52 protein-coding genes (2 of these 52 cut by a window edge) are annotated in these 57671 nt (G+C 44.3%); 18 read left to right on the top strand and 34 right to left on the bottom strand.

What is annotated here, in order from left to right; translation table 11 throughout:
- Positions 1 to 382: the beginning of a serine hydrolase domain-containing protein gene (locus tag C3B73_RS11350; protein WP_103665711.1), read on the bottom strand. The gene continues 596 nt to the left of window position 1, outside the view; the window shows 382 of its 978 coding nt (coding positions 1-382); it begins with the start codon at positions 380 to 382; the stop codon falls past the left edge of the window.
- Positions 383 to 605: 223 nt separating this feature from the next.
- On the bottom strand, positions 606 to 3830 hold the full coding sequence (locus C3B73_RS11345; protein WP_103665845.1) for a S41 family peptidase: 3225 nt from the start codon (positions 3828 to 3830) through the stop codon (positions 606 to 608).
- 207 nt (positions 3831 to 4037) lie between these two features.
- On the opposite strand from C3B73_RS11345, the gene C3B73_RS11340 reads away from it, so the two are divergent.
- Positions 4038 to 4781 (top strand): YwaF family protein, encoded by a 744-nt coding sequence (locus tag C3B73_RS11340; RefSeq protein ID WP_103665710.1) that lies wholly within the window; start codon positions 4038 to 4040, stop codon positions 4779 to 4781.
- 204 nt (positions 4782 to 4985) lie between these two features.
- Here C3B73_RS11340 and C3B73_RS11335 read toward each other — a convergent pair whose 3' ends face one another.
- From C3B73_RS11335 to C3B73_RS11285, 10 genes are all read right to left on the bottom strand, one after another.
- The gene (locus C3B73_RS11335) at positions 4986 to 6548 is read right to left on the bottom strand and encodes an AbgT family transporter (protein WP_103665709.1); all 1563 of its coding nucleotides are present in this window, start codon (positions 6546 to 6548) and stop codon (positions 4986 to 4988) included.
- A 100-nt stretch (positions 6549 to 6648) separates the two neighbouring features.
- Positions 6649 to 7221 carry a pyridoxamine 5'-phosphate oxidase family protein gene (locus C3B73_RS11330; protein WP_103665708.1) on the bottom strand — a complete coding sequence of 191 codons (573 nt, stop codon included), beginning with the start codon at positions 7219 to 7221 and terminating at the stop codon, positions 6649 to 6651.
- A gap of 183 nt (positions 7222 to 7404) precedes the next feature.
- A complete protein-coding gene (locus C3B73_RS11325) occupies positions 7405 to 8229 on the bottom strand; it encodes a 3'(2'),5'-bisphosphate nucleotidase CysQ family protein (RefSeq protein WP_103665707.1) in 825 nt (274 codons plus the stop codon).
- Entirely contained in the window at positions 8210 to 9178 is a 969-nt protein-coding gene (locus tag C3B73_RS11320) for a phosphotransferase (RefSeq protein WP_103665706.1), read from the bottom strand. Before C3B73_RS11320 ends, C3B73_RS11325 begins: the two co-directional genes overlap by 20 nt.
- A 139-nt stretch (positions 9179 to 9317) precedes the next feature.
- On the bottom strand, positions 9318 to 9731 hold the full coding sequence (locus C3B73_RS11315; RefSeq protein WP_103665705.1) for an SRPBCC family protein: 414 nt from the start codon (positions 9729 to 9731) through the stop codon (positions 9318 to 9320).
- 380 nt (positions 9732 to 10111) lie between these two features.
- On the bottom strand, positions 10112 to 11038 hold the full coding sequence (locus C3B73_RS11305; protein WP_103665704.1) for a hypothetical protein: 927 nt from the start codon (positions 11036 to 11038) through the stop codon (positions 10112 to 10114).
- A gap of 16 nt (positions 11039 to 11054) precedes the next feature.
- The gene (locus C3B73_RS11300; protein WP_103665703.1) at positions 11055 to 11330 is read right to left on the bottom strand and encodes a hypothetical protein; all 276 of its coding nucleotides are present in this window, start codon (positions 11328 to 11330) and stop codon (positions 11055 to 11057) included.
- Between the two features lie 98 nt (positions 11331 to 11428).
- The gene (locus C3B73_RS11295; RefSeq protein WP_103665702.1) at positions 11429 to 12247 is read right to left on the bottom strand and encodes a DUF6694 family lipoprotein; all 819 of its coding nucleotides are present in this window, start codon (positions 12245 to 12247) and stop codon (positions 11429 to 11431) included.
- A gap of 227 nt (positions 12248 to 12474) precedes the next feature.
- Positions 12475 to 13239, bottom strand: a complete 765-nt coding sequence (locus tag C3B73_RS11290) for a TatD family hydrolase (protein ID WP_103665701.1) — start codon at positions 13237 to 13239, stop codon at positions 12475 to 12477.
- Between the two features lie 90 nt (positions 13240 to 13329).
- Positions 13330 to 14172, bottom strand: coding sequence for a hypothetical protein (locus C3B73_RS11285; protein ID WP_103665700.1), 843 nt, complete (start codon positions 14170 to 14172; stop codon positions 13330 to 13332).
- A gap of 237 nt (positions 14173 to 14409) precedes the next feature.
- On the opposite strand from C3B73_RS11285, the gene C3B73_RS11280 reads away from it, so the two are divergent.
- From C3B73_RS11280 to rodA, 13 genes are all read left to right on the top strand, one after another.
- Positions 14410 to 15189, top strand: coding sequence for a tryptophan 2,3-dioxygenase (locus tag C3B73_RS11280; RefSeq protein ID WP_103665699.1), 780 nt, complete (start codon positions 14410 to 14412; stop codon positions 15187 to 15189).
- Positions 15190 to 15287: 98 nt separating this feature from the next.
- Entirely contained in the window at positions 15288 to 15890 is a 603-nt protein-coding gene (locus C3B73_RS11275) for a hypothetical protein (RefSeq protein ID WP_103665698.1), read from the top strand.
- Positions 15891 to 15984: 94 nt separating this feature from the next.
- A complete protein-coding gene (locus C3B73_RS11270; RefSeq protein WP_103665697.1) occupies positions 15985 to 17169 on the top strand; it encodes an aminotransferase class V-fold PLP-dependent enzyme in 1185 nt (394 codons plus the stop codon).
- Positions 17170 to 17527: 358 nt separating this feature from the next.
- Entirely contained in the window at positions 17528 to 18577 is a 1050-nt protein-coding gene (recA, locus tag C3B73_RS11265) for a recombinase RecA (RefSeq protein WP_103665696.1), read from the top strand.
- Complete coding sequence (locus C3B73_RS11260) at positions 18561 to 19253, top strand: regulatory protein RecX (protein ID WP_157939488.1); 693 nt, start codon at positions 18561 to 18563, stop codon at positions 19251 to 19253. Before recA ends, C3B73_RS11260 begins: the two co-directional genes overlap by 17 nt.
- Positions 19250 to 20329 carry an AI-2E family transporter gene (locus C3B73_RS11255; RefSeq protein ID WP_103665694.1) on the top strand — a complete coding sequence of 360 codons (1080 nt, stop codon included), beginning with the start codon at positions 19250 to 19252 and terminating at the stop codon, positions 20327 to 20329. The genes C3B73_RS11260 and C3B73_RS11255 overlap by 4 nt, the downstream gene beginning before the upstream one ends.
- 86 nt (positions 20330 to 20415) lie before the next feature.
- Positions 20416 to 21009, top strand: coding sequence for a phosphoribosylglycinamide formyltransferase (gene purN, locus C3B73_RS11250; protein ID WP_103665693.1), 594 nt, complete (start codon positions 20416 to 20418; stop codon positions 21007 to 21009).
- 19 nt (positions 21010 to 21028) lie between these two features.
- A complete protein-coding gene (gene purH, locus C3B73_RS11245) occupies positions 21029 to 22603 on the top strand; it encodes a bifunctional phosphoribosylaminoimidazolecarboxamide formyltransferase/IMP cyclohydrolase (RefSeq protein ID WP_103665692.1) in 1575 nt (524 codons plus the stop codon).
- A gap of 138 nt (positions 22604 to 22741) precedes the next feature.
- A complete protein-coding gene (locus C3B73_RS11240) occupies positions 22742 to 23809 on the top strand; it encodes a rod shape-determining protein (protein WP_103665691.1) in 1068 nt (355 codons plus the stop codon).
- A 14-nt stretch (positions 23810 to 23823) separates the two neighbouring features.
- The gene (gene mreC / locus C3B73_RS11235; RefSeq protein ID WP_103665690.1) at positions 23824 to 24666 is read left to right on the top strand and encodes a rod shape-determining protein MreC; all 843 of its coding nucleotides are present in this window, start codon (positions 23824 to 23826) and stop codon (positions 24664 to 24666) included.
- Positions 24663 to 25133 carry a rod shape-determining protein MreD gene (gene mreD / locus C3B73_RS11230; protein ID WP_103665689.1) on the top strand — a complete coding sequence of 157 codons (471 nt, stop codon included), beginning with the start codon at positions 24663 to 24665 and terminating at the stop codon, positions 25131 to 25133. The genes mreC and mreD overlap by 4 nt, the downstream gene beginning before the upstream one ends.
- A gap of 7 nt (positions 25134 to 25140) precedes the next feature.
- The gene (mrdA, locus tag C3B73_RS11225) at positions 25141 to 26982 is read left to right on the top strand and encodes a penicillin-binding protein 2 (protein WP_232803171.1); all 1842 of its coding nucleotides are present in this window, start codon (positions 25141 to 25143) and stop codon (positions 26980 to 26982) included.
- Entirely contained in the window at positions 26975 to 28225 is a 1251-nt protein-coding gene (gene rodA, locus C3B73_RS11220) for a rod shape-determining protein RodA (RefSeq protein ID WP_103665687.1), read from the top strand. The genes mrdA and rodA overlap by 8 nt, the downstream gene beginning before the upstream one ends.
- 14 nt (positions 28226 to 28239) lie before the next feature.
- Here rodA and C3B73_RS11215 read toward each other — a convergent pair whose 3' ends face one another.
- On the bottom strand, positions 28240 to 28851 hold the full coding sequence (locus tag C3B73_RS11215; RefSeq protein WP_103665686.1) for a ribonuclease HII: 612 nt from the start codon (positions 28849 to 28851) through the stop codon (positions 28240 to 28242).
- Positions 28852 to 28948: 97 nt separating this feature from the next.
- On the opposite strand from C3B73_RS11215, the gene C3B73_RS11210 reads away from it, so the two are divergent.
- A complete protein-coding gene (locus C3B73_RS11210; RefSeq protein ID WP_103665685.1) occupies positions 28949 to 30061 on the top strand; it encodes a vWA domain-containing protein in 1113 nt (370 codons plus the stop codon).
- A 52-nt stretch (positions 30062 to 30113) separates the two neighbouring features.
- Here the strand turns inward: C3B73_RS11210 and C3B73_RS11205 are convergent, their stop codons facing one another.
- From C3B73_RS11205 to C3B73_RS11145, 13 genes are all read right to left on the bottom strand, one after another.
- Positions 30114 to 30659, bottom strand: coding sequence for an OmpH family outer membrane protein (locus tag C3B73_RS11205; protein WP_103665684.1), 546 nt, complete (start codon positions 30657 to 30659; stop codon positions 30114 to 30116).
- 26 nt (positions 30660 to 30685) lie between these two features.
- On the bottom strand, positions 30686 to 31213 hold the full coding sequence (locus tag C3B73_RS11200; RefSeq protein ID WP_103665683.1) for an OmpH family outer membrane protein: 528 nt from the start codon (positions 31211 to 31213) through the stop codon (positions 30686 to 30688).
- 42 nt (positions 31214 to 31255) lie between these two features.
- Positions 31256 to 31747, bottom strand: a complete 492-nt coding sequence (locus tag C3B73_RS11195) for an OmpH family outer membrane protein (RefSeq protein ID WP_232803165.1) — start codon at positions 31745 to 31747, stop codon at positions 31256 to 31258.
- A gap of 44 nt (positions 31748 to 31791) precedes the next feature.
- Positions 31792 to 34260, bottom strand: a complete 2469-nt coding sequence (gene bamA, locus C3B73_RS11190) for an outer membrane protein assembly factor BamA (protein ID WP_232803163.1) — start codon at positions 34258 to 34260, stop codon at positions 31792 to 31794.
- 29 nt (positions 34261 to 34289) lie between these two features.
- Positions 34290 to 35117 carry an isoprenyl transferase gene (locus C3B73_RS11185; protein WP_103665680.1) on the bottom strand — a complete coding sequence of 276 codons (828 nt, stop codon included), beginning with the start codon at positions 35115 to 35117 and terminating at the stop codon, positions 34290 to 34292.
- Positions 35118 to 35191: 74 nt separating this feature from the next.
- Positions 35192 to 35656 carry a 6,7-dimethyl-8-ribityllumazine synthase gene (gene ribH, locus C3B73_RS11180; RefSeq protein ID WP_103665679.1) on the bottom strand — a complete coding sequence of 155 codons (465 nt, stop codon included), beginning with the start codon at positions 35654 to 35656 and terminating at the stop codon, positions 35192 to 35194.
- Positions 35657 to 35660: 4 nt separating this feature from the next.
- Positions 35661 to 36512: a PHP domain-containing protein gene (locus C3B73_RS11175; RefSeq protein ID WP_103665678.1), complete on the bottom strand. Its 852-nt coding sequence runs from the start codon at positions 36510 to 36512 to the stop codon at positions 35661 to 35663.
- Between the two features lie 3 nt (positions 36513 to 36515).
- Positions 36516 to 38162, bottom strand: a complete 1647-nt coding sequence (locus C3B73_RS11170; RefSeq protein WP_103665677.1) for a S41 family peptidase — start codon at positions 38160 to 38162, stop codon at positions 36516 to 36518.
- Between the two features lie 6 nt (positions 38163 to 38168).
- Entirely contained in the window at positions 38169 to 40178 is a 2010-nt protein-coding gene (locus C3B73_RS11165) for a LysM peptidoglycan-binding domain-containing protein (RefSeq protein ID WP_103665676.1), read from the bottom strand.
- A gap of 100 nt (positions 40179 to 40278) precedes the next feature.
- Positions 40279 to 41997, bottom strand: coding sequence for an NAD+ synthase (locus C3B73_RS11160; RefSeq protein WP_103665675.1), 1719 nt, complete (start codon positions 41995 to 41997; stop codon positions 40279 to 40281).
- A 140-nt stretch (positions 41998 to 42137) separates the two neighbouring features.
- Complete coding sequence (locus C3B73_RS11155; RefSeq protein WP_103665674.1) at positions 42138 to 43499, bottom strand: NAD-dependent succinate-semialdehyde dehydrogenase; 1362 nt, start codon at positions 43497 to 43499, stop codon at positions 42138 to 42140.
- A gap of 186 nt (positions 43500 to 43685) precedes the next feature.
- Positions 43686 to 44864 carry an aspartate aminotransferase family protein gene (locus C3B73_RS11150; protein ID WP_103665673.1) on the bottom strand — a complete coding sequence of 393 codons (1179 nt, stop codon included), beginning with the start codon at positions 44862 to 44864 and terminating at the stop codon, positions 43686 to 43688.
- A gap of 59 nt (positions 44865 to 44923) precedes the next feature.
- Positions 44924 to 45553 carry a thioredoxin family protein gene (locus tag C3B73_RS11145; protein ID WP_103665672.1) on the bottom strand — a complete coding sequence of 210 codons (630 nt, stop codon included), beginning with the start codon at positions 45551 to 45553 and terminating at the stop codon, positions 44924 to 44926.
- A gap of 148 nt (positions 45554 to 45701) precedes the next feature.
- Here C3B73_RS11145 and C3B73_RS11140 point away from each other — a divergent pair, with 148 nt between their 5' ends.
- Positions 45702 to 46139, top strand: coding sequence for a hypothetical protein (locus tag C3B73_RS11140; RefSeq protein ID WP_232803160.1), 438 nt, complete (start codon positions 45702 to 45704; stop codon positions 46137 to 46139).
- Here the strand turns inward: C3B73_RS11140 and C3B73_RS11135 are convergent.
- Positions 46102 to 46962: a UbiA family prenyltransferase gene (locus tag C3B73_RS11135; protein ID WP_103665670.1), complete on the bottom strand. Its 861-nt coding sequence runs from the start codon at positions 46960 to 46962 to the stop codon at positions 46102 to 46104. The two genes, C3B73_RS11140 and C3B73_RS11135, sit on opposite strands and share 38 nt — an antisense overlap.
- Positions 46963 to 47071: 109 nt before the next feature.
- Between C3B73_RS11135 and C3B73_RS11130 the strand changes: the two genes are divergently transcribed.
- Complete coding sequence (locus tag C3B73_RS11130) at positions 47072 to 47971, top strand: 3-methyladenine DNA glycosylase (RefSeq protein WP_103665669.1); 900 nt, start codon at positions 47072 to 47074, stop codon at positions 47969 to 47971.
- A 63-nt stretch (positions 47972 to 48034) separates the two neighbouring features.
- Here the strand turns inward: C3B73_RS11130 and C3B73_RS11125 are convergent, their stop codons facing one another.
- Positions 48035 to 49078 (bottom strand): threonine aldolase family protein, encoded by a 1044-nt coding sequence (locus C3B73_RS11125; RefSeq protein WP_232803158.1) that lies wholly within the window; start codon positions 49076 to 49078, stop codon positions 48035 to 48037.
- Positions 49079 to 49197: 119 nt separating this feature from the next.
- Between C3B73_RS11125 and C3B73_RS11120 the strand changes: the two genes are divergently transcribed.
- Positions 49198 to 50352, top strand: coding sequence for a lycopene cyclase family protein (locus C3B73_RS11120; RefSeq protein ID WP_103665667.1), 1155 nt, complete (start codon positions 49198 to 49200; stop codon positions 50350 to 50352).
- A gap of 21 nt (positions 50353 to 50373) precedes the next feature.
- Here the strand turns inward: C3B73_RS11120 and C3B73_RS11115 are convergent, their stop codons facing one another.
- From C3B73_RS11115 to C3B73_RS11085, 6 genes are all read right to left on the bottom strand, one after another.
- Positions 50374 to 51969 carry a Na/Pi cotransporter family protein gene (locus tag C3B73_RS11115; RefSeq protein WP_103665666.1) on the bottom strand — a complete coding sequence of 532 codons (1596 nt, stop codon included), beginning with the start codon at positions 51967 to 51969 and terminating at the stop codon, positions 50374 to 50376.
- 74 nt (positions 51970 to 52043) lie between these two features.
- A complete protein-coding gene (locus C3B73_RS11110; RefSeq protein ID WP_103665665.1) occupies positions 52044 to 52742 on the bottom strand; it encodes an RsmE family RNA methyltransferase in 699 nt (232 codons plus the stop codon).
- 267 nt (positions 52743 to 53009) lie between these two features.
- Complete coding sequence (locus tag C3B73_RS11100; RefSeq protein WP_103665663.1) at positions 53010 to 54209, bottom strand: 2'-deoxycytidine 5'-triphosphate deaminase; 1200 nt, start codon at positions 54207 to 54209, stop codon at positions 53010 to 53012.
- A 93-nt stretch (positions 54210 to 54302) separates the two neighbouring features.
- Positions 54303 to 55124, bottom strand: coding sequence for a nitrilase-related carbon-nitrogen hydrolase (locus tag C3B73_RS11095; RefSeq protein ID WP_103665662.1), 822 nt, complete (start codon positions 55122 to 55124; stop codon positions 54303 to 54305).
- Between the two features lie 40 nt (positions 55125 to 55164).
- Positions 55165 to 55392, bottom strand: coding sequence for a PID-CTERM protein-sorting domain-containing protein (locus C3B73_RS11090; RefSeq protein WP_103665661.1), 228 nt, complete (start codon positions 55390 to 55392; stop codon positions 55165 to 55167).
- 31 nt (positions 55393 to 55423) lie between these two features.
- On the bottom strand, positions 55424 to 57671 hold the 3' portion of the coding sequence (locus C3B73_RS11085; protein ID WP_103665660.1) for a lamin tail domain-containing protein. It continues 596 nt past the right edge of the window; only the last 2248 of its 2844 coding nucleotides appear in the window; the start codon falls outside the window, past its right edge; the stop codon is at positions 55424 to 55426.

The following is a 57671-nucleotide window of genomic DNA, read 5'->3' as shown; positions in this document are numbered from 1 at the left end:
TTGGAATGCCACTTTGGTGTTGTACTAGCATTCGTAATGTGATCCTGTCTGCGTTTTCGATCTTTCCAGAGAATTCCGGAAAGTATTCGGTAAGGGTTCTGTCAAGGGATAAGCGTTCACTATGCACCAGCTTTGTAACTGAAACGGCATCGTACAGCTTATTGATGCTGGCGATCTTGAACAAGGCGTGTGGATCAGCAGGTATCTTGTTTTTCCGGTCATGCCACCCTGCAGCATAAAACTCAGGGGATTCCCCACCTTTATCTACATAAACGATGATCCCATCAAAACCGTGACCTATAGCATTATCGACCTGTTGCTTAACGGTATCCGGTAATGGTGCTATCCAGGCTTTCAACAGGTCCCATGGCACAAAGAACATGGATACGATAGTTCCTGCCAGTAAAACTACCCTGAGTATTTTTTTTACCTTGATCCTTTTTCTTCATGTACTGTTATCCAAATTTTTAATACAACCGGAGTCTTAAATTGAAAGTTTGAGAAAACACTTACGCCAAACTACAGAAAAGGTTCAGGTAAATTAAAAAGGCCACCCGAATAATTTCGGACGGCCCTCTTAATTACATCGATTGGTTCTTCAATCCCTATTCATTCACCTGATCAAGCAGCTCTTGTATCGCTCTTTCAAGCTGTTGATCTCTCCCTTCCGAGATCACTTCAGGCTGATTTTTTACTTTGATGTCCGGTTCGGTCTGATTGTTTTCCATCCATTCACCGGCTTTGTTCTTGGCACTGACCGGAACCACGCCCCAATAACTGCCATTGGGCAGGCCTTCCCATCCGGCAAAACTACAGGTACCCGGAACCGGCATACCTACTGAAAGTCCCAGTTCCATATCCATATAACCCTGCGCATAGCAGTGGCCATCCGAATAATTGGACTCATTGAACAAGGTCAGGGTTGGTTTGGTCCATCTGGAAGTCGGCTCACCCCCAACCGCTTTTCTTGCCGTGGCGTAAGTGATAAAATCTTCACCTGAAAAGAACATCACCAGATCTGCCACCAGGTCACCGCCACCGTTAAAGCGAGTATCTACGATCATAGCCTCCGTTTCATAGTACTTGCCAAGCATGTCCTTGTAGATATCCCGATAGGGACCATCGCTCATACCGGGAATGTGAACATACCCTAACCTTCCATTCGATCTTTCTTTCACTTCATCGGCATTGATCTTCACAAAGCGATCGTACAGCAGGTTGCGTTCTTCACCCAAACTGATAGGTTTGATCCTTATCTGACGGGCATTTTTACCATTCTCGTCTGTGATCTCAAGCAGGGTAAATTTACCCGCCTTTCGGTTCAGGTACGTGGCAACATCGCGGTTTGGAGTGATCGTCTCGCCGTCAATACTTTGTATGATCATTCCGGCTTGAATATTCAGGTCAGCTTTATCGAGCGGGCCGCCTTTCAGCACTTCCACGATCCTGATCCCGTTACCTTCATGATCGTAATCCATGAAGATCCCCAGAGATGCCGTAGCATCGGCGTTGTCTATACTTCTGCTGTAACCGGCCCCCGCATGCGAAACATTCAGCTCACCAAGCAGCTCAGATACCATCTCAGCAAATTCATATCCATTACCGATATAAGGCACGTATTTCTTGTACTCTTCGTAGAGCATATCCCAGTCTTTGCCATGGAAAGTTGGTTCATAAAAGATATTTTTTGTTCTAATGTAGATGTGATCCAGCATGGTTAACCGTTCCTCAGTGGCATCGTAATCCATTTCACCGGCGATCTCTATTCCTTTTGAGCTGCCGGCAGAGAGATCCAGTTTGGAGATGCGCCCACGGCTCAACAGATATAGATTTTCCATATCCTTATCCCATACTAGGCTGCCTCCGCCTGTGTTGAGTTTAATAGCCATTTTGGTTTCACGGGTTCTCAGGTCGGTTTCCCATAAATTATAATTATCCTCAAAACGGGACAGGTAATAGAGTTTGTTTCCATCTTTGGATAGGGTGGCATCCGACATATTGCTGGAGTGGATCGTCAGCTTTTTAGTCCAGTCTTTCATGCGGTCGAAGTCGATGGTGAGGTCCTCAATCTCCTCGTCTTTTTTCTCATCCTTCTTGTCTTCCTCTTCATCAGATTCTGCCTTATTGATCTTTTCAATTTCCTGCATGAGCTTGAAATCCTCTTCACTCATATTGAATTCATCCCAGGCTTCCTGATCAAAGAACATGGTGAAGACATCACTTTGAGTGTTGCCACTGGTAGCATAACTTTTAAGCCCATCTTCATTACTGACCCAGATCATTTGTTTTCCGCCGTTCATCCACTTTGGGGAATTGTCATAATAACCACTTTCGGTCAGGTTATACCGTTGTTCCCCATCAGCTGACAGCAATAATACTTCACTGTTATTCAGCAATTTACCCCACTCCACCAGTAACCACTTGCTATCCGGACTCCAGCGGTAATATTTATCTCCATCCCTCATATGGAACAGTTCTTCAGGGGTCATCAGATCGGTAGTGTCACCGGACTCCAGGTCTTTTACCCTGATCGTTCTTCTGCCGGCGACATACGCAAGTTTCTCTCCATCAGGTGAAAACCTCGGCAGATAATTTCCTTCTTCCGTTTCTACAAGTGCCGTTTCTTTCAATAAACTGGAGGCAAAGAAAAATGGCTCTTCTTCATTTCTGACGATCTCAGTTTGATAGATACCCCACTTGCCATCGCGTTCAGACGCATAGACTACCTTATCGCCATCCGGACTAAAGGTCACGTGGGCTTCCGTTTCAGGGGTATCGGTGATACGTTTGGTCAGGGCACCGTCAACGGAGGTCACAAACACCTCTCCACGGGCAATAAAAGCTATTTCCTTGCCATCCGGAGAGATAGCCATTTCGTTTACACCACCGTTTATGGTGATGAATCTATCCTCATTGGATTTGGCCTGGGTACGAATGGTCACAGGCACTTTAACCGGCTCACCGCCTTCCTTCATGGTGTAAAGTTCGCCATCATATCCAAATGACAAAGTGCCATTACCCATACTTAAAAAACGCACCGGGTGAGTTTCAAAATTGGTCAGCTGCTCTGCGGCACCGTTATTCGTCAGGTTTTTCTTGAAAACGTTGAAAGTACCGGCACGCTCACTTAGAAAGTACATGGCCTGTTCGTCTCCGGTAAAAATCGGTTGACGATCCTCTCCTTCAAATGAGGTGATCATGGTATGCTCACCGGTTTCAGTGTCGTAAGTCCATATATCTCGTGTAATGGCAGAGGTATGATGTTTCCTCCACTCATTTTCTCCCCCTTTTTTGTCATGATACAACATGGTTTTGCCATCTGAACTCAGCTGCACATATTCTGCCGGCACCGTTAAGATCTGATCGACCTGTCCGCCACTTACCGGTACACTGTATAATTCCGGTTGCGATCCGGTTGGGTACTGCCTGTGGCTGGCAAGATCCTGCCTGACGGCTCCGAATAACACGGCCTCGTCATCAGACGTGAAAGCATAGGGATTTTCATCATTCGAATGAAAGGTCAAGCGAGATGCCTCACCACCCTCGGCATCCATCACATATACATCAAAATTTCCGTATCGATCTGAGGCAAACGCCAGTTGCGATCCATCCTTGCTCCACACCGGCATGTAGTCATGCGCCTCATGAAAGGTAAGCTGTGTGGCCGTTCCTCCTGTGGACGGAACCGAATACAGGTCTCCTTTATAGGTAAAGGCAATGGTGCTACCATCCGGTGAAATACTCGGGTAACGTAACCACTTTGGGTTTTCCTGAGCAAACACAACGGTGCTAAAAAGTGCGATCAAACAAACTGTTAATGTTCTTTTCATAGTAAAAGTGATGTTGGTTGAGTGTACAAAATGCTGAATTTTGCCTAATGTACATCTTTTCACTGTAAAGGATTGTTTAAATTCAGTGGTCCATCCGATCCATGTTTTCAGTCTTCTTCTCACGGTAAGTGCTCTTTTATTTTGGGATAATTTTTCAGTAATTGGCATTTTCTCAAATGACCTGTACCTCATACAAATTCTTATCGCGTGAATTCACTCTTTGAAACCACTCACATGTTCGCTGCTTATGACTTCGAGCACTACCTGTTACTCACCGGTTTTCTGCTGTTCGGGTACCTGTTTTTCCGAATTCTGAGCTCCTACTCCCGACCTGTTCAGCAGAAAATACTCCTTGGTCTGGCACTTTTACTCTCCGCCACACAATTGCTTAAAGTACCTATGAACATGTATCTGGGTATTTTTGACCCTCAGAACGACATCCCCCTGCACCTGTGCAATTTCCTCCCTTTTATACTCATTTGGGTCTATGCCACCGGTAGCCGAAAGGTGTTGGGAACCGTATTCTTCTGGATCGTGCTGGGTGTTTCTCAGGCTAATCTTACTCCTTCCGTGGAATTTTCTCTTTTTCACTATGATGCCATCCGGTACTGGATGGTGCATATGGGATTGGTGCTGCTGGCTTTATATCCGGCCGTGATCTGGAAATGGGACCTCAAGCGTAATGATCTGTTTCGCACCGTGGGTTGGTTGAACGTGGCAGCCGCCATCATCTATGGACTCAACCTGATCCTGAACAGCAACTATATGTACCTGATGGCCAAACCGCCGGGCACCACCTTCTTCAGCATCCTCCCGGCATGGCCAACTTATATTCTGGTCCTGGAAGTAATTCTTGTGGTGTGGTCGGTGATGGTGTATGGACTCTTCAAATGGATCCGATCCAGGGTAACCGATACGCAGAATTTGGTAGCTGAAAGAAGCCGGACTTAGCGGTTTATTCTGGGACCCTGAAGTCAACATGCTGCTCTTCAAAACCACTAAACAAGATGACCACTACTTTATAACGTCTGCCATTCCTGTAGATGTCAGATAATTCGATGACAATGTTGGTTAAGATGAAGACCCTGAAGGGGTCGTACAGGAAATGTTTAATATTCTGACTTCGATTAACCTAACATCTACAATTCCATTAAGCTACGGATACACATAGCTGGCTTCAAAACTCAAAGGAATACCTATCCACCAGTAAAGAAGTAGGAATATGGTCCATGAGATACCAAAGATGATAGAATACGGAAGCATCATCGATATAAGGGTTCCAATACCGGTATCCTTCACATAGCGCTGACAGAATACAACCACCAGCGGGAAATACGGCAGCAGCGGAGTGATGATATTGGAAACTGAGTCTCCCACACGATAGGCCGCCTGAGTCAGGTCAGGTGAGATGCCCAGTTGCATAAGCATAGGCACAAAAATAGGAGCAATAAGCGCCCACTTGGCAGAGGCTGATCCCACCAGCAGGTTCACAAAGGCACTCAGAAATATGATACCAACAATAGTGATCTGTCCGGGTAAAGCCAGTGATTGCAGAAATTGAGCGCCCTTTAAAGCCACCAGTAATCCAATATTGGAGGTTGAAAATGCATCAATGAAAAGGGCACAGAAAAAGGCCATTACTATGTAATATCCCATACTCTGCATCGATTTGGACATGTTATCAATCATATCCTTCGAGCTGGAATATTTTCCGGAAGCTATCCCGTACACAACTCCCGGTATGAGTAAGAAAATGAATATGAGGGGCACGATAGCCTGCATCAAAGGGGCATTGAATGAGGTCAGTGACATCACTTCCGGATCTACCATATCGGGACCCCGAAGGGCTGAGTCAGCCGGAATCGCCCAAAGAATAAGCCCAACTATACCGAGGATCATAGCAAAAAATCCCATCCAGAAAGCCCGGCTTTCCTTACCGGTCACCTCTTCCATTTGAGGCATTTCTTCTTCGTCCCCATCCACTTTGGTTTTTGATAACCTTGGCTCCACGATCTTATCGGTCACAAACCACCCTACCAAAACAATTAAAATGGACGAGATTCCTGTAAAGTAAATATTGTTTAGAGGATTCAGCACAATTTCCGGGTCCAGGATCCTGGCCGCTTCAAGGGTAAAGCTCATGATCAGCGGATCAATGGCCGATGGAATAAAGTTGGCTGAAAATCCTCCCGACACCCCCGCAAAGGCAGCCGCTATACCAGCCAGCGGGTGGCGGCCGGCTGCATAAAAGATCACCCCACCCAGCGGTATCACCAGAATATACCCGGCATCGGCCGCGGTGTGACTCACGATCGAGATTAGGATCAACATGGGTGTGAGAAGCATTTTAGGAGTGACATTCAACAGCTTTTTCAACCCAGCATCGATCCATCCCGAATTTTCAGCCACTCCAACTCCTAACATTGCCACCAGCACGATGCCCAATGGAGCAAAGGATGTAAAGGTAGAGACCATGGTAGCCAGGAAGTTAGCCAAAGCCGAACCGGTCAGGAGATTGTTGACCTTGAGTTCTTCCCCTGTCAGTGGATGAACTTCCCCAAAATCGATGGGAGAAAGGACGGCGGATAACAGCCAGACAAATAGCATCAGATAAAGGAAAAGAATGGCCGGATCAGGGAGTTTATTCCCGCTTTTCTCTATTGCGTTTAGGAACCGATTGAACAAAGAAGGTTTGGAAGAATCAGCTTTGGTGTTCATTTGAGACGATCATTATTTAAAATTTTGCTAAAAATAAGCCCTTTCAAAGAATTGGCAAGAGAAAATTGAAATTAAATGAGATAAGAGCTGACTAAACCTTTTAAAATGTCACCGCCTGTGGCCGCCAGGTTTCTTCTGAAGCGGAAATACCTTGTCCCATAACCTCCATCCAAACAGGCTTTATCTCGATCAATATCATATTTTCAGGAAATTCAGGAAAAAACTGATCGGTCCACTCCACACTGAATGGATTATTCGCCTCAATGAAATCGTTATCCTTATGTAGATCCGCCTGCCCCATGACACTCACATAGTTTCCCTCGCTATCATTGTTGTAGAACAAAGTCACACTGGCATTTTCCTGTATTTGATCCACCTTACGGGTTCCCGGCCGGGTAGCAACCCAGATGGTCATAGTACTGTCCGGACTTGAGGTATTCACGCTTCGAACACGCGGTCGGCCCAATGGATCTACCGTAACAAAGGCCGCCACAGGATCAGCTTTGATGATCGCGCGGGCTGCTGCAATAATTTCACTCCGCTCAGCTGATGAGTACAGTTCTTCCTGTGGAGGGATCGCCGCATCTTTTTCATTAAATTGATCTGATGGATCTGTATTACAGGATAGCATAGCCAAAGAAAGCACTATAAGAGGAAGAATATGTTTGATCATCACGTGGATGGCATGAGTAAAAATTCAAAATTTAAGTTTCAGACCTAACTCATTGGAGCTCAGGCCAATTGAATATAAATACTTTTCCCTCTCCGTACCCAATTCCCATCTTCCTCGCACCCCCTCCTCGTCCCCAACCTCCCGGTTGGGGACGCCACTCGGGACCTCCCGGTCCCAGTTATTTTATTTAGGCAAGCAAGCATAATAAACACCTTCATGATGCATAAAGGTGCTGTCTTTTCGATTCAGATCCAGCGGGCCTCCTTCAAAGTTTGTGACACGATAACCAAGTTCGTGAAACAGACAAGCGGTGGAGGCAAAATCCCAGAGACTACCACCCCCGACCTCTTGTTTGGGATGTTTGATCATATTGGATGGAGGATTCTTCAACACCTTGATGGCATTCAAAACCGATCCGCCTCCCTCAATCACCTTTAATTCTGATAACCCCAATTCATCCACTCTGCGATTGAGCAGTTGCTTCAGGTCTTCAGGTCGTGAGGTATTTTCCAGTGGTTTGTCCGTAATATGGGTCAGGTAATTATTCATTGACGGGATTTCCAGAGGCTTATCATTCTCATAAACCCCATGCCCTTTGGCTGCATGATATAAGGTTTCGGTACTGGGATCATAAATGACACCGATCACCGGTTCTCCTTCTTTTGACACCAGGGCGATGGATACCGAGAAATCCGGCTCGTTCCGTATGAAAGCCAGGGTCCCGTCGATGGGATCCACACACCAGAAATAGTCTTTTTCAAAGCGACTCCCATCATCCTCAGTTTCTTCCGTTAACATGGCCAGGTCATATTCTTCACAGGTAGGCAACAAATAGGTAAGGATCTCCTGTTCACATTCTTTGTCCACTTGCGTGACTACCTGTGAGGCATAATTGGTTCCGCCTTCTTTTTCTTGCACATCGATCTCCTGATCCATGTAAGATCTTATGATACGTCCTGCTGCGTAGGCGGCATCTATAGCCGTTTTTTTAAGAGGTAGTAGATCCATTCTGGAGATTGTTTATGACTTCTTGGGTTATTCTTTCGCTGTAACTGTTGATCTTCCAGTGCCCCGGACTCCATCCTTTCAGAAAACGATGAAAATCAGCCCAGGCGACTCTGTATAAAGAACGCCATTCCTTTTCGAGGGCTTCATTTCTCTCTCCGAGTGCCCGGTGTAAATGATTGAAATAGGTATTCAGGATCCGTGTTTCCATGGCTTCGCACTCGTCCTCATTCAGGCAGCTTCCGATAAAATAGGCTATATCTTTCATGCCGCAGCCCCCGCCAACATACTGGAAGTCCACGGCGGCAACCTCCCCATCTCCGGAAAAACAAAAATTGGCCAGCTTGGCATCTCCGTGAACAAAGGTTTTAAACGTGCAGGCATTCAGTTCCTGATCGATCATGGGAGCAGCCTTTTTAAGCCGTTCATCATTCAGGGCTTCAAGTTCATGCGGACGGGTTTCCAGGTGCCAGTAGGTGCCTTGTTCCCATAATCCCTGCGGAGCTTGACCTAAATAACTTGCGTGAAAATCAGCCAGCCACTTCAGAATGGAATTGATCTCATTCCAACTTACCGATGTTTTACGAAGTGGATACCCGGAAGCATCCAGATCCTCCAGTACGATCAGTACCTCATTATCTTTGTGTTCAATGGCTAAACAGTTTGGAACCCGGGCAGCACTGTTGGTGCTGTATTGCTCATACCAGGTGGTTTCCACTTCATAGGATCTCAGCTTTCGCTGATGCCCGATATCCGAATTCCAGCCTCTTGGATGTTGTTTGCTCCCTTCAGCCTGAATATGTTTTACGACCACACTCCCAACTGTTGTGCCCTCAAGGCGCACACGAAGGATCTTGCCATAGCCACTCCAGAGTTCCTGTATAACTTCCTGTTCGCTGATCGAATCAGCACCGGTGCTCTGCAGAATGACTGATTTGAAATGATCTTTCATAGATGACGAAGATAGGAAAGATTCATCCTCGTTTCACACACATTCCAAGGCCAGTGCCACACTGGTTCTCAACGTCTCCATTGGGAAAACCAACCGGGATCTCCCATTCCCGGTTAAATTATGCCTGATATACACTTATTCATACGTCCGAACTTTCAACATGGCTTTTGAAATTGTTCAGTATGTTTTGCCACCCCTCTCGTTGTTGCTCTGCAGAATATTCATCATCTGCTTCGAAGGTCTCAACAACCTGAACTCCCTGCCCTGTATCATTTAAGTCGACCTTCACTTTTCGATCATCATCTAACTTAAACTCAATGCTGTAAGGTTCATTAATAGCCGTAAAAGTCCCCTCAAAATCGAATCCCATTGAACCGTCTTTTGCTTCCATGCGATAATTGAATTTTCCACCGACCCTGAGATCAATAATTGCACGCGGACAGCACCAATCGTTTGATGCAAAATTCCAGCTCATTATATCTTCAGGCGTTATCCAGGCATCCCAAACGCGTTTTATCGGGGCATCGACAGTTGTTTCTACTGAGATCTCCATATATCCTCCTTCTGCTCAAATAATTGATAAGATAAAATATTAGGTATTACTGTTAATACAAGTAGTAAGTCGATAATTTAGCCATCATGTTGTAAACACCATGAGCAACCATTGAAGCCGTTAATCGCCTCGTGTATAAGAATGATCCCGTGTAAGTAATGGTAGGAACCAGAATTATGCATGACGCAGCGGAACTACGTCACGAGGTTAAAGCAAAATTAGCAAGTATTATGATTTAGGTTGTATTACGGCCTGCGGTTTAACCGGCTTGGCTTTATTGGCTGGTAAAGTAATTAAAACTCGAAATATCTTTCACCCAACGAATACTGAAGGGGCAAATAGCGGCCAAGTCCGCGTTTAAACCATTGTTATACAGCCACTTAACGTGATAATGTTTGATTGCAATCGCATAGCATTCCAATCAATGAAATCGTTCTGAGACTGTTTGCTATTGTGTCATATTCTAAATCTTTACCGTGTAAAATGTAATTTCTATTTAATGGGTTTTTGATGAAGCTTTCATTTTTACTTTTTTCAAATTCACTGAAATTTTCATGAATAATACTTTTTTCTTGAAGCTGTTTAAGCAAAAGGTAACCTAAAGACAAGGTATTTGTTGGATGATTCTCTTTCGCTAATCTTTGAAGTAACCTTCTTCGTATTTCCTCAAGATCAGATTCTTTGTTTGAATAAAAGGTCATATCAATTAATTCGGAAAACATTCCATCTGCCTGAGCCAGCAATGTTGGAATGCTCAAAATATAATCACCATTTTCATGGGCCTGTATTGAGGCATCAATTATTCTAAATCTATTTGGAAATTCTCTTTTTACACTATTTCTGATAATTGAAATATTCTCCGTTATAAAAGTTTGTAGGTCTTGCTCAATTTGCTCGTGTTCTTCGTTTTCAATTAAAAAAAAGTATTCTTTGAAAATTGATACTGGCGCCAAATGGAAAGGGACAAACCAACCTTGCTGAGCTAAATATGCATGAACATTATCAATATACTCAGGGATCTCCTCAACTTCTTTGGCTATTGTTTCCAATAAAGCTTGGAATTCAGGCAGCTTACTGATATTAATTGCAGAGATTCTCTTTGCAGATTCTGTTACTTGATCTATCAGTGGCTTTATAGCATTCTGAGCTATTCTTTTTTGTTGTTCTGCAATCCTATTTACAGTCTCTTGAATTTGTTTTATTGCTGGAGTTATTGTTGGCTTTAATATTTGTGCTTGTTGTTCTGCAATCTGTTGCATCAACTTTTGCCAATCATTCCAATTATCGTCGCTATTTTTCTCTGTCATTTTTTATTCTGTAACGTTAATTGCAATGTTGAACATTAAGTAAATCAACGTGTTCAATTCTTACAGTAACGCTTTTTCTTATTTGTGTTGGATGGTTAAACGGTAAATTTTCTTCAGACCAATTGAACCAGCGAGAAATTTCTCTTTTTTCACCTTCTCTCCAGTTTTCAGAAGCCTCTAACCTTTTAAGTACGAATACTTTTGGTTCTAAATTGAGATTTAGCAATTCACGAATCCAATTATGTACAGGAGCTGTACTTCCCTCAATTGTATCTTCAATATGATCGGCCAATCGATTTTCTCGTCTCTTATGAGTTTTCCAACATATCGTAATGTATTATCTCTTGGATCAAGAAGACCATAGATTAGATACCTGCCAACATGTGGCTCTTATAACTCATCACTATCAAAATATTTAGATTTTAATTCATTCAGCCTTTCTTCTTCGAAAGAGGATAAACCTTGGGCGTCAAACAATGCCTCTCCATCAGGACCATCTAATCTTGTTACTTCGATAGTCAAAATTGCGTCACTTCTTTCCTCTAAATCGCCCCATTCACTATAAGGGTTTGGAGCAAGACTCCAAGACTGCTCCTCACCAGGTTCCAAGCCACCAGAAATGCTATAATTAAATTCTTCAACCAGCCAAGGAACTTGTCTTTCTGGAGTGGCGTAAGTCCCTTTAAAGTATGCCCGTGAAATAGCATATTCGGTATTATTTCTGACTGTCAATTCAATTACAGGTTGGTCTCTAAATGTATCTTCCTGTTTATAAAATCTTGAACGTGATACCTCAAAATTTGATAATTCTTGTTTAGCTAAATCTGCCTCTTTCTTTTTTTCTTCCAATTCTTGGATTTCTTCTAAAGCCTGCCTTCTTTGCTCCCTTTCTAACTCTGTTCTTAGTTCTTCTGCTTTGGTAATAATTTCAGATGCAGATTTACCATCAATTTCATCTTTTACCTGATTAAGATAATCTTCAACAAGCTGGTCTGGGTTCATATCTGATTGCAAAATATTCCCAAAATCAAGGTTTTGCATAGCAATGAACATAAGCGATTCTTCAAACTCTTTTTGTTTCTCTGCATCTAAACTTTGTTTAACATCTTCAATTGAAGATTTAAGTTGTTCCTCCGATGACCCGTCAATTTTGGGATCTGCACATCCAAATAGAAAAAGAATCATAAGGATTGTGTAAAACTGCTTCATGATGAACCCCGTTTTAGTTTAGATTAGAATTTTATTTCTGGCTGTATAACATAATATTATCCGAACAAGGGCATTGTTAGGGCGAACGAGCTGGAACCGCCTTTATCTCCTTGTTGTTCGTATAATGTGAATTTTGGGAGGCGATACGAACCGTCGTTCGCCTAAACGGTTCGTATAACATCCTCTTAAGTCCCCCTAAGATAATACCTTAAGTCTTTATTTCAACTTTAAACGATCCCGAATAACTGCCTGGCGGTTGCAGTGGTTCTTTCGTCGACCTCCTGAAGGCTCAGTCCAAAGATCTCGGCTAACTTTTCAGCCGTATATTTCATAAAGGCGGGCTCATTGCGCTTACCCCGTTTTGGGGTGGGCGACAAATACGGAGCATCGGTTTCCAGGATCATCTTGTCCAGTGGCAGCTGTGCTACGGTCTTATCAACCCCTCCATTTTTAAAGGTCAGCACGCCCCCAATGCCGAGGTGAAGTCCCATGTCAATGGCTCGCCTGCCTTCCTCTACCGTTCCGTTAAAGCAGTGCCAGATCCCGGTCAGGTTCCCATCCTGCTCTGCCTCGATCAGATCGAGCATATCATCCGTACTTTCCCGGTTATGGATAATGATCGGTTTCCCGACGGCTTTGGCTACCTTGCAGTGAATTCTGAGACTTTCTTTTTGCTGCTCTACCCGGTCCGTACTCCAGTAGTAATCCAGGCCTGTTTCACCCACTCCGTAGAAGTCCTCACGGGAACAAAATTCCATGAGTTTTTCTTCCAGCTCATCAGGTAGTTGTTCCGGCACATCACAGGGATGAATACCTGCCATCTTGTAAAAGCTAAGTCCCGGATGCTCCAGTTTTTCCATTTTTGGGATGGAATCAAAGTCTATAGCCGGCAAAAAGATCCCGGTCACCCCGGCCTCCACGGCTCGTTCGTTCACCGCCTCCCGGTCTTCATCAAATTTATCCAGGTACAAATGCGAATGCGTATCTATCATTTTTCAGTAAACAGTTACAGTTACAGTTACAGTTAGCAGTTAGCAGTTAGCAGTGGGAAACCCAAACACCTTGAACCTTGCCCCTAAAACCTACTTCCCAAAATACAGCCCCAGATGCTCTACGGGCGACCTTACCACTGATCCTACCTCGATGCCCATTTGCTTACAAGTCGATCTTAGTTCCGATTCAAAGACGGAGGCCACGGATCCCACAAAACCCATTTCCCGGGTTGCAACTTTCTTCGGAAAATGCTCTTTCACTTTGGTCAGATAGGCCTCGAATCCATCATGGATGATCTGCTGAATTTGCGGGTAATGCGACTTTGGTCCCATGACCTTACAGATCTCGGCTGCAAACAGTTTGGCCTCGCGGTTCTTTTTGAACATCAGTGTCATCTTCTCAATATCTTCTTCTACATGGTGGTCCAGATAAGACCTCAGGTCACTGTTCAGCGTACCGGCCGCGTACAATTTCATGATCCTCTTGCCGATATAGCTTCCGCTTCCCTCATCCCCATCCGGAAATCCAACCGACGGCATCTGCTTCATCACCTTGCCGTTTTCAAAATAAGCCGCACTCGATCCGGTTCCCAAAATACCCACCAGTCCTGATCGATCACCAAAGAGAGCAATACCGGCAGCATCCAGATCCGTAGCCACATGGATCTCAGCAAATTCAAATACCTCTCTCAGATACTGCTCCACCTCTCGCTTCTTTTCGGGGGAACCGCATCCGGAACCGAAAAAACGTATATCCTCAACTGATCGCCCTAACAGATTGGGCTTCAATTCTTTGATAAGCACCCTCAAAAACTCTCCGGATGTAATAAGATGAGGATTAAGTCCTTCTGTCTGAATGAATTGAGGGGTTCCCTCCCCAAGCAGCACCCAGTCTGTTTTCGACGCTCCACTATCTGCAATTAATCGGTTCATACCTAATGGTACATAATTTTCACGATCAGGGTTCTTTAAAAAAAGAAAATCTTTTTTGCAGTGAACAGTGAACAGTTTTCAGTAAGCAGTTATCAGTAAACAGTGGGCAGTGGAAAATCCTAACACCTAACACCTAACACCTAACACCTAACACCTAACACCTTGAACCTTGCACCTAATTCCTTGCACCTACTCTCTCTCCTCCCTATCATCCAACCGAACCAAATTTACCTACGCATGAGCCTGACCTACACCAACTATCTCAAGATCGACGAACTGACTGAACTGCAGGAATATAAGTCGGACCCACCCGAGCATGACGAGATGCTGTTTATTATCATCCATCAAACCTATGAACTCTGGTTTAAACAGATCCTTCATGAATTTGGCAAGCTTCGCAAAGACCTTGAAGCCGGCAACACCTGGGGAGCCGTCAAAACCATGCGACGTGTACTGACCATCCTGAAGACCATGGTGTCGCAGATCGATATCCTGGAAACCATGACGCCCCTTGAGTTCAACAGCTTCCGGAAATTCTTGGGCCAATCATCCGGATTTCAATCACTGCAATTCCGCGAAATGGAGATCGTATGCGGACTCCGATTTCCGCTCATGAAAGAAGCACATAAGGATCAACCCAAGCATATCGAAGTACTGGAAGAACGTATGGAGGAATCAACCTTATGGGAAAGTTTCTGTGCCTATTTACGCACCCGGGGGCATGACCTCCACCCTCAAAGAGTTAATGAAAAAGGATTGATCCACGAACCTAATGAAAAGCATCAGAAGATCCTGGTGGATGCCATGCAAAATGATCCTGAAGGCGCCATGATGGCCGAGCTGTTTGTGGATTACGATGAGGGCCTTCAGGAATGGCGCTACCGTCATGTTAAAATGGTAGAACGAACCATTGGCACCAAAAAAGGGACCGGCGGATCGGATGGAGCAAAATACCTTCACAAAACCCTGAATAATCCCATTTTTCCTGATCTTTGGGCTATCAGATCACAGTTTTAATTTCATTGTTTCAGGGCATAAATTTCAGTTACACATTGTGTTTCAGCCTTATTAATTTTTGGAAAAGATTATTTTGCTAACAAAACAGGGGTACTATCATGAACTGTCCGAATTGCGGTGATCAGCCTGTTGGCTTCATGGGAACGTTCTATTTGAGAGGGGCCGGCTTCAAAAAAGCTCTTCAGGGTTTTTTCAGATGCCGGTATTGTGACGCACTTTTGATTCAGAAAAAAAACGAGGCAGGATTTCCTCAATTTCAAAAACCATTCTGGGGCGTCTATTCCCTTTTCATTCTTGGATTGCTGGGAATTACCTGGGCCATTTTCTACTATCTCGAAAGCATGATTGGCTCTGAGCCTGTTTGGTTCACAGTACCGATTCTTCTAATTCTTTTCTCAGTACTTTTTGTGATCATGGATCGGATAAGGGCACGTTACTGGATCCTCGAGGAAACTACCTTTGAAGAATTTGAGAATGAAATTAGATCTCAAAAACTCTCTACCAAAGATGTCATCGCTTTTCTGATTTTTGGGGTTTTGGCTATTTCAACCTTTCTGTTTTTAGATGATCTTGTTGAAAACTTAGACCTCAGTCCTACTGCTTACACCCTGTCAGCTATCGTCTATTTTATGGTGATCACAGTCATGGCTTTTGGATTGATGAAATATCTGTCTGACAGCAATTCCAGTGCAAAAGAATGAAATAGCCCCCCTGCATGTTAGCCTGATTCTTTTTAGGCAATAAGCCGTAGGAAACTTATTTTCAGACCCGCAAAGAATCACCAAATTACTATTCATGTCAGGTATTGATCATTTAGCCAAAAAACTCGCTCCCCACTACTCACGATTTAATGTAGCCAACCGGCTCCTGTTTACCGGTCACTCTCATCAGGCCTGGCCCGATGTAGCCCGTGAGGGTCAAACCGAATATTTTGACGTTTGTGCCCGCGATGTGGACAACAAATGGGGAGCCGCTTTTGAGAAAACCGAGATCCTCCGAAATTACCTTCGTGATTTTTATGATGATCCGGATGGATTTTACTGCCGCGAGGAGAGTACGCATGTCCTATTCGTTAGCTGGATGAGTAGTCTGAACCTGAAAAATAAGCCCAAGATCATCTCCACTGATGGAGAATTTCACTCCCTGTTCAGACAGCTGCACCGGCTCGAGGAAGAAGGCCTTGAATTTGTTCAGGTTCCGGTTCAACCCGATGACACCTTTGCAGAACGCATTATCGAGGAAATGGATGACCGCACCTCGGCAGTGATGCTCTCCCGCGTGTACTTTGAAACCTCATTGATCAACACACACCTGACCGAGATAGCCGCAGCCGCACGAAAGAATGGAATTCCCGTTCTGATCGATGATTACCATGGTACCAATGTGGTTCCACTTTCCATACGCGAAGCCGGTCTTGAGGATTGTTTTATCCTGATCGGTGGATACAAGTATCTGCAATGGGGCGAGGCCAACTGTTTCCTGCGCTTTCCCAGAGATTGTGACTACCGGCCGGCCATCACCGGATGGTTTGCCTCCTTCAGCACGCTTGATAAACCGCGAACCAATGAACCGGTAGAATATGATCATGACAATCAGCGATTTGCCAGTGGCACCTATGATCCATCTTCTCAGTTCAGGGCGGCAAAAGTGGTTGAATTTTTCCGGGAGATGGGACTCACCCCCGAGGTACTACGTGAACAATACAAGGCACAGGTAAGCCTGCTTCGTGACACTTTCAAAAGCAAAAATTTCGATCCGGCTCTCATTCGGCTCACCCATGAAAAGCCTTTGGACCTAAATGGAGGGTTCCTTTCACTCACCTCCCCTAAAGCCCGTGAGATCCGCGCAGCCCTCATGGAAAATGAGGTGTTCACAGACGCCCGCGGCGAGATCCTCAGATTTGGTCCGGCCCCCTATATCACGACCGATCAGATCCAAAAAGCCATGGATAAGCTGGAAGAAGTTATCAACTCAAACTGAACGAGATTCACACCCTTATCAAAAAAATACTGTAGTTTCTGAACTACGTTCAGTTGTCTGTTTATAGCAGATCATAAAATTTTTTGTGTAAGGATTTCGATTTTCAGCCCTCTTACTTAACAGTCGGGTTCTCAAAACCGACTCTGAGAATAGATCAACACAATGTTTGTCTATTACATATATTGAACATATATTCAAATCAACTGAAATCGGGGTGACACAGATCGTCACTCCGGCAGTGTATATTGGCAGCCACAGGTTTAAAGAACGTTACATTGATAGTGAAAGGCCGCTGAGCAGGGCCTAATGATTTACAGACTACACGGATTTTTAATAACAAAACACACAGGTAAACATTATGAGTAAAGACGACAGAGTCAAAGCCCTGGATATAGCCGTCGGGCAGATCGAAAAACAGCATGGTAAAGGAACCATAATGAAGCTCGGCGCCGAAGCCGTGCAGGATATTGATGTGATCTCAACCGGATCCATTATGGTTGATTATGCCCTTGGCGTGCAGGGAATTCCACGTGGTCGGGTAACAGAAATTTATGGTCCGGAAGCGAGTGGTAAAACCACCCTTGCCCTTCAGGTGATCGCCGAGGCTCAAAAAGCCGGCGGGTATGCGGCCTTTATCGATGCAGAGCATGCTTTTGATCCGCGCTACGCAAAGGCACTGGGTATTAACGTAGAAGAACTGCTGGTTTCACAGCCCGATAACGGTGAGCAGGCCCTTGAGATCACCGAAACTCTGATACGCTCCGGTGCCCTGGATGTGGTGGTGGTCGATTCCGTTGCGGCTTTGGTACCCCGCGCTGAGCTGGAAGGTGAAATGGGTGATTCGCACATGGGGCTGCAGGCACGCCTGATGTCTCAGGCCATGCGTAAGATCACCGGTATCATCAATAAAAGCCGGACGGCCTGTATCTTCATTAATCAGGTTCGTGAAAAGATCGGTGTGATGTTCGGAAATCCGGAAACCACTACCGGTGGTCGCGCTCTGAAGTTCTATTCTTCCGTTCGGCTGGATATTCGCAGAATCGGTTCTATCAAAAAAGGCGATGATGTGATCGGTAACCGCACCAAGGTAAAAGTTGCCAAGAATAAGGTGGCTCCCCCCTTCAAAGTGGTTGAATTCAATATCATGTACGGTAAGGGCATATCAAGGATATCAGAAGTGCTTGATCTGGCAGTGGAGTATGACATTATTGAGAAGCGCGGAAGCTGGTTCCGTTACGACGGTGAACCGATCGGACAGGGTTCCGATGCAGCTATGCAATTCCTCGAGGAAGATCCTGAACTGACCAAGAAGATCGAAACCAGTGTTCGCAAGAAGCTAATGGGAATTGAGGAAGAAGAGCCTGAAAAGGATAAGAAGGAAAAAGAAGCGGTTGAAGAAAAAGGATAAATACCAACGGTATTCGGAAGAAGCCCTTGAGCTTCTTCCGGCTCCTGTTTCTGAGATCCAGGTTCAAAAAAAGAACGCAACCCGTTTCTCACTCTTCGTCCAAAACCAGTTTCTGATCGGGGTTTCAGAAGCGACTCTTACTCAGCTTGATCTCAGAAAAGGCACGCTCATAACCCGTGAGCTTCTTTCCCGGATCGAAACATCTGAAGAACGCTGGGCTGCAAGGGAATACTTTTTCAGGATACTTTCCAGACGCGATCATTCCCGAAAAGAACTCAAGGACAAAGCCTATAAAAAGGGTTATTCGGGCAGCTACATCGATGAAATCCTTGATGAATTCGAGGAAAAGGAATATATAGATGATCGAAAGTTTGCCCTGAAATACACGGCCGATAAGTTTGAATTCAACGATTGGGGGCCTTATAAGATCCGAACACAGTTATTCAAAAAGGGGATATCGAAAGGTGTTGTTGAGGAGTGTATCAGGAAGTGCTTTGCCGCTGAGGATATCAGGGAAAGCATGGTTACCCTGATCCGGAAAAAGAAGAAACGGTATCAACGTGAGCCCAAGGAAAAAAGAAAGAAAAAGATATTCGACTTTTTACTGAGAAAAGGGTACGATTCAGACCATATTTTCAAACACATAGACGAACTATTAATGATCATTGATCAATGAAGAATATCACACTGGACAAAGTGGTTAAATTTATCATCGGGCTATCGGCGGTTGTCGTTAGCCTTATGATCGTGTATAACTACTCCAACCTTGTGATCTTTCTGGTTCTGGCTATGATCCTGAGCTACGTGCTTGATCCATTTGTGAACCGTTTGCAGGCATCCGGTGTGAACCGAACTCTCGGGGTTACCCTGGTTCTCTTTACCGTGGTACTTATTCTCGGGTTTATCTCTACCAGTGTGATCCCGATCATTGCCAACCAAATGGCTGAATTAGCTACACAACTCAGTCTCGAAAATATCCGGCAGATCTCCGTCCGTATCGAAAACCAATTTCTGGATAAATTCGAATTTCTCCCTGAAGGCTTTTTGGAAGACAACATCACGGCGATTGCCAACGACCTTTTTGATGTGAATCAGATCTCCACTATCATTGGTGATGCTCTTGGCATCTTTACCAATATCTTTTCTGCTGTGTTGGTGGTTCCCTTTGCCGCATTTTTCTTTTTGAAAGATGGAAGCAAGATCCGGCGTGATCTTCTTCGACTTGTACCTAACAAGTATTTTGAAACCTCACTCACAGTGATCGATAAGATCGAGAACCGCCTGGGATTATATTTCCGAAGTGTGTTACTCCAAAGTTTTCTGGTAGCCCTTTCGTCGTGGGCATTTTTGAGCATTGCGGGCCTGGGTAATTCGATGTCAGTGGGTATCGCGGTCGGTCTTGCCAATACCATCCCCTACTTTGGACCGATACTGGGTTATGTACTCTCTGTGATCGTTTCCATTATTGAAACCGGTAATTTTTCTTTGGTTGCAGCCTGCATGCTGGCTATTCTGATCGTTCAGCTTCTGGATAACCTGGTGTTTCAACCCATGCTCTTCTCAAGATCTGCGGATATGCACCCCGTGGCCATTTTGTTCATCATTCTGGTGGGTGCCGAAACTGCAGGTATTCTCGGTATGTTGATCGCAATTCCCCTGGCTACAGTCATTAAGATCGCCATTACGCAGATCAACTGGAGCTTCAATAATTATCAGATCTTCCGGAAAGAAGCGGGGCCGCCCTCCGGGTAGAAATTCTTGCAGATTTCTTCTTCATCGTAGCTAAACATTTCCTATCTTTTCTGCCCTACCAGGCACCCTTAAAACCATTTTAACTTTTGAAAGGACTCGTTGTTTTTGCGTCCGGCTCGGGCACTAACTTTCAGTCGCTTATTGATGCAATTGAAAAGGGTGAACTATCTGCAAAAATCAATGGACTCATCACCGATAAACCTGATATCGGTTCAATTCGCCGGGCTTCTGATCACGACATCCCTTACAAGGTCATTGTTCCTTCCTCTTTTGAACATGAATCTGAATTTGCAGAGGCTCTGTTGGAACAACTCAAGACCTGGAATACCGACCTGATCATTCTGGCCGGTTATCTGAAAAAGATCCCATCAAAGGTCATTGAGAATTATGAGAACCGGATCCTTAATATTCATCCCTCTTTGCTCCCAAAATATGGCGGCAAAGGGTTTTACGGCTTGAATGTGCACATAGCTGTGATCGAAGATCAGGAACCTGTTTCCGGGTGTACGGTACATCTGGTGAATGAAGAATTTGATAAAGGACCGATCCTAGCTCAAACGGAGGTCCCGGTTCACCCCGATGATACACCCGAAAGTCTGGCAGCCCGTATTTTAAAAAAGGAACACAAACTGTTCCCTGCCACCATACAAAAATATATTCGCAAACTACCCAACACCTAACCTGAAATACAATATACCCGTGTCACTCAAGCCTCTTTCTTCCCTCCCAACCACTCCTCTTACCATAAAACGTGCCCTCATCTCGGTTTCAGATAAAACAGGTCTGCCAAAACTGGCAAAAGTTTTGCATGCATCCGGTGTGGAGATCATTTCAACCGGAGGAACCGCGAAGGTCATCAAAGCAGAGGGAATTCCGGTAAAGGATGTGTCTGAGATCACAGGATTCGAAGAATGCCTGGATGGTCGTGTTAAAACCCTGCACCCTATGATGCACGGTGGAATTCTGGCGCGCACATCCCACAAGCCTGACGTTGAGGAGATCGATAAACTGGGTATCACCCCCATAGAACTTGTGGTAGTTAATCTGTACCCTTTTAAAGATAAAGTGGCTGAACCGGAAGTAACTGAAGCCGAAGCTACAGAATTCATTGACATTGGCGGCCCAACCATGATAAGAGCGGCGGCCAAGAATTTTGCACACGTTGCCATTTTAAGCTCGCCATCACAGTATGCCGGTTTTACAGAAGAACTGGAGGAGAAAATGGCGATCTCCATTGAAAGCCGAAGAAAACTGGCAAAGGATGCCTTTGCCCACACGGCAGATTACGACGCGGCAATCACCAACTATTTTACAGACCTGATCGACGAGGAACCGGCCAAACAAATTAATATCTCACTGCCGCTTTCTCAGGAGCTGAGGTACGGGGAAAATCCCCACCAAAAAGCTGCCGTTTATGGAGATCAGGACTCATTCATTGACTGTTTTCACGGAAAACAGCTCAGTTACAACAACTATCTGGATGTCGATTCTGCTCTGAATATAATCTCTGATTTCACGGATGAGGAAAAGGCTTGTGCCATCATCAAACATACGATCCCATCCGGAGTCGGGGTTGGTGAATCGCTGAGATCAGCTTACGAAAAAGCGTTCAGTACCGATCGTGTTTCCCCATTTGGTGGCATTGTAGTGGTGAATCAGGAACTGGACCTGGATACCGCTAAAGCTATCGACGAGATCTTCACAGAGATCATTATTGCTCCATCCTTCAGTGAGGAATCGCTCGAACTTCTGACGCAGAAAAAAAATCGCCGATTAATTCGGATCAAAATGTCGGTTAGTGAAGTACAAGGCTCGTCTTTCAGATCCATATTTGGAGGTTTACTGCATCAACAGGCAGATCTGTTGCCGGCCGATCCCAAAGAGTTTGAGGTGGTTACCAACAGAAAACCAACGGAGCAGGAGATGAAAGATCTATTATTTTCCTGGAAAGTGGTTCGTCACATTAAATCGAATGCTATTGTATATGCCAAAGATGGGCGAACATTAGGCATAGGTTCAGGGCAAACGAGTCGTGTTGATTCGTCAGAGATCGCAGTGGCAAAAGCCGCAAAGGAAGGATTGAGCCTGTCGGGATCGGCTATCGCTTCCGATGCTTTTTTCCCCTTTGCAGACGGTGTTGAAGCCGCTGCCAAAGCCGGAGCGACTGCAGTCATTCAGCCCGGAGGCAGTATCAGGGATGAGGAAGTGATCGCCAAAGCCAACGAATTTGATATGGCTATGGTGCTAACCGGTAAACGTCATTTCAGGCATTGAGTTAGCAAAATCAGATAACATTCGATCAATTTGAAAATTTCTGAATTTTAGGTTTTTATACATTCGCAAATACACATTCATTATTGTATTTTCTTTTTCATCTATTATCCCAACGCACAAATATCTTAACGGTCAAAAATGTCAGATTCCCGCGAAGTAAACACTTCAGAAAACAGTAAAAAACAACCTCAGAAAAAAGGTTTCTTCGATTTTCTTTATACAGATATCGCCATGGATCTTGGGACTGCCAATACCCTGATCTATTCAAGAGGTGAAGGTATCGTTTTAAACGAACCATCTATCGTTGCACTGAATCAGCAGAATGTTCCGGTTGCCACCGGCCATGAAGCCCGGTTGATGCACGAGAAAACGCACAGTAAAATACGTACCGTACGTCCTTTGAGAGATGGTGTGATCGCTGATTTTGAAGTGGCCGAGCAGATGATCCGCGGGATGATCAAAAAGGTGAAAATGAAATGGTACTCAACCACCCGCCAAATGGTAATTTGTGTGCCAAGCGGGATCACCGAAGTTGAACGCCGCGCCGTACGTGACAGTGCTGAGCACGCCGGAGCCAAGGAAGTCTACCTGGTGGACGAACCCATGGCTGCCGCTATCGGAATTGGTCTTGATGTACACGAGCCGGTGGGAAGTATGATCGTTGATATTGGAGGCGGGACCACTGAGATCGCTGTTATTGCACTCTCAGGTGTGGTTTATGCACAATCGGTACGTTTAGGTGGAGATGAACTGAATGATGATATCATTAACTATTTCAGACGAAACCATAACCTGCTGATCGGTGAGCGAACCGCTGAGAAAATTAAATGTGATATTGGTTCAGCGGCTCCACTTGATGAAGAACTTGAGATGATCACCAAAGGTCGTGACCTGGTGAATGGCGTTCCAAGAACCCGACACATTACTTCAAAGGATGCAAGGGAAGCCATCGCAGAATCTGTGAATACTATTGTGGAATCGATCACCAAATCACTTGAGCAAACCCCTCCTGAACTATCCGCTGATATCCTTGACAGAGGTATTATGCTGACCGGTGGCGGTGCTTTGCTTAAAAATCTGGATAAACTGATCATGGAGACTACCGATCTTCCTGTTCATATTGCCGAAGATCCTCTTACTGCCGTTGTACGAGGGACCGGTGCCATACTTGAAAATCTTGAATATTACCGCCCGGTAATTTCATAACATCCCCATAATGAATGCGACTTAGATCGTTAAAACTAAGTGATGCCAAGGATTACATAATAACTGCCCTGCTCCTGATCTTCGCCTTTGCACTGGCAATCAGCAGACATCAGGGTGGTATAGATACGCTGCGTACCGTTTCGGTGACATCATTAAGTTTACTTGAAGAGCCCCTGGCCAATATCCGGATCTACCGACAGGCTCTGAATACCAATACCTACTTACAGCGGCAGAATATCCTGCTACAGGATGAGTTAAGTCGCCTGCGTGCTATTCAACAGGAAAATGAAGAGCTACGGAATTTACTTGGTTATCAATACCGCAGCGATTTTGATCTACAACCGGTTCTGATTGTCAGTAAACAATTGAATGGGTTCAACAATATACTGACGGTAGATGCCGGTACTGATGATGGTCTGAAAGAAGGCATGCCCCTGGTTACATCCGATGGACTGCTTGGGAAGATCGTTCTGGCCGGTTCCAACTATTCTCAGGTGATGCCCTACTATAATTCACTGTTTCGGGTGAGTGCCCGCATTCAGGAAAATCAGGCCAACGGTATTGTTAGCTGGACCCGCGAACCCTTTGGTGACCTGATCATGGAATTTGTCCCCAAAACAATTCCGGTTGATTCAGGGTATGTGATCGAAACTTCGGGCAGCAGCAATCAATTTCCACCGGGTATTCCAATTGGCCGGGTTATCAGAACGGAGCCGGAACAGGGACAGCAGACGCAACGGATCTACCTGGAGCCCTATGCGAGCCTGACTGATGTGGCACAGGGTTTTATTATTAAATTTGAACCCGATTCCAGCATCAAAGTTTTGCAGGAAATGTATAATCAACTGTTTGAATGAATAAAGAGACCATAAAAGATCTTTTAGTTGGTTTAAGCTTTGTGATCGTTGAAGTTCTTATTTTTCAACATCTGAGCTTTTTTGGAGCAACCCCCGATCCATTGCTGATCTACCTGCTATGGCTTTCCATGAAATATGAACGCCTTCAAATTGTGATCATCACAGCCGTGCTTGCCTTCTTTCAGGATGCATTATTTGATTTTTGGGGACTCAATATGTTTTCCAAGATCCTTTTGATGTTCTTTGCCTACAATTTTCTTAACCGGCAAAGGGAGAGTCGTCTGTTGGTGTGGCAAGTCTTTATAGTGATCCTTGTGACTGCAGGTTTACACAACCTTGTCTTCCTGGGTTTAAGCAGTTTTATTGAAGCCTACAGCTCAGGCATTTCACCCATAATTTTCCTTCTCCTCAGTAGTTTATATACCGCAACACTGGGAGCCATGCTATTCATTTTCAAAGGTAACTAACTGACTGATGTCAATATCTCAATCAAATAGAACAAGGACGTCCATCCGTGCCCTGCAGGTCATTATGATCGGCATGATGCTGGTCGTATTGGGACGGGTGTTCTATCTGCAGATCATTGAATATGATGTTTATGCAGCCCTTGGGCAGGAGAATTCGGTCAGGCAGGAATATGTGGATGCCGCCAGGGGTTTGATATATGATAGAGATGGAAGGCTTATTGTAGATAATGAACCCATATACTCCATCACGATCACCCCTTCCCTTTTTGATAATGATAAACTACCTCTTCTTGCTGATATCCTGAATGTATCCGATTCTCTGCTGACAGCCAGGGTTCAGGAAGCGCAGCGATATTCGTGGTACAGAACCTCCAGGCTCATCACAGAGATCGATTTTGATCGGTTTTCTGCCATTCAGGAAAACCTCTGGCAATTGCCGGGTATTGGCCATCAGATCGAAAGTAAGCGACATTACCCGACAGATATAAACGGTTCGCATCTATTTGGATACCTTCGGGAAGCAAGTGAGGCAGAGTACCAGAATTCTGACCGCCTCAAACTTGGAGATAAGGTCGGCAAAAGTGGCCTCGAGATGATCTATGAGGATACGTTGAGAGGTGATGACGGGGTCAAGTATCTCCGTGTAAATGCGTTGGGGCAGGCCATTTCAAATTTTGAAGACACGACTCTGTCTCAGCCTCCGGTTCAGGGAACCGATATCTACACTACCATCGATACTGAACTGCAGGTTCTGGCTGAGGAACTCATGGAAGGAAAAAAAGGAGCTTTGGTGGCTATGGATCCAAAGACCGGGGGAATTCTGGCCATGGTAAGTGCACCGGATTATGACCTGCAAAAACTAGCCGGAAGACTGGATACCGATTACTGGCAGGCTATCAATGCCGATACGCTGACACCGTTATACAACAGAGCTATTTCGGGCAGGCAGCCTCCCGGTTCAACCTTTAAGCCTATCATGGGACTTATTGGCCTGCATCTTGGATTCATAGACTCAACCACAACGGTCTATAATAGTGGAGCCTACATGAGAGGTCGGCCATACCGTGATACCGCCCCTATCGGGGACTATAACCTTGAAAAGGCCATTGCAAATTCAAGTAACACCTTCTTTTTCTCATTAATGGATCAGATCGCAACCAATGGATACCTCAATGAATGGAGTAGCCTGGTGAAGGACCTCGGCGTCGGTGTCTCAAATCCAATCGATCTACCCTATGCCTCAAATGGCATCGTGCCGGACAGTACCTACCTGAACCGGGTGTTTGGGGAAAACCGGTGGGGAGTTGGAGATATTATGAGCATGGGAATCGGACAGGGACTACTGTCACTTTCTCCCCTTCAGGTAGCCCAAATGACGAGCGTAATCGCAAACGGTGGTTACAGAGTCAAACCTCATATCGTTAAGGCATCCCGCATGCCAAGCGGCAGGGTCGTTGAAAAAAATCCTGAACTGCATCAGGTTGGATGGATCACAGACGAAAACCTTGGAGTAATCAAAGCAGGGATGAGAAAAGTGGTTTCAGAAGGTCCCAGCCGCTATTACACCAATAATCCTGAAGTTCCTACTGCCGGTAAAACAGGAACCGCACAGAATCCTCATGGAAGGGATCATGGGTGGTTTACCTCCTTTGCTCCCTATGATGACCCTCAGATCGTAGTCAGTGTTCTCATTGAAAATGGAGGTTATGGATCCATATCAGCCGCCCCGGTGGCAGCCGTGCTGATCGAAAAATATATTGAAGGTGAGATATCAAGAAATTATGTATATAACTACGTGTTGAATTTTGTATCTCGACCAACGGATTCGGAGTTGATAGACAATGAATAATGTAAGAGAATTTAGCTGGTCGGTATTTTTTACCTGGATGATCCTGGCTGTAATTGGACTGATCGCTATATACAGTGCCACTCAGGGACCCGTTTCTCAATTTCTTGCTGAGTACATTCAAGATAACTTCTTCAAGCAAGTGGTTTGGGTGATCGTTTCTTTATTTGCCCTTATCTCTATTCAGTTCATCTCCCCACGGGCCTTCATACAGTTGTCTTATCTCGCTTATGGGGTTGGGATCATATTGATGATCCTCACACTGATGTTTGGAACAGAAATTAACGGGGCAAAAAGCTGGCTCAGGATCGGTCCTGCTAACTTACAGCCCAGTGAGTTGATGAAGATTGCCACCATTTTAGCTGCGGCAAACTACCTCACCAGTCGTCGTGATATCTCCGCTGAGAACGTTCGATATGCTCTCACAGCAGTAGTTATTATTTTGATCCCTGCAAGCCTGGTGTTTATGCAAAATGATCTGGGAACTGCCCTGATATTCCTGTCACTTATTCCCGTCATGTTGTTTTGGTCGGGTTTGCCATATGGGGTTTCCTTGTTCATTATATCACCGGCCGTCATCGCTTATCTTGCGGTTATTGAGTGGTACTATGGGTTGGTAGCTGCCATACTTCTGACGGCTCTCATATTCTTTATACAACGCAGGGTCTGGTTAACGGTCACATCATTTGTGACCGGTTTCCTAACGGTGTCGGGTGTTCAGGTAGCCATGAATCAGCTTCTACAACCTCATCAGATAGCTCGTATTGCAGCATTCACGAATCCAAATTATGATCCAACCGGTGCCGGGTGGAATGTGATACAAGCTAAAACAGCCATTGGGTCGGGCGGACTTACCGGAAAAGGGTTTCTGGAAGGCACTCAGACCCAGCTTAAATTTCTGCCGGAGCAGTGGACCGATTTTATCTTTTGTGTGATCGGTGAAGAGTTTGGCTTTATCGGTTCAACCATAGTCATAATGACCTTTATATTTTTATTTATCAGGCTGTTAAACATGGCCGGCAATCACAAACATCCGTTTGCTCAGTTGGTAACGGTCAGCTTTACCTCTGTCTATTTTATTCACTTTTTTATAAATGTTGGAAGTGCTTCTGCTCTATTACCGGTCATTGGCTTGCCGCTTCCCTTCATCAGTTATGGTGGGTCCGCATTTTTAACCAATACTATCATGCTGGCTATTTGCCTGAACATGGACTTCCATAAACGGGAATTCAGTATCTATCGTTAGCTTTGCCTGAATGATCATTTTCTGATCTTCTCTGTCCCCAGGTTAAAAGTGGTTCTGTGATATTCAGTGTACCCATGTATTTTCAAGGCTTTTTTATGGGGTGCCGTTGGGTATCCTACATTCGAATCCCAGCCATATTCAGGATATGTATCATGCAGCTTTTTCATAAGATCATCCCGGTATACTTTTGCCAGGATTGAAGCGGCCGCTATACTCATCGACCGGTCATCTCCTTTGACCAAACACGTATGAGGTATCATGGAAGTGAGATATCGGTTACCATCCACCAACAAATAATCCGGTGAGGGATCGATGGCATCCACACATTTCTGCATAGTATGGAGTGAAGCCCACAAAATATTCAACTCATTGATCTCCTCGATGCTACCCTCCTGCACCGACCAACAAAGAGCTTCTTCCTTGATCCGCTCACTCAGTTCCATCCGCTCTTTCTCTCCGATCCCTTTACTGTCTCTTATTTCAGGGATATCCGTTCCTTTTTTAAAAACCACGCCAGCTGCAACTACCGGCCCCGCAAGGCACCCCCTACCCACTTCATCCAGCCCAATGATACGTTCAAATCCCTCCCGCCATAGCTGTCGCTCAAATTTTAATCTGTCACTCATTTAATTATTTAAATTCAGTTATGTTGATATCACTAAAAAACTCTTCCGATTGGAACTCATTTAGCATTGGAAGTATTTGATATAGAAAAGGAAAGATATGCATTTTAAATACTTTGAGTGGGACGAACGTTTTGCAAAAAGTTCAGGAAGATCACCATTCGACACATTATGGGATTTGTTCCAGCAATTGCTTACGATTTCAAGCGGAGATGTGAAACAAGCCCTCAGCTGGCTGACAGAACTTGATAAGGAATATAACATCACCGATCAGTTTGAAGACGGTTATTCGCTGGGTGATTTCATCGAAGAAATGCAGGAACGTGGCTACATTGATAATGACGGTCAGGGACAAGGTTTCCAAATGACCCGAAAGACTGAGCGAAGTTTAAGGAAGCGTTCACTAGAAGAGATCTTCAAGAATCTTGAAAAAGGTGGTTTGGGCAGTCATAAATCGCCGCATACGGGCAGAGGTCTTGAAAGACAACCTGAGACTCGGAAATGGACTCAGGGCGATGATATCGGGCAAATTGACAGTGTTGGTACTATGCTGAACATGCTCAATCATAGTTCCATTGACGCCTTCAACTTGCAGGAAGATGACCTGGAGGTGTACGAAACTGATCATTACACATCGGTAGCCACAGTCTTGCTGATCGACCTTAGTCACTCTATGATCCTTTATGGTGAGGACAGGATCACACCCGCCAAGAAAGTGGCCATGGCATTATCCGAGTTGATCATGAATAATTACGCCAAAGATTCTCTGGATATCGTAGCGTTTGGAAATAAAGCCTGGCAAATTTCAGTGGATGACCTTCCGTACCTGAAAGTGGGGCCCTATCACACAAATACCAAACAGGGCTTGGAAGTAGCCCGTCACATTCTTCAAAGAAAGAAATATGCCAACAAACAGATCTTTATGATTACTGATGGCAAGCCATCCTGTATGATAGAGAATGGTAAGTTTTACAAGAACAGCTTTGGGCTGGACCGTAAGATCGTGAATAAGGTATTGGATGAGGCAGTAAAGTGCCGGCGGGATCAGATAACCATTACCACCTTCATGATCGCGCAAGATCCTTACTTGCAGAGTTTTGTGCGAGAAATGACTGAGGCTAATAAAGGTAAGGCCTATTTTGCATCATTGGATAATCTGGGTGGCTATATCTTTGAGGACTATATTCAGAATCGCAAAAAGAACGTAAAATAAAAAAGGCCACTCAGATAGAGTAGCCTTATAATTATTCAAGGTGTTGAATTAATTATTCAAACACTCCCAGTTCCTGCATTACCGCATCAGTAATATCATAACGCTCCTGAAATTCCTGAGAAGCATACAGTATGATCTGATCACCATTACTTGTTGTAGTGTTCAAAACATATGTTAGCCCCATTTGTTCAGCAACGGCATTAATAGCTGTGCTAATTTGATTGAACATAGGACCTAACAGTTCCTGTTGTCTTTGCTGTATTTGTCTTTGAATATCTTGCTGAGCAATCTGAAAATCTTCCTGCAATTTGATCAGTTTATCCTGCTCTCTTTGGCTGGCTTCTTCTGAGATCACACCGATCTTTTGCTCAAACTCCTGCAGTGCAGTTTGGTATTCCTGCTGCTTTTGAGTCAGTTCTTCTCGTTTTTTATCTGAAAAATTCTGAAGTCTCTGCTGGATCGCTCTCATTTCAGGCATTTTGGCAAGTACGGCCTGGGGATTCACGTATCCGATCTTGGTTTCCTGTTGTGCTTTTGCTGTATTAACTGCTGAAATAGCAATAAATACAGAAAGTATAAGTAAGCTTAATTTCTTCATTAGTTTAGGTTCGGTTTTATCAGTTATTATTGAAGTTTTTCTATGATGCGATCGGTAATATTCAGTTGCTCACTGTTTGCATAAAATACGATCATGTCACCGGTTGCAGTACCCTCGTTAAGGATCAGATCTAAATTCATTTCCTGTGCAACTTCTTGCATAGCCACATTCATCTTTTCGATGATCGGTTGCATAAGTTCGGCTCTACGCTGCCCTACCTCGTTCATCATGCTTTCCCGTTCTTCAGTAAACTGGTCGTTCAATTCGATCAGTTCGCCCTCACGATCAGCTCTTTCTTGATCAGACATAGCATTCATGTTTTCCTCATATTCAGTGAAGATCTGTTGTAGCTGTTCTGCTCTTTGTTCAAGCTGTTGATCCTTTTCTTCGAGCAACGTCTGAATTTGCTGATCTACCTGCTCCACTTCCGGTAAAGCACTCAGAATTCGGCCTGGATTTGCATATCCAATTTTTACCTGAGCCATCAATTCCTGCATACCAAACAGCATGGAGAAAGCGAAAAGCATCAGCGTTGTTTTTTTAATCTTGTTCATTTGAATAGTTAATTAGTACTTATTTTTTATTTGTTAAACTTGTTATTCAGAATCGGTTCCTATGCCGAGTTCTTCCAGTATCTCATCATTTAAGTTGTATGCGTTATTGGCATACACCATATAAATATCACCGGATCTGTCGAATACATAATCATAATTTTGGCGTTGAGCCACTGCTCTTACCGCTGCAAATACCTGCCTTTGAATAGGCTCCAGTAATTCCTTTTGCCGAGTAAAGTATTCACCGTTTGGTCCAAATTTTTGTGCAACGTACTGTTCCTTCGCCGAGATCTTATTTTCTATTTCCTGCTTTCTTTGATTACGTATCTCATCGGTATATAGTATTTCCTTCGACTCAAATTCTTCCTGAAGTTCACTTATCTCTGCTTCCATACGTTGTATTTCAGCTTCCCACTGATTGCTGATCGCATTCAGCTGCTGCTGTAAACTGTTATATTCAGGAATACTTTCCAGTATCAGATCCGATTCAAAATAACCCATACGCTGATCCTGCCCTGCTACATGAGTAGACATGAGCACAATAAAAGCGAGTGTGAATGTGAATCGGAAAGCTTTCATTAGAATGGTGAACCAATATTAAATAGGAATTCCCAGTTGCCTGGCATCACGTTTGCCGAAGTTCCCGGCACATTAACACCATCGAGTCTGTAACCATAACTGAGGTCAACCAATCCCAATACCGGAAGGTATAAACGAGCTCCAAAACCAACAGAACGTTTTACATTGAAAGGGTCGAAATCTTCAAAGTCGAGGTATGAATTACCGGCATCAATAAATGTGTAAGGAATAACCTGGATCTGCTCGTTGGCAATAGCCGGATATCTCATTTCAAGTGAATACTTACTGAACATGGTACCACCCACTTTGGCTCCATCCACTACGGGAGCAATACTTTCGCGGGTACCACCGGGATAACCTCTGAGGTCAATGTTATCATACAAGAAACTTTGACGCTGCTGCAGTTGGGTACCACCCACAAGGAATTTTTTCAGTTCACTGCGTTTGTCTTCGGTGAAATAGCCGATATAACCATAGTTAACCTGACTGGTCATCACCAATTTACCTACCACAGGCACGTGATACTGATAATTTGTTCTGAATTTATAGTATTCTGCGAATCCCGGCAGTGGCGGTGCAAATTCACCGGAAAGTGTGAATTTTGAACCGGAGCTTGGTGAGATCGGATTGTTCAGCGAATTTCTTTCGAGCACCTGCTCAAACGTCAGCAAGCTGGATGTCCCTTCCGCAAAGAAAGACTCGTTACCCACCACATCGTACAACTGATACCCAATTACAGTACGGGTCGCAAAGAAATCATCCGGCCATTTAAGTCTTCTACCGATAGAAACAGAACTTGAAAACAACTCATTTCTTTCGTTAGTGCCACGGTAATTCAACAAATTATACGAGACATTGAAGCCCAGTGAAGTAGGCTTTCCTCGGAACCAGGGCTCCTGAAATCCAAAGCTATAACTTTGATAGCCGGTTCCCGTTACCTGAACACCGAGTGATAACTGCTGCCCGTCACCGGATGGAATAGGCTTCCAACCATCTTTCTCAAAAGCTCGCTGAATCGAAAAGTTATTGAAATTCACGCGGGCAGAAAGGATCACCCCAATACCGGATCCTCCATAACCACCTGAGAACTCAAAATTGGACGTACTTTGAGTATCATCCAGCTGATACACGATATCAACGGTCTTATTTTCACGATCCGGGATCGGTTGCGGTTGAATATTCTGCGGATCAAAATAACCCAGCTGTCCCAATTCACGGATGGTACGAATAATGGCTTGACGACTATATTTATTACCGGGTACGGTTCGAAGTGTTCTTCTTACAACATCGTCATGCGTACGCGTATTTCCGGTAAAATTCACTTCCCGAATCGTAGCGATCTCATCTTCATAGATGTTAAAATGTATATCCAGCGAGTCATCAGCCACTTTCTTGATCTCAGGCATGACCTGAAAGAACAGATAACCGATATTTTGATACAGAGAAGTAATATCCGAGTTTTGCTGATTGATGTTCACATTTTCATCAAACTTCACTTCGTTGAATACATCTCCCTTCTGAAAGCCCAGTGACTCTGTAAGCTGTTCATCGGTGTATACGGTGTTGCCTTCCCACGTGATGTTGCGAACTTTATACTGAGGACCTTCGCTGATATTTACATCTACCTTCAGGCCTCTTTTACCATCCTTATATTCGTACACATAAACAGAATCAGACAGGATGCGGGCATCACTGAATCCATTTTCACGGTAGAAGCTTAGCACTTTCTCCTTTCCTTCTACAAATTCTTCTTCCTTAAATACCTTTTTGCCAAAGATCTTCCACCATGCATCTTCCTTCAGTGGTTTGATCTTCTTCCGAAGCTTACGATCCGAAAATTCATCGTTGCCGTTAAAGTTGATATCCTTCACTTCCAGCCTCTGACCGGGATCAATGTTAAAGATCAACCGTACGCGATCATCCACATCTTCCACTTCTTCCGTCCGGGTTTCCACTTCGGTGTACCAATACCCCTTTTCACGGTAAAATCGGCGAATGGTATTCTTAGCCTGCCCAATGGCTGATTCGGTGATCACGGTACCCGGTGTCAATACGATCAGATCTTCAAGATCCCTTCTCTGAGACCGCTTGATGTCTTCGAGCCGATATTCAAAGATCCTCGGTTGTTCCTGCACTTCGATCTGAAACCGAATACCACTTGAGGTACGCTCAGTTACAAAAATTTTGATGTCCGAAAACAGTCCTGAACGGTATAACCGGGAAATGGCACTGTTAAGAGCATCTCCGGGATAAATGATCGTACTGCCTTCATTCAGAGAGGCTGCGTTGATAATGAATTGCTCGCGGGTATTTTCATTACCCTCAACGGTTACCCCAAGGATCTCATATTCACGGGGAGTTAACTCCGTGGGATCGGTTAACTCAATATCCTGAGCTTGTACCTGAACCTGAGCAAATATAGAAGTAAGACCAACTAGAAATAAGGTTGCAAAAAGTGTTCTTTTCAAAAGTATCAACACGCCTTTTGTTTAAATGCTTATGATTTTTTGTTAACTAAACGGGATGAACCTGCTTTTTCGTCTTCAGAATTCGAGATCTTTCCAAATCTTCTGTCTCTGCCCTGATATGAACGAATGGCCTCGTATAATTCATCTCTGCGAAAATCCGGCCAATAGGTTTCTGTGATGTATAATTCAGAATAAGCCAGCTGCCAAAGCAGAAAATTACTGATGCGATATTCCCCACTGGTTCTGATGATCAGGTCCGGATCAGGCACATCAGCCGTGGATAAATGGTCCCCAATCATCTGATCGTTGATGAGTTCCGGATCCAAACGTCCTTCTTTGACATGAGTCGCGATCTTTTTTACGGCTTCGGTGATATCCCAGCGACCGGAATAGCTCAAGGCGAGGCAAAGTTCAAGCCTATTGTTATCTTTAGTGAGTTCAATAGCTTCTTTCAGCTCGGTTTGGCAACTTTCAGGGAAACGGTCAAGTTGACCAATGGTAGAAAGCCTGATATCATTTTTATTGAGGTTCTCAGCTTCTTTTCTCAAAGAGGATACCAAAAGCTTCATTAATCCCCTTACTTCAGTTGAGGGTCTTCCCCAGTTTTCAGTTGAGAATGCATAAAGAGTCAGGTATTTGACTCCAAGCTGTGCACACGATTCAGTGATATCACGAACAGAATCGACTCCAACTTTATGACCGTGCAGGCGAATACTACCCTTATTTTTCGCCCACCTACCATTACCGTCCATGATAATGGCGATATGCAGAGGAATTTCCCCGGAATTCTTAAGAATTTCCTGGTTCTGTTTATCCTCTTCAGTCTGTATTTGTTTTGTTATTGTAAGCTCTTTCAAATGATTTTCAGGCTGGTTTTGAAGCTTTGAAAATTAGAGCTTTGATCGTCCTTTATCAAGGTCTATTAATTTAATCAGTGCGTTAGTTTTTGCTCAACGGATATCATTTCCAGCAGAGCCAAAGCGGCCTCACCGCCTTTGTTGCCCTTCTCGCCGGCCCGTTCAAGGGCTTGTTTCACGTCATCCGTAGTAAGAACTCCAAAGGCTATGGGTTTATTATGTTTTAATATGAGATCAGTGATACCACGGTTTACCGCGTCACAGACATATTCAAAGTGCGGAGTTCCACCGCGAATAACCACACCGAGTGCGATCACACCATCAACCTCCCTGTTCTGAATAAGTTTCTGAACCGCAAGAGGGATCTCATAGGAGCCGGGGCACCTCACCACTGTAATATCATCATCCTGAATGCCATTCGACTTTAGAGCTTTAAGTGCTCCATCAAGCATTTTGTCAGTGATCATTGAATTCCATCGGGATACTACAATTCCGATCTTGGATGTTCCGGGTGTGGTTGAACCTTCTATCATTTCCATGTTACTAATCTTTTAATTCTATAATATTTTTGCGCTGACTGGTCATCCTTTTAACCTTTTCCACGTACTTGTAGGCAATGGTGACAACACCCAAATTCGTATATCCTGCATTCAAGCCTTCGTGGGTATCACTGCCTCCTGTCATCAGCAATCCCTGATCCTCACACATTTCAGTGTACTTTTTTTGCAGGGTATAATTATGACTGGGGTGAATACACTCAATGCCATCCATACCGGCTTCTACAAATTTCTTAACCTCTTCAGAAGAATACAACCTCCCAGGGTGGGCCAATACGCAGGCTCCTCCTACATTTTTAACGATCTCAATGACTTCTCTGTAATCGGGATAGGTATTTTCTATGGTACCAAGCTTCTGATTGCTTAAGTACCTGATGAAAGCTTCTTTCGGGCTGCTTACATAGCCTTTTTGAGTAAGAACCCGAGCCAGATGAGGTCTGCCGATGTTTGCTCCGTTAGCCTCGGCCCACACTTCATCATAATCCACATCCACACCGGCCTTTTGAACCGTTGCGATGATGCCTTTGATCCGTTTACTTCTGGCCTTGCGCTGTTCACTCAAGAATTTTTCCAAATAATCGGTATCCGGATCAAAGTAATAGGCTAAGATATGGGCTTCTTTATCATTTATGGTTGAAGTGATCTCACAACCCGAAATAAGTTCAACCTCTAACTCCTCAGCTTTTTCCCTGGCCTGATGGTACCCTTTGTAGGTATCGTGGTCTGTAATGGAGACAGCCTTAAGCTTCTTTTCTTTTGCCAGCTCAATAACTTCAGTTGGCGCCAGCTTTCCATCAGAACAGGTGGTGTGAATGTGCAGATCAGCTTTAGGAAGCATCTTCTATTCCCCGGATAAAATGTTGGTGTACCGGGTATCGTTGTGGATGATATTCAATGCCTCACCAACTTCCGGATCCGAATTTATTCCGGCTCTTATCTTACCCATCTGCCCCTCATATCGGGAAGTTATCTCAAGAAAAAGTTGTTGTTTGATATCAGAGGATTCTCTGTCGAACATTAGCTCTTTTTCCCGGTTTATAGTTTCCTGTAGGTCTTCAAGGTGAGATTCCGTTCCCTTGTAATTCTTGATCTGTTCAGAGAGTTGTGCCAATAACCTTTCAGAATCTGTTGAGAATTTAAAATCACGTTCTTTCAGGAAATCTTTGAATTCATTATACACAGATTCGGGCAGTTCCTGATATTCAAAGCTTTCATTCATGGCTTCAAATTCAGTAGCAAAGTCGAAGTAGGATCCGGTCTGCATCAAGGCCACTTCAAGAATACTTGGCTTTTCACCGGCTGTTTCAAGATCCGGTTCAATTCCCCTTCCTTCAAATACAACCCGGCCGTTACGAGTACGGAACTCACGCTTCGAGCTATCAGCATTCATGACGACCGCATTTCTACCCTGATGGGTATATTGAACCGCCTGTATACTTCGGCCACTCGGAATGTAGTACCTCGAAATGGTGATCTTCAGTGATGTGTTGTAAGGCAAAGGTTTTACAACCTGAACCAGTCCTTTTCCAAAACTTTGTTCACCTAAAATGACGGCTCGGTCAAGGTCCTGTAAGGCGCCGGCTACCACTTCAGAGGCACTTGCACTACCTCCGTTCATCAAAATAACCACCGGTTTTTCAAACATGACGGGTTCCTCAGTAGCAAAGGTCTGATTATACTCAGAAACCCTGCCTCTGATATCGACCACTGTAAGCCCGGGCTCCACAAACTTATCAATTATAGCCACAGCTTCCTGAAGTATTCCACCCGGATTATCCCTCAGATCCAGCACCAGGCCACTTAATTCTTTTTGCCCGGATAATTCTTCGATGGATCTGCGAACCTCTTCAGCGGAATTCGTACCAAACTGACTTAAGCGAATGTACCCGGTATCTTCAGCCTCTCCGATCAAACCTGCATACGAAATATTGGTCACCTCAATGCGCTCTCTTGTAACCGTAAAATCGAGCACCTGATCCAATCCAAATCGTTTAATACTAAGCATTACATCAGAGCCAACCTCTCCACTGGTCAATGTATTCACCTCCTCGGGCTGTAAGCCTTCCGTGGAAACACCATCTACTGCAACGATCACATCGCCTGCACGTATACCAACTTCGTCAGCAGGACCTCCATCTACCGGTGCCACAACAACAACCTCACCATCACGGTAACCGGCTTCGATACCAATTCCGGCATAATTACCTCGCGACATGATCTCAGATTGTTCGTTCTGAGATTCATTGAACATCACTGTATATGGATCCAGTGTTTCCAGCATGGCATCGATACCGTTACGCATCAGCACTTCAGGATCAACCTCATCCACATACTCCAGAGCTACATTTTCATAAGCTTTACTGAAAATGCTGAAGTTCTTTTTTATCAGAAAATAGATATCGGTCTGTTGCGCAAGTAGCCCCGCTGAGGCAATAGCGATAACTATCCCGGTAACTAAAAGACGTGATTTGGTTTTGATTAGAGCCATAAATTATTAATTGGCTGAGATCCGTAAAGTCTGACCTACATAGATCCGGTTTCCGGAGATATTATTAAGTCTTCTAAGCTCGCTAAGTCCCACTCCAAAACTTTCGGCTATTTCACTTAAGGTATCATTTTGTTTAACCGTGTAAGTGGTATAGCTTCCATCCGTTCCGGTAGCAGCTGAAGCAATAAAGATATTCTCACCTCTGCGTTGCTTTCTCTCTATCTCCTGCTTTTCAGCATAGCTCATATCATCTATTTTTGAATAATGAGCCAGTCGGCTGTCAGGTACGTGAACCGTCAGGCTTTGCCCAACACGGATGGTATTCCCGATGCCATTCCAGCTTCTGATATTCCAGGCACGCACATCAAACCATTCAGCAATATGACCTACCGTATCACCAGTTTTTACTTTGTAGGTAACCGGAGTAGTATTTGCCGGAGCTGAAGCGGTTCTTGAAGAACTTCTGCTTGTGTTTACACTTCGCTGCTGGTTGGTTGGCTGATTGGCAGATATCTGTGAGGCACTGCCACGAGGTAAGGGGACCACGATCTTTTGTCCCGGATAAATGGTACTCGAGAGATTGTCATTTGATCCATAAAGTCCGGCCACTGTGGTTCCATATTTCCGGGCTATGATACCCAATGATTCACCACGACGCACGGTATGCATTGTAATATTCTGACTGCGATTTTCTTTAGGTATCTCATTGTAAGCAGCTAAAAACTCCTGCTTATTTACATTACTTGGTACTTTTAAGGGGTACTTATTTCCCGGAGGGGTGGCCCAGCGCAATAATTCAGGGTTATAATCTTTCAGTTCTTCTACCGTGATCCCGGCTGCGTTCGCCAGGTCAGTCAATTCCATCAACCCATCAACTTCGATCACTTCATATGAATATGGTTCTCCGGGATAGGACTTCTGGAAACCAAATTCTTCCGGGTTCATGCCGATCATTGTAGTGGCTATAAAGCCCGGTACATACCCACGGGTTTCTCTCGGCAGGTATGGATAAGCGGCCCAATAATCTTCCACCCCACCTGCCCTGCGAATGGCACGCTTCAAACCTCGCGGACTGATATTATAGTTAGCCATGGCCAGGTGCCAGTCACCCCAAATGTTATAAAGGTCTTTCAGGTGACGTGCTGCTGCACGGGTAGCTTTTTCAGGATCACGACGTTCATCGACCCACCAGTTTACTTCAAGACCATATACAGAACCTGTGGCTCGAATGAACTGCCACATGCCTACAGCCGCTGCCCAGCTTCTTGCATTCGGGTTCAAACCACTTTCAATAAAGGCCAGGTAGGTTAATTCCTCAGGAGTTCCCTCTTCCCGGAAGATCTTACGCATCATAGGCTGATACTTGACCGCACGGGTCAACCAGGTTTCCATTACTTCAGGTCTGCGCAACGTGTAATACACTAAATGGCGATTGACCTTATCGTTTTGGATAAGTGGCACATCGGTCTTGTTGAAATTAATGTCATCCGGAAAATCATAGTTATCTACCATCCAGCTGTCATCTTCAGAAAATAATTCCTGCTGAACCGTAAAGATCTCACCTTGTGCCTCATTTCCGGTTTCATTGATCCCATAAAACTCGCGGTATTCTGAAATCACTGATCTATACAACTCATTGAATCTTCTGTCCCCACTGATCTCAGGGTATTCATCCAGTAAACTCTGAGTTGAGGTTAAAGCATTGTTGATCTGATTTTCAGCTTCAAGCGGATCATTGTTAACCTGAGCCTCCAGTGCCCTCACGTGGATCTTATATATATTAGCGATCCTGCTCATCACATCTTTCTGAAAACCATCCAGTTCCTGCATGGCAGGCTGTTTTTGAAGTCCTTCCTCAGCACCAATTCCCTGCATCGGGTTTTGATAATCAAGCAGCCTTAAAGGCATATCATCAATTTCTATGGTGATGGTTGAGTCCTGCTGTGCCATAAGTCCTGTTGAAAGAACTGCACACACGAGTAGCGTGAATAGGGATTTTGGTAACAAATTTTGCATGTAGATGAGTATGGTTTTAAAAATTGCGCTTTAAAGTACTAAATAATGAACTGAATTGGGAACTGAACTCAGGAATCCAAACGATCTTAGCTTTTAATAATTACTCACTGATTGGAATCTTATTGCTTTGGGTAAGCATCTTTTCCTGACCTGTCCACTGCTGGGCCAAAGGCCACCTTCGTCCCGTACCAAATGCCTTTGCTGACATTTTCAATCCGGGGGGAGCCTGAAACCGTTTGTGTTCGTTCAAATCAACCAACCTGATCACTTTATCCACCAGATCGCCGTCAAATCCGATGTCAATGATCTGCTCTCTTGAACATTGTTGTTCAATATAGTATTTGAGAATGGCATCCAATGTTCCGTACTCCGGCAAAGAATCCGAGTCTTTTTGATCCGGCCGCAATTCGGCACTTGGAGGCTTATTAATAATACTCTCAGGAATGACTTCTTTCTTATAGTATTCCTGATTCAGCCATTTACACACTTCAAATACCTCTGTCTTGTAAAGATCTGAGATCACGGACAATCCACCTGCCATGTCGCCATACAATGTGCAGTACCCGACTGCCATCTCAGATTTATTACCGGTATTCAGCAACATATACCCAAATTTGTTGGCCAGAGCCATCAGTATCACCCCTCTTGAACGGCTCTGAAGATTTTCTTCGGCTACACCAAATTCTTTACCTTCAAACTCCGGTTTTAGAGCTTCGTTAAAAGACTCATATATATCTTTGATGGGAATCTCGAGCAATTTTATACCAAGATTTTCAGCCAGTTGTTCTGAATCACTGACACTGCCTTCTGTTGAAAACTCAGATGGCATCGTTACAGCGATCACGTTATCTGAACCCAATGCTTCTTTGGCAATTACGGCTGTAAGGGCTGAATCTATCCCACCACTCAGGCCTAAAATTACTTTCTTTGCAGCTTTAGTTTTAGTCAGATAGTCCTTAACCCCTAAGGTCAAACCTTCAAATATCGCTTCTTCAATAAATGGGTTTTTGAGGGTTTCAGAATCGTCCGTTACAGGAACGATCGAGCCATTTTTTACTTCCAGTTCGATATCCAGAATATCCTCCACAAAGCGTTTTGAACGGGCGACCAACATGCCTGTGCTATCAAACGCCATTGAATCACCATCAAATACAAGCTCCGTTTGTGCTCCAACCTGATTGACATACAGCAAAGGTAACTCAAGTCCAACGGCGTGCTTCTGAAGCATATTCTTGCGAGTCACCGGTTTATTCTTATTGAATGGAGAAGCCGAAATATTTATGATCACTTCTGCCCCTTTTTCTGCCAGGATCTCCGCCGGGTTCACCGAGTATGTATGATACTGAATGTCATTATCGTTGAACCATATGTCCTCGCAAACGGTGATCCCCATTTTCACACCGTTGACCTCCACCGGTTCGAACTCGTTGCCCGGCTCAAAATATCGCAGATCGTCAAATACATCGTAAGTGGGCAGTAACGCTTTGTGTACCCGCTCAATTTCTTCCCCTTTATGTGCAATGATAGCTGAATTATACATTCCTCTACCAACCTTAGACTGATTTTCCGTGATCGAGCCAAAAATTACGGTCAGGTCACCTGTAGTCTCTACGATCTCATCATTTATCTGATAAATCAGATCTCTGAATACCTGTCGTTCAAGCAAGTCCATGGGGGGATAACCACAAGTCACCAATTCAGGTAACAACAAGAGTTCAATTCCATCCTCCTCAGCATTTCTAATGGACTGAAGGATTCGATCGCGGTTACCACTCAGGTCACCAATTACCGGATTTATTTGCTCAAGTCTGATTCGCACAATATTCTCTTAGTTTTGTTAGGTAAGTAAGATAAGGAGATGAGAGGTAAATTGAGGCGATTCGATCACGATTTTTGATTCAAGACCTTAACCAGAATTTCCTGTATAGAACCGTGTGCTCTCATTATCGAAAGTTGTGATCACTTGACGTAAACCGTTTTGGCATTCACAAACTCCCGAATTCCATAGAGGCTCAATTCACGCCCATAGCCTGATTGTTTGATCCCTCCAAATGGTAATCTCGGGTCAGATTTCACAAACTTATTGACAAAACAACAACCGGCTTCCAGCTGTGTCGCAGCGATCTGTTCTGCCCGCTTTTCATCTTTTGAAAATACGGCAGCTCCAAGACCGAAATTTGTATCATTGGCTGTTTTTATTGCCTCAGATTCATCCTTCACTTTGATGATGGCTGCTACTGGACCGAATAATTCCTCTTCATACGCCGGCATACCGGGCCCCACATTCTCAAGAATAGTTACGGGATAGTAGGCCCCTTTTCCATCCGGTTTCTCTCCACCAAGTGTGATCCGGGCTCCTTTTTCTACACTTTTTTGTACCTGATCGTGGAGTTCGTCTCGAAGGTCCTCTCTGGCCTGTGGCCCAATATCGGTTCCATCCTCGAACGGATCGCCTACTTTTTTAGACTTCATAATACGTGTGAATTCTTCAACAAACTCATCATACACATGTTCTGAAACGATAAAGCGTTTTGCGGCGATGCAGCTTTGACCACTATTAATGAGCCGGGAAGTAGCACAGGTTTCTGCTGCTTGTTTGACATCAGCATCTTCCAGAATGATGTACGGGTCGCTGCCTCCAAGTTCCAGAACGGTTTTCTTGAGAACTTCTCCGGCCTGAGCGGCCACTGCTTTTCCGGCCCGTGTACTTCCTGTGAGCGTAACGGCAGCAATTCCCTCATGCTGTATCACTTCCTTCATTCCTGTTTTATCACGAACTATGGTCCGGAACAGTTCTTTGGGAATACCCGCTTCATGAATGATCTTCTCGATCTCAAATGCACAACCGGTAGTGTTTTCTGAATGCTTCAGGATGGCTCCGTTTCCGGCCATAAGTGCAGGAGCTGCAAATCGGAACAGCTGCCAAAAGGGAAAATTCCATGGCATGATCGCCAGAATTACTCCAAGCGGATTGAAAGTGACATAGCTTTTGGAAGCATCCGTTTCTATCATATCGTCATCCAGAAATGAGGTGGCTTGGTCAGCATAATATTCACATACCCAGGCACATTTTTCGGCTTCACCAACTCCCTGCGATAAGGGTTTACCCATCTCCTTTGCCATCATTTCGGCCAGCTCATGCTTCCGCTCTTTCAGGATCTCTGCCATTTTCCGGAGGTATTCAGCTCTTTTTTCAAAACTCTTGTTTTTCCATTCTTGTTGAGCTGAATTAGCTTTTTGGATGATGGAATCAATTTCTTCCATCTCCATTTCCTGATACTCTTTGAGCGTTTTTCCGGTGGCAGGATCGATGGTCTTCATGATCAATTTATTGTCTTTGATTTCTTTTGTATTCAAACAGTTAGTGGAGTGTAGGAATTCCGAAAATACTTTACCACAAATTCAATCATACAGAAGAAGCAGAGTTAACTGATATGGGCAGATGGTTTTTTTACCTATTAATTCAATTCTGTAACGACCCACCATTACGGTGTTATCCAAGTTCCACTACAAATTATTTTCTATAGCTTTCAAAATGGTATCAAGCACTTCGTTGAGCAATTCATCCTCTATAATGAGCGGTGGTGCAAGGCGAACGAGCGTATTTGAATGAAGGGTCCAGCCAAGTAATATACCTTTGTCAAAGCACTCCTCAACCACGTTCTTGGTGAGCTCCCAGTTTTCCAGCTGTAAACCCAGCATGGCACCCTTACCACGGACCTCCACAATTCCTTTCCCTTTTAGATTTTTCTTAACGGTCTTCTCGATATCCAATGCCCGCTGCAGGTAATCTCCATCAAGCAGTTCCTTTAAATTGGCAAATGCCGCAGCCGCAGAAACAGGATGACCACCAAATGTTGTGACATGATTAAGTGGAGGATCGTACTTAAAGCTCTGGAATATTTCCTTAGAAGAAACAAACCCACCGATAGGCATACCTCCCCCCATTGCCTTAGCCATGCACAGTATATCCGGCACAACCTCATACTCCTGAAAGGCAAACAGACTTCCGGTTCGCCCAAAACCACTTTGGATCTCATCAAATATCAACAAAGCGCCGGCTTCATCACATCGTTTCCTGATCTCCTTCAGCCACTTTTTTTGAGCCGGAATGATACCTCCCTCCCCCTGAATCGGCTCCATGATAACAGCGGTAGTTTGTTCATCGATCAGGTTCAAATTCTCCCCTGAATTAAAATCCAGAAAATGCACATCCGGCAGTAACGGAAGGTATGGGTCGCGGTACACATTCCGCCCTGTTACACTTAAGGAGCCATGCGTATCGCCGTGATAGCTGTTTTTAAAACCAATCAACTTGGTCCGGCCGGTGTATTTTTTGGCCAGCTTTAGTGCCCCTTCCGTCGCTTCAGTTCCGGAGTTAACCAGGTATATCTGCTCAAGCTTGTCCGGCAGATATGACATTAACAGTTCTGCAAAATCTACCTGTGGCTTTTGCACAAACTCTCCATACACCATGACGTGCAAATGTTTATCCACTTGTTCGTGAATAGCATCCACTACCCTTGGATGCCTGTGCCCCAGGCTGCTCACAGCAATTCCGGATATAAAATCAGTGAAGCGTTTGCCATCGGTTGTGTAAATGAACGGTCCTTCGGCGTGACTGACTTCCAGTCCAATGGGGGCATCACTGGTTTGGGCTATATGGCGAAGAAATTTTTTCAGCATGTAATTTCAGATCGAATGTTTTTCATGAGACATCTGTGACAAGGTAATAGTACAATAAATTATTGAACGGCTTCTCCCCACTCATCCAATAGTTTAAGGAATTCTTGCTGAATGGACTTCCCTCTATCCTTGGCATACCAAAGGTGAAGGTTTTCCACCGCTGTTTTATTTGGAGTGTCAGGATCATTCTTTCCCTTCCAATACAACTCATTAGCCTCAAATGGTCTTGGTCCCCAGGTTCCTAACACCTTTCCCGAAGACTTTTCAATTGCGATCAATTTTGGAACAGAACGGGCTCCATTGGTCAGGAACCGGTCCATTACGTCCAGGTTTTGATCCCTTAATATCACCCTCAGGTCGATCTTATCCGTTTCTTCCGCCATTTTATTGATGAAAGGCAGAGTTTGAGCCCCATCCCCACACCAGCCTTCGTTGATCACCAACCAAACCATATCACGGTTGATCTCTTTCAGTTTCTGCTTCAGCTCTTTGGTAAGCTTTCCACGTCTATCCCAACGGTTCGATCGCTGCATGTACATTTTAGTGTAATCCAGCATGTTGGGTCGATTATCCTCATTGGTGGTACGATCCTCATCATATAGTTTTTGTATGAGTTCGTTGAACTCCTCATAGGTGTATGCGGATTCCAGTAATTCATCAGAAATTAATGTATTTGTAACATCTTGCATTTTCAGACCTCTTTTAATCAGACAGTAAGTTAAAAAAACCTCTTTTGAATAGTTATTGATTGTATAAATAAGCCCGATCTGATAAGCGGATCATCCATTCAATGATCATTCAAACTGTTTGACTAGTTACTAACAAAACCAAAGCGTTATGAAAAGGTTAAAATCGTGTTTAGTGATGAGTAAAGATGTAATTACCCAGCATGAAATAGCACAAATGCTATCTGATCTGAATATTGAGATCATATATTACGCTGATTCCCTGGAAGAGACTTTAGATATAATAACCGAACATCAACCAACACACGCTTTCCTGGACCTGGAATTTGAGACCACCTTTTCAAATACCTTCATCACTAAGGTAAAAAAGGTTTCAAAAACTAAGATCACCCTCATTAACATCAGAGGAACAAAAAACTCTTCTGAGCTTAAGCTAAATATCAAAGGCAAGGTTAACATTCTCGAGAAACCGGTGACTATCACTTTGTTGAATGATATTGTTCATCCCGAACTTAGCTTTGGTGCTCTGCTTGCAGAGGCTGAGTCACAACTCAGAGAAGAAGGCTACTGGCAATCCATGTCAGCATAAAGAGGACAAAGGAGAGTGAGGCCATAAATTTGACCCGCATTACAAGAGGGTATTCATGCTCTTTCCCTTTCAGAGACCATAGCTGATATAGTATCGCCATGTAAGCTATTAGCCCAACAACTCCGAAGATATATCCGCCGGTTCCCCTTGTGATAACCAATGAATAAGTTAAAATGGCGGTACCTATCGGGAATAAAATGGCAAACAGCCACTTTACGCCCCGCAATCCAAATCTGGAAGCAAAGGTATGGTCGCCACGTTTTATGTCCTCTTCCGTCTGATATATCTGAGAGACCGGATATAAACTAAGTACCAGGCAGGCCACTCCCAAGGCCGTGACATCTTCGAACCAGGTGATCGGATAACCACCGGCTGCCAGAAAACCCATAAAAAATGAATTGGTCCCGGTACTGATCCCGATCGCAACGAGACTTAAAACCGGCTTACCTTTCCAGCGGGTGAGTGGCGATGAATACAACCAGAAGAACAGCATGCTGATGGCATAGATGATCACATAATTCCAGCCAACGTAAAAAGCCCATATCAGCCCTACATACTGCATTACCATAGATGCAGGCCACATCCACCTCCTCATTTTTGGATGAGATTTCAACCCACCAATAGGCCCTTCATCCTTGTCCCACCAGGAATTATAGGCCGTGGCTCCACCAAACAATAATACATGCACATTAAGAAACTGCAGCCAGTACTGTGTCCAGTTCACATTATCTACCATCAACCCGGCAAGGATATATCCTCCCGAAAGGATCAGAAACTGATAATGCAACCTAAGATGAATGATAAAATCCCGAAGTTGTTTCATCGCTGTGCTGCCTTTATGATCAAATACGTTGAGTTTCCACTGAATCTAAACTTTCAATTTTAAAACACGAATTTTTATTTCAACGGTAATCATTCCGTATCTTTGAGGCATGCTTACTGATATCCCTGACATCCAAACCTCAAAAACCATTCCCGAGTCAAAGTGGCTAACTGAAAAGGAAGCTCATGAAGATCGTGTGGATGAGCTATTGAACGACTATCTGGCAGCCCGATCCCGGCAGGAAAAGAACCCGGTCATGGATTTTCTGTTTGAATATTACGCCTTTCGCCCTTCCAATCTCAGAAAGTGGTCACCGGGAATTGGGGTGAACCTACCCTTTTCTGATTTTGACAAGCTTCCGGAGATCTCAGAGATCACAACAAATGATGGGATTGCTTTTGTAGATCCCCATTTATTCCCTGAAAAACGTATCTCATCATTGAAATGGATGTTAACTATGTTGAAGAATACCCAGCAAAGCCGACCTTCCTTTGGCTGCTTTGGCATGCACGAATGGGCCATGGTGTATAAAACCGACCGTCCACGCCACGATCAATTGCCCATGCGTATGGAGCCGGATGAACTGGCTGAGTTTGTGGAATCACGTCCCCTGCTTTGCACGCACTTTGATGCCTTTAGGTTCTTCACCAATCCGGCAAAACCCATGAATAAGTTTGAATTATCCCGGGAGACATTTCACGAGACCGAGCAGCCGGGGTGTATTCATTCAAATATGGATCTATACAAGTGGGCGTTTAAGATGCATCCTTGGATACCAAGCTCACTCATACTTGAAGCCTTTGAACTGGCGATCGAGGCCCGGTACATCGATATGCAGGCAAGTCCTTACGACATGCGTGAACAGGGTATGGAGCCTATCAAAATTGAAACGGACTCCGGTCGCAGGGAATACAAACAAAAGCAAGAAATGATCTTTGAAAAAAGCCTGCCTATCCGAGCCAGGATCATCGAACACATGCAGAATTTACTGACAAGGGTAGAAGAATGATTTCTCTGCATTTCTGAAAGACCTTCGCCCAAATTTGGCTTTCAATTTCGGACCTTAACTTCCTCAGGCCTCTCCGATCTCAGCCAGGGCTTGCTTTACGACTTTCACATCCTCATCCGTGATCTCAAAGTGGAACGTAGCCCTGATCGTATTAGGACCAAATGGGATCATCTGAATTCCTTTTTGATGAAGTTTCTCGATCACCTTTTCAGCCGGTTCCTTCACTGTATCAAACAGCAGGATATTGGTTTGTAAGGTATTCATATCAACCGCCAGGAATTTACTGTCAAATATGACCTGTCCCACTTCTTTAGCCCGTCGGTGATCATCTTTCAGTTTTGCCCAGTTATTCTCAAGAGCGTAATCGGCAGCAGCTGCAAGAAGCCCCACCTGTCGCATACCTCCGCCCCACATCTTACGATACCGTCTTGCTTTGGCAATTCGCTCTTTGGAAGACAGCAACATGGAGCCTACCGGGGCACCCAATCCTTTAGAAAAACAAACAGAAATGGTATCAGCGATCTCACCAAAAAATTTCGGCTCAATTTCTGTTTCTGTGATCGCATTCCAGATCCGGGCACCATCCAGATGAACGAGTAAGTTTTCTGCATCCGCAAAAGTTTTGATCTCCCGCAGTTCTTCTTTTGTATAACATACCCCACCGCCTTTATTCGTGGTATTTTCTAAACTGATCACCCGCGTTCTCGGCTCCCAGTCGAAATGACCTCTTTTTGTATGCTCAAGCAGAGTGGTATTCAGTTTGCCGTTCTTCCCGGGAAGAGTACGCACCTGAACACCCGATAATACGGAAGCTGCCCCGGTCTCATAATTAAAAATATGCCCTTTCTCATCAATGAGGATCTCATCCCCCGGTTCGGTAAGGACCTTTACTCCCAGCTGGTTGCTCATCGTGCCACTGGGAACGTATAATCCGGCTTCCATACCAAACAACCCGGCTACCTTATCCTGAAATTTATTTACGGTTTCATCTTCACCGAACACATCATCTCCCACTTTTGCATGCATCATTGCATCAAGCATTTCCTGGGTTGGTCGGGTTATAGTATCACTGCGCAGATCGATCATATTCTTATTTTGCTTTTTCAATTTGTTGAAATATAATCAATACCTGTTGCTTTAATAAAAATTGCTCGCTGCTGAAACGATAAAATTCGAAAAACTCTTTCAGTTCGACCATCACAGATAAACCTCAGTCCAGCTAAAATTTGAATATAGAAGCAAAATACGATCTCATCATAGCAGGCGGTGGTTTATCTGGTTTGAGTCTGGCCTGGTATCTCTCTAAAGGAGGCTATGAAGGTGAGGTACTTGTTGTGGACTCAACTTTCGCGCCGGCAAACGACAAAACATGGTGCTTCTGGACTCAGAACGAACCACCTTTCAAGGAGATCATTTACAAAAAATGGAATAAAAGCTGGGTATCTGTTCTCGATTACAGCACCTTCAGGTACATGCACTCCTACTCCTATTACTGTATCCGAAGCGGTGATTTCCGTGAGCACGTACTAAGGGAACTCAAACATCACAAAAACTTTACTTTACTTGAGGAAGATATCCTGGATCTTTCATCCAATAAAAGTAAGGCGTCACTGATCACGAAGAACGGTGATACCTACCTGGCAAATTACATTTTTCAAAGTATTCTGAAGCCCCGTGATCTCAACGAAAATGATATCAAATATCCGTTAAAGCAGCATTTTTTAGGATGGGAGATCAAAACCAATGAGGATATCTTTGATCCGGAAACATTTACCATCATGGATTTCGATGAAGAATTTAGTCCGGGGGTTGGGTTCATGTACGTGCTGCCTTTCACCCAGCAAAAAGCACTCATCGAATTCACGGTTTTTTCTGAAGAATTACTTGAGAAAAAGGCTTACAAGAAAAAGATCAAACACTATCTCTATCATAATTTCGGAATTGATGAGGATCATTATGAGGTTACCCGGAAGGAGTTTGGCGTAATACCTATGGAAGACCGACCTCACCTGCCGTATTATGAACAGAACATAATAAATCTGGGCAGTGTAGGCGGACAAACCAAGCCAAGTACAGGCTATACCTTTGCACGAATTCAGCAATACACCAAACAAGTAGCACAGGAATTGATCGATGGAAAGCCACCGTCACCACCCGATCCATCAAAATTCAAATACCGGTATTATGACCTATTGTTGCTCCATATTCTGTTTAATTCTACAGATGAGAGTTTGAGGGTATTCAGGTCACTCTTCCGAAATAATCACTTTGATGAGATCCTGGCCTTTCTGGCTGAAAACACCAACTTTAAGCAAGATCTGAAGATCATGTCTTCAGTTCCTTATACCCCATTCTTCAAAGCCATTTGGCATAATCTCTGACTCTGACTTGTTATTCATGGTTTAAGCCGGATACGGCGGATCGATCTCATACTCCCCTTTATCCATTAAATGATAAACCGCCCTCCAATGGTGATAAGCCAGTTTATCCAGCCAGCGAATGGTATCAAGATTACTAAGCGTTTGAATGGATGATCCACTCGATAATGCAGCATGTTCAAGGATCTCCACTCTTCGTTTCTTTCTCAGTTCAGCCAGCTTCGCCGAGACCTCTCTCAAGGCCTCCGTAATATCTTCCTCACTTTTTTCTGAGATCCAATTTTGGGTTTTCTCAAAAGACACTTGCAACATCACTGACATCTGTGTTGCCACCGGATCATTCTTTATATGCTTTACAAACTGTGTATCACGGCAAGCATCCATTAGCCTCACATTATGATCCAGTGCGTGCAAGGTTGCAACATATCGGTTATAGTCTGCCGATTGACCGGACCCTATCTTTATCTCATTCAAAAACTGACTGATCTCTACTTTTGCAAGTTCTGCCTGATTCAGAAATTCCCGATCAATGGATAAATTACTTTCTCCCAAAGCTTTGGAAAGGTAATCCAATAATCCACTTAACATAGCCCTCAAACTTCGGTTAACCGATTCTATAGCTACTGACGGGATATGCTGAACCGATCTGTCGAGACGCTGAGTCATTGAATGTTCATCCTCAGGGAACCACTTCATCACCAGATCAGCAAAATATTGTCGAAATGGCATAATGAATACAATGCCAATTAAATTAAATGAAGTATGAAACGCAGCTACCGCAATAGCCATTTGTGCAGCATTTCCCGGAATATTCAGATACTCAGTGATCCAAAGAAACACAGGCATGACAGCAACAGCAATAACTGCGATCACCAATCCAAAAACCACGTAAATAACTCCGGTGCGAACCGCAGCTACAGACGCCCCGATGATAGCTATGATCGCGGTGACAGACGTTCCGAAATTTTGCCCTATCACCAATGCGGCGGCCTGAGGCAGGTCGATAGCTCCGGCAAATAAAGCTGTTAAGGTTGTAGCCACTGCCGCACTGGATGATTGCATGATCACCGTCATCACAATACCGGTCACGATCAGTAATAAAATCCCTGAAAATTGTGTCCCTGACAGTACCGTGAAATCTATGTAATCGGCAAGGCCTTCCATCCCAACTTGCAGGGTGTCAATACCCATAAATATCAGGCCAAATCCGGCGAGAGCCAATCCTGCATGCGCTAATTTTCCCGATGAAAGCAGTTTCATCAGGGCACCCACTCCGATCACAGGCAAGGCGATGACTGAGATACTGTACCTTAGCCCCAGGGTTGCCACGATCCAGCCGGTACTGGTGGTCCCAAGTTTTGCCCCAAGCAGTACACCAATGGTCTGTGGAAATGTAATTAAGCCTGCACTGACAAATCCTATGGTTGCCAAAGTGGTAGCGCTGGATGATTGTACCAGAAAAGTGATAAAAGTACCTGAACATAAGGCTGTGAAAGGGCCTTTTACAAACCGGCTAAGCATCAGGCGAAGCGTATCACCGGCAAGGTTCTTCAAACCATCAGTCAACAGAGACATCCCCAGTAAAAATAATCCGATTCCGCCAACCAGTGTGAGTATCATCCGATCAATCCATTTTCATTAGCTAAACATACCTAAAGCAACGGATTAAAGGAAGTGCCTTGATCTGTAAACGATCAGGTAAAAAGATATTGAGCAAGAATGGTCAAAACGGCCGTTTCTGCCCGAAGCCGATATTTTCCTAAGGTCACTAATTTCGCCTTTCTCTCTTTGGCAATTCCGACTTCCCGTTCTGAAAATCCCCCTTCAGGCCCGATAAGAAACAAAGTATCAGGTTGGGTCAATGCTGAAGGTTGTTCGGCCTCAGCCTGCATATAAGCCATAACGGGTTGATGATCTTCATAATGATCCATCACTTCATCGAGTGAGTCAATAAATACCACTTTGGGTAACCACGACCGTTTACACTGCTTGAACGCACTCAGAGCTATGGTTTGTAATCTCTCCTGATTGATCTTTGAACGTTCGGAGTGGTCGGCGTGAAATATACAGATCTCCCATGCTCCAAGTTCGACGGCTTTTTCTACCGCAAACTCAAGACGGTCTCTTTTCTTTATAGCTCCAAAAGCCACCGACTTTTTAAATAATGGCTGTTCTTCATGAATGGTTTCTGTGATCTTTGCCGTGATGGAATTTTTACCCAGCTCGGTGACTTCAGATTCATATGTATTTCCCAATCCATCCGAAGCATGTAAGGTATCTCCCTCTCTAAAACGCATGACTTTGGCGGCATGCCGGGCTTCCTGACCTTCAAGGGTTAAAAATCCGTTCACTATGGTTGCCGGTTCCGTATAAAATAGATTTTCAATTTCCATGGCCAATGCTCAATAATGAGCTTTTATTTAGTGAAATTAACTTTAGATCTTATTTGGACTTTCTCTTGTAAAATGCTCTGGGTTCAAACGAAGTCTCTCCGGTTTTGAGCATCAACTCTAGGTAGGGTTCACACAACCCACATCCGCAACAGCAGTATTTAAGTTCCTGAAGTTCCCTGACTGAGCTAATGCCATTTTCCTCAACAAAATTCTTTATTTCAGTAAAGTCTTTTTTATGGCAGATACATTTGGAAACGGTGAACCGGCTCATCCTTCTTTGAAATGTTTTCCAAGCTTCAAATCCTGTCCCTGATAATTACTATCGATCTCTTCTCCGTACACAAAATCAGGTCGTTCAGCATTAGGTTCAAACTGCATGCTAAACAAAGTCTGACCGTCTTCGATCATAAAGGGAACATCATGTGAGCGCACTTCCAACACAGCCCGAGCACCTTTATCCTCTACGGATCCCCCAAAACCACTGTCGAAAAAGCCGGCATAATGGGTTCTCAATTCACCTGAACCGGTATCATAAGCCATCATTTCGCAGGCAAGATGAGCAGGCACCCGAATTCTTTCCTTAGAAGCAAAAATATAAAAGGCTTCAGGCTCTAGGATCAGCTGATGGCCCGGCTGAGCATAGATCGGTTCCCAGAAATCCTGAACCGCGTAGTACCCGATCTTATCCAGATCGATGTAATCATTGTGTTTCTTGGCTTTGTATCCGATGATCTCACCTTTTTTAGCCTTCAGGTCCACACTCATGAACAGCCCCTGATTCACTTTAATTTTTTCCATACTGACCGGCTCCCGGTTCTGATCAAATAAAAGGGGATCTGAAGCATGCACCCGCAGGATATCCTGATCGGGGATGACCTCAAAACCGTGCCTGACCCGAAGCTGATTCAATCGCTGCCCCGTTTTCACTTTGATAGAAAATGATTTAGGCACTACTTCAAGATAGAGGTTGCCACTATATCCCGGGGTGATCTCCTCAAAACGATGCGAGTAATCCGTGATCACACGGGTAAATACATCCAGGCGACCCGTCGAACTTTTGGGATTGGCCTTGGCAGATAAATTCTCAATACTTCCCAATTTGATCTCGCTCTCTTCATCTCCAAACAAACTTTTTTGAACGGAGTTATTGGACTGAGGCAGATCGAGTCGTTCAAGAAGCGGAATGATGTACACGCAATTCTGCTCCAGCACGGCTCCGTTCGTGATCGGCACTTCATACATCTTCAGCTTGGCTACTTTCTCCTCTACCGTATCATTTTCGGGTAAAAAACTGCACCGAACCCGGTACGCCACTTTGCCTAGCCTAAGGTCGATAGAGTTTGGCTGAAACTGATCATCCTGAATGGGATAATCTGGATTAGAGCGAATGATGCCCATTTTGTGGAGCATTTTCAATTTCTGAACCGGCAGTATTCCTTTTGTACGTAGCTGAACTTCCTTCGGCATATCTGACTTCTATAATTAACTACTTATTTTGAAAGGAAGATAATGAGGCAGGCTGAATATTCAACATTGAATCGTGAGTTAAGTTTAAACGGCTTAATCTCCTATCCAATCTGCGTATAGCTCGGGTCGCCGGTCGCGATAAAACAATCGTTTGGCATGAGATCTTTTGATACTCTCAAGATCGATATCACAGTAAAGTATCTCATCGGTACCCTCACCTGCTTTGGCTATCACGATGCCATCCGGATCACAGACAAATGATTCACCTGCAAATGTCAATTTTGACTCTTCGCCAACCCGGTTACAAAGTGCGGTAAAATATCCGTTCTGAAACGCAGCAGTTCTGACTTCTGCCTCATACAAACCCTCCGGCCATTCCCCGACAGACCCTGCCTGAGGAATAAACACGACATCTGCCCCTGCTACACCAAGAGCTCTCATATATTCCGGATAATGACGGTCGTAACAGATGGCCACACCTATCTTACCAAATTCAGTTTCATAAACCGGAGCATTGTTGTTGCCGGGGGTGTAGTAATCTTTTTCGTAAAAGCAGGCATAGTCTGTAATGTGAACCATTCTTGTGGTACCAAGAATACTACCATCCGTATCGATGAACGGGGAACTGTCGTATAGATCCTCCCCGTCTTTTTCATATAAATTCAGAATGATCACCACCCCATACTCTTTTGCAAGTGAGGAAAACGCTTCGGTTATTGGTCCGGGAATGGTTTCGGCATTTTGTGCAGGATCAGTGGGGTTTTTATACTGAGGATAAAACGGTTCAAAAGCGAGTTCTGCAAAACAAATGATCTTTGCGCCGGCTTTGGCAGCCGCTTCTGCGGCTTGTATACCTCTTTCTAAATTATGTTGTTTATCAGTGGTGCACGACTGCTGAATCAGGGCTATGTTCATTCCGAAGATATTGTGTCCTTAAATTTTCAGCAGAATGATACTATAAATTGGAATCTTTCATGGCTTTTTCTTCCGCTTTTTTTCGATCCCGCAGTTTTTTCAGAGCGTATCCCCCACCGGCTGCGGCCAAAAGACCGAGTCCACCATCAATAGGCGCCTGGTCCGGAGACAAAGGTAACATTGGAGGCGGTGGAGACTGTGCCCAAAGCACTGTGGTTAATGCTAAAATCATTAAAACGGAACAGGTGATAAGTATGATGTATTTCATGGCTCTTGGATATAAGGACTTGGTATTTCATTTATTTAATGAGGGTCATTTTTCGGGATAAAACAGTATTACCTGCCTTAAGTCTGTAATAGTATACTCCACTGGATTGAGTTGAAGCATTCCAAAATGCACGGTATGCACCGGGGCTCTGAACCTGATCGATCAAAGTAGCTACCTTCTGCCCCATCAGGTTGTACACCTCTAAACTCACTTTAGCCTGAGAGGCCACTTTGTACCTGATCGAAGTAGTTGGGTTGAATGGATTCGGATAATTTTGTTCCAACACAAACCGATCAGGAAGCGATGAGAGGGGTTTTGTTGAAGTGGCGGTTCCTTTATTCAATCTGATGGTGAAGCGAGGTACCTCATTCATGGTGCTGACTGATAAAGGATGTTCGATCGCTAACTGATTCAGTACCTTTACTTTTGATTGCCTTTCACCTTCAAGAGAAAATGCATATTCAAAATCAGGATCCATCTCAATTTCCTCACCCGTCAGGTTATCCACAAAGATGAACACCCACTGTTCAGGAATATGCTTCGAGCGCACCCACTTAATGGTCTGTTCGGGCTTTACGTTATAGGACATCACATCCAGTTCAAAGATCTCTTCGCCTTCACTGAAATAAGGCCTTGAATCCTGCGCCTTAAGCATCTCTGAATCGGGATTGATGAAACCAAGCAGAGAGAATGCCGGCTTAAGAGGATATAGTTTGTCAGAATCGTAGGCATCCCGACCGGTTTCAGCCTTTTCATGAAAATACAGAACCGTTGACAGATCTTTCTGCACCATCCCGTTTGGCACATCTTCAGACATCAGGGCTAATTGAATAAATCCTTTTGATTCGTTGGTCTTATAAAACCGCGTTCCTGAGGTCTTACCGGAAACCGGTAGCGTGACTGATGTTGCCGGAGTACTCTCATCATTTTGAATGAAGAAACCCTGCCCTGCAGCAACTTTATCATCATTAGCAGAGGTCAGAATGTAAGATTCGTCAGCATCACTCCAGACATGACCAACCAAACCCGCTAAAGTGCCTCCCGTTTGTGTGATTGATGTAACATCAAAGGCAGTCTGATAGGGGTTTCCCAAAAGATTCCAGCGGTCTCCATTTGCGTGAACTGAAACCGATACATCACTTACAGGCTCCGTAAAGGAACTGACATCCATTGAGACCGGGAGTGTAGAACTGCCATTCTCATTATTATTATAAACATACAGGATAAACCCTTCCCCTGAATTAAGATTACCGCTCAAATCAGAAGAAGCAGGTGTAAAAGCCGTCCCATCGTAACCGGTAAATAAATTCTTCTCAAAAGACTCGTCAAATCCCTGATATCCCTGTACTGGGAAAAAGTTGGTCAAAGCTTGTATGGGTATATCAGTAGCCGGAGCAGACAACATGCGCCAGCCGGCAGTACCATCAATAACCATAGCATTGGTGAACAGCGTACCATCGGTTTTTGTACCGGGAGAAAACAAACTCCCCGATGAACCTGTTGCCACTGAGTGTTTTACAAATGAACCCGTTATTTCAGGATCACGCACCAATGATTGATCATCTACACCTTCACTTCCGTAAGTATGTTGGTCAATGATGTTGTTAAGTTCGTCTCGAAGAGTGATGGTATCACTGGAATTATTTAGACCTAATGAGCCCGTTCCAAACACTAATGCATTACCAAATGTACCTGTGAAGTCTTCTCCTCCAAAAACTACAATCGTTCCGTTAGCAGGTAATATCGTATTCGCATCAAAGGTGAATTTTATGCCGGCCTCATCAGACACGGTCCAGTTACTTAGGTTCACTTCAACTGACTCACCATTTACGATCTCAACAAATTCATCATCATCGGAACTTGCAATTCCACTATTATCTGCATCCCCATTTGTGGTTCCCGGATCCGCAAGAAACTCATTGATCACCACGTTGGGAGTTTCATCATCGGTGATGTTAAGGGTGAACTCAGATCGCCCTATGATCTCTGCCGGACCTGTAGAAGATATATTGGTCAGTACAAACCGGGCACTTTCAAGCCCTTCGTAATCAGAATCATCATTCAATGAAAAGGTGGCATTTTGTATCTCACCATCCGTGGCTCCGGTGCCAAAAACAACTGTTTGTGTTACAGCGCCTAAGAAATCTTCGGCTTCTGCTGCACTTGGGTTTTGATGAAATTCAACATCTACACTCACGGCATTACCATCCGGATTCGTGATCTTTACCGGAATGTTTACCGTTCCGACATTTTCAGCAACTGTGGCACTTTCATCACTA

This window comes from Gracilimonas amylolytica, from assembly GCF_002911695.1.
In the GTDB taxonomy this organism is placed as follows: domain Bacteria; phylum Bacteroidota; class Rhodothermia; order Balneolales; family Balneolaceae; genus Gracilimonas; species Gracilimonas amylolytica.
This window is presented reverse-complemented; position numbering and strand designations above follow the sequence as displayed.

Bases quoted from the DNA above. Each gene is read 5' to 3' on its own strand.
- recA (WP_103665696.1), top strand. From the start codon at position 17,528: ATGAGTAAAGACGACAGAGTCAAAGCCCTGGATATAGCCGTCGGGCAG.
- mreD (WP_103665689.1), top strand. From the start codon at position 24,663: ATGAATAAAGAGACCATAAAAGATCTTTTAGTTGGTTTAAGCTTTGTG.
- mrdA (WP_232803171.1), top strand. From the start codon at position 25,141: ATGTCAATATCTCAATCAAATAGAACAAGGACGTCCATCCGTGCCCTG.
- C3B73_RS11155 (WP_103665674.1), bottom strand. From the start codon at position 43,499: ATGAAGACCATCGATCCTGCCACCGGAAAAACGCTCAAAGAGTATCAG.
- C3B73_RS11090 (WP_103665661.1), bottom strand. From the start codon at position 55,392: ATGAAATACATCATACTTATCACCTGTTCCGTTTTAATGATTTTAGCA.
- C3B73_RS11200 (WP_103665683.1), bottom strand. From the start codon at position 31,213: ATGAACAAGATTAAAAAAACAACGCTGATGCTTTTCGCTTTCTCCATG.
- C3B73_RS11325 (WP_103665707.1), bottom strand. From the start codon at position 8,229: ATGGATCTACTACCTCTTAAAAAAACGGCTATAGATGCCGCCTACGCA.
- C3B73_RS11345 (WP_103665845.1), bottom strand. From the start codon at position 3,830: ATGAAAAGAACATTAACAGTTTGTTTGATCGCACTTTTTAGCACCGTT.
- C3B73_RS11210 (WP_103665685.1), top strand. From the start codon at position 28,949: ATGCATTTTAAATACTTTGAGTGGGACGAACGTTTTGCAAAAAGTTCA.
- C3B73_RS11195 (WP_232803165.1), bottom strand. From the start codon at position 31,747: ATGTCTACTCATGTAGCAGGGCAGGATCAGCGTATGGGTTATTTTGAA.
- C3B73_RS11295 (WP_103665702.1), bottom strand. From the start codon at position 12,247: ATGAAGCAGTTTTACACAATCCTTATGATTCTTTTTCTATTTGGATGT.
- C3B73_RS11335 (WP_103665709.1), bottom strand. From the start codon at position 6,548: ATGAACACCAAAGCTGATTCTTCCAAACCTTCTTTGTTCAATCGGTTC.
- ribH (WP_103665679.1), bottom strand. From the start codon at position 35,656: ATGGAAATGATAGAAGGTTCAACCACACCCGGAACATCCAAGATCGGA.
- C3B73_RS11110 (WP_103665665.1), bottom strand. From the start codon at position 52,742: ATGGAAATTGAAAATCTATTTTATACGGAACCGGCAACCATAGTGAAC.
- C3B73_RS11275 (WP_103665698.1), top strand. From the start codon at position 15,288: ATGAACTGTCCGAATTGCGGTGATCAGCCTGTTGGCTTCATGGGAACG.
- C3B73_RS11330 (WP_103665708.1), bottom strand. From the start codon at position 7,221: ATGATCAAACATATTCTTCCTCTTATAGTGCTTTCTTTGGCTATGCTA.
- C3B73_RS11205 (WP_103665684.1), bottom strand. From the start codon at position 30,659: ATGAAGAAATTAAGCTTACTTATACTTTCTGTATTTATTGCTATTTCA.
- C3B73_RS11165 (WP_103665676.1), bottom strand. From the start codon at position 40,178: ATGCAAAATTTGTTACCAAAATCCCTATTCACGCTACTCGTGTGTGCA.
- C3B73_RS11140 (WP_232803160.1), top strand. From the start codon at position 45,702: ATGAAAAGGTTAAAATCGTGTTTAGTGATGAGTAAAGATGTAATTACC.
- C3B73_RS11315 (WP_103665705.1), bottom strand. From the start codon at position 9,731: ATGGAGATCTCAGTAGAAACAACTGTCGATGCCCCGATAAAACGCGTT.
- C3B73_RS11290 (WP_103665701.1), bottom strand. From the start codon at position 13,239: ATGATAGATACGCATTCGCATTTGTACCTGGATAAATTTGATGAAGAC.
- C3B73_RS11175 (WP_103665678.1), bottom strand. From the start codon at position 36,512: ATGCTTCCTAAAGCTGATCTGCACATTCACACCACCTGTTCTGATGGA.
- C3B73_RS11215 (WP_103665686.1), bottom strand. From the start codon at position 28,851: ATGAGTGACAGATTAAAATTTGAGCGACAGCTATGGCGGGAGGGATTT.
- C3B73_RS11240 (WP_103665691.1), top strand. From the start codon at position 22,742: ATGTCAGATTCCCGCGAAGTAAACACTTCAGAAAACAGTAAAAAACAA.
- C3B73_RS11255 (WP_103665694.1), top strand. From the start codon at position 19,250: ATGAAGAATATCACACTGGACAAAGTGGTTAAATTTATCATCGGGCTA.
- C3B73_RS11170 (WP_103665677.1), bottom strand. From the start codon at position 38,162: ATGGCTCTAATCAAAACCAAATCACGTCTTTTAGTTACCGGGATAGTT.
- C3B73_RS11135 (WP_103665670.1), bottom strand. From the start codon at position 46,962: ATGAAACAACTTCGGGATTTTATCATTCATCTTAGGTTGCATTATCAG.
- C3B73_RS11145 (WP_103665672.1), bottom strand. From the start codon at position 45,553: ATGCAAGATGTTACAAATACATTAATTTCTGATGAATTACTGGAATCC.
- mreC (WP_103665690.1), top strand. From the start codon at position 23,824: ATGCGACTTAGATCGTTAAAACTAAGTGATGCCAAGGATTACATAATA.
- C3B73_RS11115 (WP_103665666.1), bottom strand. From the start codon at position 51,969: ATGATACTCACACTGGTTGGCGGAATCGGATTATTTTTACTGGGGATG.
- C3B73_RS11320 (WP_103665706.1), bottom strand. From the start codon at position 9,178: ATGAAAGATCATTTCAAATCAGTCATTCTGCAGAGCACCGGTGCTGAT.
- C3B73_RS11270 (WP_103665697.1), top strand. From the start codon at position 15,985: ATGTCAGGTATTGATCATTTAGCCAAAAAACTCGCTCCCCACTACTCA.
- rodA (WP_103665687.1), top strand. From the start codon at position 26,975: ATGAATAATGTAAGAGAATTTAGCTGGTCGGTATTTTTTACCTGGATG.
- C3B73_RS11095 (WP_103665662.1), bottom strand. From the start codon at position 55,124: ATGAACATAGCCCTGATTCAGCAGTCGTGCACCACTGATAAACAACAT.
- C3B73_RS11280 (WP_103665699.1), top strand. From the start codon at position 14,410: ATGAGCCTGACCTACACCAACTATCTCAAGATCGACGAACTGACTGAA.
- C3B73_RS11130 (WP_103665669.1), top strand. From the start codon at position 47,072: ATGCTTACTGATATCCCTGACATCCAAACCTCAAAAACCATTCCCGAG.
- C3B73_RS11100 (WP_103665663.1), bottom strand. From the start codon at position 54,209: ATGCCGAAGGAAGTTCAGCTACGTACAAAAGGAATACTGCCGGTTCAG.
- C3B73_RS11285 (WP_103665700.1), bottom strand. From the start codon at position 14,172: ATGAACCGATTAATTGCAGATAGTGGAGCGTCGAAAACAGACTGGGTG.
- C3B73_RS11305 (WP_103665704.1), bottom strand. From the start codon at position 11,038: ATGACAGAGAAAAATAGCGACGATAATTGGAATGATTGGCAAAAGTTG.
- C3B73_RS11150 (WP_103665673.1), bottom strand. From the start codon at position 44,864: ATGCTGAAAAAATTTCTTCGCCATATAGCCCAAACCAGTGATGCCCCC.